The following is a 57,671-nucleotide window of genomic DNA, read 5'->3' as shown; positions in this document are numbered from 1 at the left end:
AGGCTCAAGCGGAGGCGAATTCGCGCAGACGTCGGGGATACGGACCGTCGAGCGCGCCCATTTGACGCCATTGGTGATGACGCGCTGCACATTCGCGTCGTGATAAGTCGGATAAGTCTCGTGTCCTGGACGGAAATAAAACACCCGGCCGTTTCCGCGTTGCCACGTCGCTCCACTGCGGAATACTTCGCCGCCGGTGAACCACGAAATGAAGATCAGCTCGTCCGGCGCGGGGATACCGAACGGCTCGCCATACATTTCCTCGGCGGGAATCTCGAAAAATTCGCCAAGCCCGGAGGTGATCGGATGGTGCGGCGCAACATTCCACACGCGCTCTTTGTCGGTCGCTTCCCGCCATTTGAGCGAACATGTCGTGCCCATGAGGCGTTTGAAAATTTTCGAGTAATGGCCCGAGTGCAAAGCGACAAGTCCCATGCCTTCGAGCACGCGGCGGTGGACGCACTCGACCACCGCATCAGCGACATCCCCGTGCGCCATGTGCCCCCACCAGACGAGAACATCGGTTTTTTCCAACCGGTCCACGCAAAGGCCGTGTTCCGGTTGGTCCAGCCAGGCCGTGCATACCTCGAGTTCCGGATCTTTGCGCAAAAACGCTGCAATCGTCTCGTGCATGCCGTCGGGATAAATCGCCGCGACTGCGGGGTTTTTCTTCTCGTGGCGGAATTCGCCCCAAACGGTGACGCGGATGCTCATGGATCGGCAAAAATCAATGCAACTGGCGGATTTTGCAATCGCAACTGCCTATTCGCGTGAAACCTGCAGAGGTCCACCGTAGACAGAGCGGTGCGCCTGAAAGCCGGACTTCATGCTTGGCGTTGCTCCACCAACTGCCGGGCGGCACGGGCGTTGGAAGCGATCGTCGCCCAATCTTTGGCTTTGATAGCATCGCGCGGCGCGATCCAGGACCCGCCGATGGCAGCTATGATTTTGTCGCGGAGATACGCGCCGGCATTTTTCGGTGTCAATCCCCCGAGCGGTATGTAGCGCAACCCAAGGTGCGCGTAGGGCGCAGCCATGGCAGCAAGATAGGGCAATCCGCCGAGTTGCTCGGCGGGAAAGAATTTCAGCAAGCGGCAACCGTATTCGAGCGCCGTCTCGATATCGCTCGGCGTGGCCACGCCGGGACCGAAAGAAAACTCAGCCTCCCGCGCGGCCGCAAGTAGGCGCGGATTGCAACCCGGCGACACCCCGAACGCCGCTCCGGCTTTGCGTGCGGCATGCAACTGCTCTACCGTCAGGATGGTGCCGATGCCGGCCGTCATTTCCGGCGCCTCGCGACGAATCTGCACGAGCGCCTCGATAGCCGCCGGCGTGCGCATGGTCAGCTCCATGACATTCACGCCACCTTCAAGCAGCGCCCGGGCCAAAGGGACTGCATCGCCGACATCATCGACCACCAGCACCGCCACGACGCCGGCTTGCGAGACTTTTTCGGCCAGCACAGGATCAAAAAGCGGAGTCGTCATGGCCGGACTCTGCCAACTGAAAGCCGGCACGTCGAGCCGGCAGGCAGCACCCAACCCCGTAAATGCAGCACCGCAGCGCCTTCGTAAAAAGCGATCTGCCAAAAACCCGAGGCCAAGTTTTACCCGAGTGCCCTATGCGCGGAACAGATCAAGTGTCCCGAAGTCGCGTCCAAGCACAGGCTTCGAAGGTGTAGCCAGCCAGCGCTCGAGAATGGTGGCATAAACTCGACGGAAGTCCGTGCCATGCACCAGATCGCCACGGTATAGCTTGGTCAGACTTGGATGCTCGCAATGGATTCCGGCTTTCACGCCTCCGCCAAAAAGAAACAGAGGCGCCGCCGCTCCGTGGTCGGTGCCATTGCTCGCATTCTGCGCAACGCGCCGACCGAACTCGCTGAAGGTCAGCAAAGTCACGCGATCGAAATTCCCCTGATCTTTGAGGTCGCGGCAAAAAGCGGCCACCGCCTCGTCGAACACGCGAAGCTGCCGGTCGTGGGCGCCGGTCTGGTTCGCGTGCGTGTCGAAACCTCCGAGGGAAACATAGTAAACGCGCGCGGGCATGCCGCCACCGATGAGCTGGGCCACGAGTTTCAGGCGACGACCGAGATCCGATGCGGGATATTCCTTGCTGCTGCGGGCTTTCCGCAGAATGTCCTGCACTTGCGCGGAAGACGCCGCTGCGTCCAGCGCGGCACGCTGGAGAAAATCGGCAAGGCCGGTCTCGGGCGCTGACGATCCGAAAAGCATGTCAATCGAGCCACCGTCCGGCGCTGCCTCGTCATCGTCAGGCTCGGCTGGCGCCGGATCCATGCCTTGCTGGAACCGGTAGTCCTGCGGCGAGCCGATGGCGATGGCCTTGCCCGACTTGGACCGCAAGGCCTGCGGCAACTGGTCCGCCGTGGCGATGGCCTGCCCGGGATCTTCGCCACTGCAGGCCGCATCGCAATAACGGCCCAGCCAGCCGTATGTGTCCATCTTGTCGGAATCGCTCGCCGTGTGCCAGATCTCCGTCGCGCGAAAATGAGAACGGTTCGGGTTCGGATAGCCCACACCCTGGACGATGGCAGCGCTGCCCTCGCCGAGCATCGACGCGAGATTCGTCAAGGACGGGTGAAGTCCGCAATGGTCGTTCACGCGGAGCACTTTAGCCGCCGGGATCGCCAGTGCCGGGCGGGCGCTGTAATACGCGTCGTCCGCGAAGGGCACGACCGTGTTGAGTCCGTCGTTGCCTCCTGCCAACTGCATCACGACAAGGATCGTGCTGTCCTTGCCGGTTGCCGTGGAGAAACCGGTTTCCGCCGACTCGAGCAGCGCGGCGAATGTGCGGTCGATGAAAGATGGAACCGTCGTGGCGACTGCGCCCCCAAGCAACGTGGTGCGCAGGAAGCGGCGGCGCGTGAAAAGATGTTCGTTCATGGCGTTTCAGCAGAGGTTGTATTCCGGCGCGGCAAGCAAAACCATCGACGCCTCGCGCACGGTCTCATCCGTGCAAGGGAAGGCCTTTTTCTCCAGCACCGAGCCGAGGTGATGCCGTGTGGTCGTAGACGGCGCAGCAGCGAGAAACACCGCCTCAAGCCGCTTTTGCAGCGCGTCGGCGGACACGCGCGCTTCGGGCGGCGCGACATTGCGCCAAGCCAGTGCGTCAAGAGAGCTTTCGCCGATCTCTGGCAGCGGAGGTGCGACCGAAACGAAAAGGCGGGCGGTGTTGCTCCGGCGTATCAGCGTGGCACTGTTGATCCACGCCGCTCCACCATCCCACCCTTTGACGCTTGGAGGTTGAAAGAGCCTCTGACCGAGGTCGGAGACGAGAGGCAAAGCAACTCCCGGCGGCAGCAGTTGCCGTCCCAGCTCGGACGAGGCCTGCACAAGCCACTGCACGGGACTTTTCACCTGCGAGGAGCGAACTCGGTCCGAGTAGAACTCCGGGTGCGTGAAGGCAAAGCGCAGAAACTTGCCCGTGTGCAGCTTCTCCTCCCCGTAGCGGGATGCCAGAGCAGGGGCGAGCTCCGGCGAAGGTGCCCTTCCCGCGTAGAACTCCCAAAGTTTTCCCGCCAGAAATTCTGCGCAGCGCGGCAGTGAGCACAACAGGTCGATCGTTCCAGCGGCATCGAATCGTCCGCGTTTTCCGAAAATAACTTTCTCTCCGCTGTCGTATCGCCGCGGCACGAAATCCGCCTGCCCATTGTCGCGGTGCACCACCCAACCGGTGAAAGCGCGGGCCGCCTCGCGAATATCATCCTCCGTGTAGTTCCCTTCCCCGAGCGTGAAAAGCTCCATCACCTCGCGCGAGAAATTCTCGTTCGGTGCTTTCGCTTGGTTCTGGCGTCCGTCGAGCCACACGAGCATTGCAGGGTCGCAAACCATGGCCTCGCACAAATCCCGGAAAGGACCGCTGCCGAGTCGCCGCAAGGTCTGATTTTGCAACAGCATTGCATGATTGCAGCGCACCTTGGTCTGGCTCGTCGCGAAATGTCCGTGCCAGAAAAGTGTCAGCTTCTCGGACACTGCTTGCCGCGGATCCCTCATGCGCCGCAACCACCAATATTGGATGTCGCGGAACGCTTCCATCTGTTGGCGTTTGAAACGTCGAAACTCCTCGTCTTTCCCGTTTTTGCGCGCCTGCCGGAGTCTTCTTTCTTTCTCCCGCTCTGCCGGATCGGTTGCCGGCGCATCAAGACCGCCTTCGCTGGGTTGGAGCAGATGGTCCACTGCCCCCTCCATCCCGAGGGCCTCGAGTCTGGCCGCCTCCTCCGGAGTTCCCCCGAAGCCAGCCCGCCGCAGCAAATGTGCTGCTGTCCGCGCGTTCCACTGCACTTGAGTTGCGACAGCCATACGAGTCCTTTAACCCCGCACCCGCGCGTGCGATGCGGAAAAAAGTCAACGGCTCTGGTATTTGTCGCGGCTTGTTCCTTTATCGAAGGATTGACGATGCGAATCCGGGCGCCCCAATCCCTCCGATTTGCTTTTCAAGGCATCGGCGCTGCGTAGGCTTACGGGCGCAATGGGTTGCGGCGGCACAAATCCTCCGGCCGCGCGCATCTGCTGCGGTGCATGTGGACGCCGGGATTTAACCGCGCGGCGAAGATGGCCTCGGAAGAGCATGAACGCGAAGAAGCCGAGCGGAACAGCGAGCAACACACCCGCAACCACCCACAGCCACGAGGGCACGCCACCGCGCACACCGTATTGGACGAACAGTGTAGCCAGCAGGCCGATGCCAATCAGCCCCACAAACCAAACCAAAGGCGCAATCGCCGAGAGAAAACGACGCTCGTGCTGACGTTGGATGTAGCGCGGCGATTTGGAGCCGGTGTTCACAAGGGGGGAAACGTGACTTACCAACTGGATACACGATTGTTTAACGGGCGCAAGCCGTGTTCAGACTGCCCGCACAATCGTCGCCCGAAGCAAAAGTTTGCGGGCGCGGCCGCCGCGGGCTAAATAGTCCCCAGTTCATCACGACCATGACCCTCAAATCATCCCTGCCCCGCCCCGCCCTCCGCCGCAACGCCTTCACCCTTATCGAACTTCTCGTCGTCATCGCGATTATCGCTGTTCTGGCCGGCTTGGCGTTTCCGGCAGTTCAAGGGGCGCTTGAGCAAGGCCGGAAGGCCCAAGCTCGCAATGACCTTCAGCAATTGGTCACAGCCATCAAGGCTTATCAGTTGGAGTATGGCAAACTGCCGACTGTCGCTGACAAAGGGGAGTTTGAATCGGATAATAACAGGCTGGTAACTGTTTTGCGCGGTGTCGCAAATGAGGGTGACGACAAAATCAGATTCAATCCGAGAATGATCGCTTTTTTTGAGCCTAAAGTTTCAAACGCTAAAAAAGGTGGAATCGGACCGGATGGCGTATTTTATGACCCTTGGGGACAACCTTATAAGATCAGGCTCGATGACAATTACGACAACGCAATCAACAATTTCTACTCTCAAAATGCGGGTTTTGCGAACCTCAACTATTCCGTGATTGCAGCTTCAGCTGGTCCAGACAAAACGTTTGGATCAGGTGACAAAAACTCAGGGACCGCCAAGGACGACATCATTTCTTGGCAATAGGCGACGCGGAACCGCAGGCGCACCATGTCCCTCTGATAGCGCACTGAAGATTGCGGAGCATGACGACGCGTCCGTCCGCTTATCCCCGTCGCCTGCGCGCCCTTCAAGGAAAAGACTTTCTCTTATTTCTTTGGCAACGATTGCGTTTCCGGTTTTAAGCTTTCGAGCAACTCGTTCCGTTGCTGGTCGGCGTTTATCGCCAAGACATTCGGTCGCCCCGGCGTTTGCGGAGAGTCGAAAAATATCACATTGCAGTTTTCGCCCGGCTTGGCCGCAAGGCCGGAAAGCGTATGCAGATCGCGGTCCCCGAATTTTTTGTCCTGAAAGAACATTTTAATCTCTTTCTCTCCCGGAGTGATGAAAAGCTCTCTAGGCAGGCCGGGTTGCAAATTCCCAATACTTTCCCCGCCGATAGTCACTTTTGTTTGGTAGCCGCCGATCGTTGAAACCAGTAGAAGCCTGGCCATGCCACGCCTTTTTTGGTTTTCCAACAACGGGTAGTCGCGCAGCACAAGAGCCCGGACATCCGACTTGTGGCCGATCATGCCGGAGATCACCACTGTGCAGAAAGTTCCCGGCGGCAAGTTGGCCGGAATTCGTTCCAACACCTCCGGACTTCCGCGCCTCCGGACTTCGAGTGTTCCTTGCCCCTCTGCTTCGACCGGCTGCATGAGGGAGCTTTCACCGACACGCAGGTCCGTTACCAAGGTCGCGCTCTTGAAAGTGACATCCAGCGAGGCACGCCAACGATCCTGCAAATCCGTGCCGCAGACGTTCACGAAAGAGGCGTAGGCCGTTTTCCGCGGATCAAGCTGGCTCCCATACTCCGGCCGTGCCTCCTCCCGCGCTTCGGACAGGCCCGGGCACGCAAACGCCATGGCAAACCATATGGAAAAAGTCAGCACGCGCGGGAAAGAGGCGTTTTTCATCAGTAATTCATCTCACGCAGCTTGACGAAATTCCAACGCTGCGGCGCGACACGCTCGAAATCGCTGGTTGCCTCGGGGTATGTCGGCGCGAGATGAACCAGCAATTCTTTGACTGCGGTCGAGGAAACTTGGAACCTGTCACCGACGAATCGACCTGATTGGCCGATCGAAAAGACGGTAAAACCCAGGCTTTGGGTCGTGAGAAGGTTCGCACTGCGGCGAAAGAACTCCTCCTTGCCGGCATCTGATACCGGCGTGGTGGTGTTCGTCATATCCACTCCCGCCACCAAATTGGTTCCCGCATGGAAGGCTGACGCCAGGGAAACGTCACCCAAAGAAACCAGGCCGGCAGCATTGGTCGCTGTCGCGAGGAGATTCGGAAGCAAAGCATTGCTGTTGATCGTTTTTCCGCCCAGCGCTGCAGACGCTCCACTGGCGGGATTGGTCTCGAAAACAAAGCCCTCAGTCAGGGCTCTGAAAACAAACCCGCCATCCCTCACAAGGGAGTTCGGGTTCACGCGCCCACGGTCGTTCGTGCTCGTGGTAAAAATATCCGCAAGAAGGAAAGCGTTTCGCAGGTAGTTTGTATTTGTGACGAAATCGGAGCCGCGCCCACCGAGCCAATTGGCATATTCGCCGGTTCCGTTGCCCGCACGATTGTTGGTTCCTGCGTCGGACTGGCCCAAGCGGAGGGTCGCGCCGTGCGAACGATATCCGGCAAGCGAGTGCCGCGACGGGTCATAAACGAAGCCCAGCTCGCCGACTGAGAAGAGCGGGCGGTTGGCGACAAAATGATTGCCGGCGGGGTCGGAGGTGTATTCCTTCCAACCGCGGCGCCATCTGGAGACGCCAGTGGCAAATCCCCGGTCGCTATAATTAAAGTTGAGAGAACCCAAGGTCAGACTGTTTGAGTTTGCGTTGAATTTGCTCTGATAAACCGCTCCTCCCGCCGCAGTTGTTCGCCAGGTGCCCCCGGTGTTGTTCGCTAGAGATGAAATCTCCATGTTCGCAAGAAGGTCGCCGCGACTGAATCGCGCCTCCGTATCGGCGTCGCCTGAAGTGTTCCTTGAGAAAGTCACAGGATCTGCAGGGAAAGTCCAATTGTAGACGGGGTTGTCAGCACCCCTTCCTATGAATAAACGGTCAGCCGTATAAATCTTCGGCGCGATATCGTAGACCCCCGCACTGGAAGCAAACACCAAGCGCTCTTCCGCGTCCGCGTAAGGCATAGCCGAGCTCTTGCTGGTGAAAACATTGTATCTGGGATTACCGGACACGGTTATCTCCTGTGTCGTCAACTGATAGACTTCATCGACGCCAGCCATGGGTATAGACGCACCACCGGGATCGAAAGTATCCCAAGTGCCGGGACCGGTGCCCCGCGTCAGCCCGTAAACAGTTCCTGCAGCGATGGCAATGGGCGTGCTGTCAGTTGTCACAACCGCGTAGCCATTGGGAGGAATTTCAAAACTTGATGGCAAACGCATAACCAAGTCGGGAGGACGAAGCGGGATGTCCATCCAGCCGCCTGCACTGGGCTTTCGCTCGGTCCAGCGCTCGCGCTGGGTCAAAAGGATATAAGGATCGTTAAGGTCGCTATACCGAACTGTGCGACCAGTAGGATTGTGAAGCTCGACATAGTGGGCGAATTTCGCGTTTAGCGACACAGTTCCACCTGCTCCAGCAGCAGGATTTTGGGCTGTTATAACGCAGAGATACTCCGAAAGAACAGGTGCACCATCCTTACCCACCGCTGGTATATCGTGAAGTGTCAGACTATTTCCGAATGGCATCAAACTTCGCACGCTCAACACATTCGTGGCCACCGAAGTCGCGCCAAACGCCGTGACAACGGTCGCGGCATTGTCCGCATCAACAAAATCCCGGATATTTGCGGCAATTTTGCGGACATAAAACTCCCTGTCATCCCCCGTGGCATCGGAAGCCGAGCGTGCACCAAATTCCGGAAGATTATTAGTGATGGCTTCCGTGATTGAATCCATCTCCTGCTGGATACGTGCCGCGTCGGTTGGAGCAGCCGCTATAACCGTATTCAGATTCAACTTCAGCTTCCCGTCGGGAGCGCGGCGGTCGTGATATGCCGCTGTGGTGATATATGGCCGGAGCCTATTCCAAACATCGCTGTCATTGATGGGGGCTGCACCTTCAACCAGCGGAAAGCGAAGCAGGCTTTTGTCCCCAAGAGTTGAGGCGGTCCGCTTGAAGGCAAGAAGGTTATCCACTTGGCTCTTGCTCAATAATCCACCGGAGACACCGACACCGCCCGGCGAGCTATTGGTTAAAAAGGACAGGCTGACCTCCCCCAAGTTCGTTCCGTAACTCCGAGGAAGCGCGCTGTTCCACGGTCCGTTGGTGTTGTTGCCCGCAATTCCGACATCGAGCTTGCTGCACTCGTCGTCGGTCCAATACGCAAAACGGCCTACGATCTTTCCTGCATTGTTGCTCAGGTAGATCCAGTTGACGGGAATGGCCAAGCGCGTGCCGTTGGTTGTGAGTCCGACAAGCCCGTTTGTCATCACCTGCCAAACGCGATTGATATCAACCGCCAGGTCGGTGGGGTCGGTGATGTTCCGCGAGACCGACTCTCCTTGAATCTCATCGTTCAGCGTGCGCGCGTTCGTGTCGATGAGCGAAGCGTTGGCGGAATCGAAATACGATTCGGTCGTGAAAGCGGAACTGAACAAAGGATATCTTCGCGTGGCAACAATTCCTTCGTTCAGCTGTCTCTTCGCAAAGAAGAGGTATGGAGAGGGAACGGTCGACGCGGGGTTGCGGGCGTAGATAGTGGCATAAGGTCCGTCAAGCGTGGTTTGCCACAAGCTTGCCAATGCGGACTCAGCCCCTGCCTCAGCGGCAAGTTGCGCCTGCAAATAGTCGGACACAATCCGCGTGGTAAAACGCTCGGTTGTTGCCGTCTGGCTGAAAGCCACCATGACCACCGCCAAAACGGCAATGACGATCACCGTGGTGACGAGCGCGGCGCCGCGCTTTTGGTCTGCTGCCTCGCCATCTTTCATGGCTGTGGATCCGGGAGGTCAACGCGGAAGGAAAACAGTGCTGCACCAGGCAGGAGCGCGTTCGTGTTTTCCAACAAAGCAGCATTGGTCGCGGTCTGAGAATCCACCGCGGCGAAGTTGAACTCGATCATCGCCGGACAGTTCCCCGCGCTATAGGCGCAGGAAATGGGATGCAGGTTTGTATCCAGAATCACGAAATTGCTGTTTGTGACGTATTGGCCCAGCGCCATCCGGCGCACGGCCTGACGATTTTCAGGCAGCAATGCACTTGCAACGAGTTGGGCACTGTTTGTCGAAGGCGCGGGAAAAGAGCCCGCTTGGAGAACTGCCAATGTTTCTGCACTGCCTTTGAAAGAGCGCATTAACCGGCGCTCCCCGGGAACCAACGCGTAATCGATAAAACAGATGTCCCCTGCATCCGAGGGGTTTGTCTGGTAATCCGTGGGCAGCAACGCCAAGAACTGAAGATGAATATTAGCGCCATTGCTCACCACGCGGGGCCAGAGCGCCGGAGAGCGGGGCATCACGACATTGCGCAAATCCTGCATCAACATCAACTGAAGGGCGCGACCTTCGCGATCAGCGCTGATTTTGCGTTCGCCCGTCCGCCACAGGGAAAGGGTTGCGCCCATGGTCCCGAGCAGAATCATCATAAGGATGCCCATAACAGCTGAGGCAACCAGAACCTCAACCAGCGAAAAGGCCTCGCTGCTTGCATCATGCGGACGCCTGCCATCGCAACGTCCGGATCTCTGAAATTTCGTCACGGCTTGTATTGGAGTGTCGAAAAACCCACCACTGTGGATCTGGCCCTGGGCACGGCGGCGGGCGCACGAACTTGAACGTCCACCCGGTATAGGTCGTTGTTCACATTCGTGGCAGAAAGTCTCGCGAGGAACAGTATTTCGTTAGCCGTGGCGCCGGCCGGCATCTGACCGCTGTCCCATGCCGCGGCGGGATCCCCGGCACCCCGCCCCTTGCACCACATAAAAAATGGAACGCTCGTCTGGGCCGGATAGCCAACAACCACAGGCTCCGCCTTTAAGTCCACGGCCTGCAAGTTGTTCGCGTCGAAAAGATCCGGGCCGGCCCGGAGAAGAACATTCGTCATGGCTGGCGCCTTGCGAACCGCGGCAAATAACTCCTCTGCGATCATTGCCGCCCGTGTTTCAAGCGCGGACTCCGACCTCATTTTCATTGTTGCGGGAAACATGCCGACAATCGCAACCACAACAAATGCGAAAAGGCCGATCGCTATCGTCACCTCGACCAGCGAGAACCCCTGCGGAGATGCGAGACCGGCAGTGGTCTTACCGATTTTTCGCACCGCTCGCATCACGCTTATTCCGTCACCACCACGCGCCCGGTCAGAGGCTGGATGATGACTGTGCTTTTCCCAGCGACAAAATCGCCCTCCGGCTGCGCTTTTTGCCCGACCACCAGGACAACATCACCCGTGGAGGGTTTGAGCCTGCCAAAGCGGTCGAACTGCACCACCGAGAGCGCGGATGGCGACCGCATGGCTAGCTTCGGCATATTAGCGACCGTCTTTATCGTTGACGGAAAATTTGTGCCCGGCGCGATGTAAACCCCGCGCGGCATCCTCAGCCAGCGGGAGATTGGAACAACAGTTACCTCATCTTCACGCGGATCCCGGAACACGATGAAGGAAGAATACCTTGCGTCAGCGGCGATGGCGGGATCCGAAAACGGAAAGCCGACGTAAGCGCTGACGCCGCTTTGCATGGCGGCAAACCGCGCCTGCTCCAGCGCAGCAGCCAGAGCGCTGACACCACCGCGCGGACCGCCGACACCGAGCAGTCCCATAATGGCGGGGGTCAGCAAAGAGGACAGAATTGCAACGAGCGCAACAGCGATCAGCAGTTCGACGAGCGTGAATCCCTCGCCGCCCGAAGATGAAGCTTTTCGCTTCATGACTCACATCAGGTCAGTTCCTGATGTAATCGTCCGTGTTTGTGCTGCCCGCAGTGCTCCATACGTCGAAAAAATTGCTGTTTACGAGTATGTTTCCGTTTGTATTTGTGCGGTAGTTATACGCGTTTCCCCAGGGATCGATGAACGAATATCTGGTGCTATTCGTATTCAGCATCGACGGTCTAGGCTCCAAATAAACTTTGCCTGCGCCGGTAGGGCACAATGCCGCATAGAGGTTTGTGGTCGTCACATTAGCCATGGACGTGGAACTTGGATTGTCCATCTGCGGATAAAGACCGTTGTCCAATTTGTAGCTCTCGATGGCGGCGGCAAGAGCTGCGACTTCAGCTTCGGCCCTGGACCGCGCCGCCTTGCGGTTCATGTAGCCCATCGTGCTGAGCGTAAGGCCTGCAAGGATGGCGATGATCGCGACAACTACCATCAGTTCGATGAGGGTGAAGGCACCGCAGGAAACGCGGCGGTTGGGAACGGAACTATTCATTGGGTTTCGAATAATTTGGTTGGAAAGGGGAGGAAGGTGACGGACTGACGAAAAAGTGCCTCATTTCCGCTTTCATGCAAAGGGGATTCCGCGTTTCTTTGCAGGTGACCATGAACCCCGATATCTACGAGAAGCTCGGCCTTTTTTATCTCGGACGCGAAGTGGATGCCAACGGCAAGCCGACCGGCGAACCCTTGCTCTACGATTCATCGAATCTGACGACCCACGGCGTCTGCATCGGCATGACCGGCAGCGGCAAGACGGGCCTTTGCATCGCGCTGCTCGAGGAGGCGGCGATGGACGGGATCCCCGCGCTGATGATCGATCCCAAAGGCGACCTCGGGAATCTGCTCCTCACTTTTCCAAAGATGTCCGGTGAAGACTTTGCTCCGTGGGTCAACGTGGAGGATGCGCGCAAGGCGGGTGTGGATGCGGAGGATTTCGCGGCGGCCGAGGCAGAGAAGTGGAAGGCGGGTCTGGCTGAATGGGGCCAGACGCCGGAGCGTGTCGCGGCTTTGCGGGAGAAAGCAGACATCGCCATTTACACACCGGGAAGCAATGCCGGCATTCCCCTCTCGATTTTGCGCTCGTTCGCCGCGCCGGACCATTCCGTGGCGGAAGACGCGGAACTTCTTGCCGAACGCGTGCAAAGCACGACGGCGGGATTGCTTGGACTACTAAAAATCGATGCCGATCCGCTGCGCAGCCGCGAGTTCAGCCTGCTATCGGCCATCCTGCAGAACGCGTGGGTGCGCGGCGAATCGCCTGATCTGCCCGGGCTGATCGCCGCGGTGCAAAACCCGCCCTTCGATAAAATCGGCGTGCTGCCGCTGGATGACTTTTTCCCATCGAAGCAGCGCATGGATCTGGTGATGGCCCTGAACAATCTGCTGGCCTCGCCCGGGTTCGCCACGTGGCGGGAGGGCGAGCCGCTGGACATTGCGCGCCTGCTGCACACCCCGGAAGGCAAACCCCGCCTCGCGGTGCTCAGCATCGCGCACCTGTCTGACGCAGAGCGGATGTTTTTCGTCACAACCTTGCTCGACGAGGTGATCGCGTGGATGAGGCGACAGCCTGGCACACCATCGCTGCGCGCCTTGCTTTATCTCGACGAAATCTTCGGCTACCTGCCGCCCGTGGCGAACCCGCCATCGAAAGGTCCCCTGCTCCTTTTGCTCAAGCAGGCACGTGCTTTCGGTCTCGGCCTGCTGCTCGCCACGCAGAATCCGGCCGACTTGGACTACAAGGCTTTGGCGAACTGCGGGACTTGGTTCATTGGACGCCTGCAAACGGACCGCGACAAGCAACGCGTTCTTGAAGGACTGGAGAGTGCAAGCGCCGGACGCGGGGCCGACCGCGCGGGGTTGCATGAGATGCTCAACAAACTCGGCAAGCGCGTGTTCCTGCTCAACAGCGTGCATTTGCCGGCACCCGTCATGTTCAGCACACGTTGGACGATGAGCTATCTGCGTGGTCCCCTCACCCGCGAGCAGATCCGGCAGCTCATGGCCGGCGCGAAACCGGCTCCCGCCGCAGCACCACCCGCGCCAACCTCTCCGGCGCCTGCAGCGTCTGCGGGTTCGCCCGAACCGCCCGCTGCAGAGCCCGGCGTATGGCAACTTGTCGCCGCCGATGCCGCAGGAAATTCAACGCTTTTGCCCTCAGTGGGACTGATCATCCGGGCGGCATTCGCATCGAAACGCCCCGTCGCCGAGGCGTCTGCCGAAGTCGTCGTGTCCGTGCCGCTCGACACCAAAGGACAACCGTCTTGGGCGCATGCCCGCGTGGCCGGTCCCGCCGAAGCGTTCCAGCCGCCGCGTGCCCACGCCGGACAACTCTTCGCAAGCGTCGTTCCTGCCGCATTGCACGCCGCGAGCCAGCAACCGTGGCTTGCCGAGGCACGGACGAAACTCGGCGAGGCGCTTGAGGTCACGGTTTTGCGATCGGGAACAGTCACCGGGATCCCATTCGAGAAGGAAGGCGACTTCCGCCTTCGTCTCGATCAAGCAGCACGCGAGGAACGCGACGAAGCCGTCCGCAGGCTCCGGGAGAAATTTTCGGCACGGATGAACTCGGCGGCGCAGAAAGTGGCCCAAGCCCGCGACCGGGTGACGCGTGAAAAATCCGAAGCCCGGGCCGCGCAGATGCAGACCGCAATCAGCGTGGGCACGTCGCTGCTGGGTGCCCTGCTGGGAAAAAAAGCTTCGAGTATCGGCCACATCTCGCGCGCAGGAACGGCCGCTCGCGCCGGAACCCGCGCCATGAAGCAAAGCGCCGATGTCGGCACGGCAGAGGAAAAGCTGGCCGAGGCCGAGGCGAATGTCGCGGACTTGGAAGCCGAACTCGAGAGCCAGATAGCCGCTATGCCTCAGCGCACCGCGACGGCCGCCGTTCCGGAAATTTTGCGCCTGAAAATATTGCCCTCGACCCTCGAGGTCCGTTCCTCAGGCATTCTGTGGACAACGTGATCCGGCCCGCAGGAGCAGCTATTTAGCAATCAGGCCGTTCACGAAGCGGATTGCCGGACCGAGCAGCGGCAGGTGTTGGTAGATGCCGTTGGACGGATTCCAGAAATCTTGGTGAAAAACGATGCGACCTTCATCGTCGAAGCGCAACTGCGACATGCCTTCGGTTATGACCGGCCGGCCACCGGCCAGATTTTTTGTCCGCACCTCCATTGTCCAGCGCACATAGCAATCGTTGCCGGACACAGCCACATCGTTGATTTTTGCGCGGACAAGCTGCGCACCCTGCGCCGTTTTGAGCAGATATTTCTCGATGGCTTCAATGCCCGATTCCGTCGCGAGCGTATCGTTGAACCACGCTTCGGGAGCATACACCTCGCGAACGCGCGACTCCACGTTGTCCGGGGAAAGATCTCCGTAAAGTGCGGCGAAGCCTGCAGTCAGGCGCTCCCCGTCGGCGCGTCCCGCGATGACAACACCCTGACGCCCAGCCAAGGCCTCGCGATATTCGGTGCAAAAATCGGTCGGGCCGGATGCGCAACCGGTCAGAAGCAGCACGCAGAGGAAACACTTTTTCATGGTTTAGTATCGCTTGAGGTGGTCTCAGTCGCCAACTCCGTCTTCATCAATTCATCGAACGCCGGATTGCGCGATGCGTAATAAGGATAGTCCGCGGCATCGGCGCCCGGCGGAATATATCTCCAATGCTTGTAGGCCCAGAGCCAGCTCTCGGGGTGTCGTCGCACCTGCGGCTCGAGCACGTCCCAGCACTTCTGCGCAATTTCGCGCTCGGTGGCATCCGCGGGAAACTGCAAAGGATCGTGCACCACAAGCCGGTAGCGTCCGTCGGGCAGCGGAATGCATTCCATGGGAAGAATCGGCAAGCCGGTATGCTGGTGCAGGACGGCATGCATTTTTGTCATCGGACACCAGCGGCCGAACGATTTGACCGGAACTGTGGGATGACGCGGGTCGAGTTGAAGGTCGGTGAGAATGCCGACACTGCCGCCGCTTTTGAGATGTTTGAGGGTCGAGAGAAGGGAACGCTCCTGCTGGATTATGCGGTGCCCGCTGGCCGCGCGCAACCGGTCGAAGAAGACACCGAGCAACGGGTTGCGGAATTGTTGCGTGACGATGACTCCTTGAGTGACCTCGAAACCCGACGCGAGGCTGAGCCACTCGAAGTTGCCGTAGTGCAGACAGATACCGATCGCGCCCTTTCCGCCGCGGCAAGCATCGCGCGCCTTTTCGTATCCTTCGACCTCCACACGCCGGCGGTAGTTTTCTTTCCGCAGGTTCGGAACCCAGAACAACTCGAGCATCGTGCGCGCAAATTGGCGGTAAGAATCCTTCGCGACGCGACGGATTTCCTGCGGCGACTTTTCCCTGCCGAACACCATCGTCAGGTTGGCCAGCGCGTAGGCGCGTCCGCGTTTGTCGAGATGGAACACCAAGCCGCCGATGAACCAGGCGATACCGCGCAGCAAGGGCCAAGGGAACAAAGGAACCAGACGAGAAGCCAGCCAGAGTCCGGCCTGCTCGATGCGGCAACGGACACGTCGCCAGCCGCGGACTTCTTCCCATTTGGGAAATTTTTTGCTCACAACCGAATCACGCCGCCGCGGGCGTCTCCAAGCGGGGAAACACCGGGACCGGATCGCCAACCGTATGTCCATCGCGGACCGCGCCCCATGCGGAAGAAAAATCCCCGGCGAAACCGAGTTGCCCGAGCAACCGGTCGCTCGCGACGGGAATCACGGGGTGAGCCAATGCCGCTGCCAAGCGCGCGGCCTCGACCAACGTCGTGAGAACCTCATCGAGCCGTGCGGCCTGCGCCTCGTCTTTTGCCAGCTTCCAGGGCGCGGAGCTTTCGACGAAGGCGTTGGCCGCGGCGATCAATTCCCAGACGGCTTCCAGCGCGGAATGCACTTGATAGCTTTCCATGGTCAGGTCGAAGCGCTTTGCGACTTCCGATCCCAGCGCGTTGAGCGCGACGGCATCGCCCGACGGGTCGGCCGGCACGACCCGCAATACGCCACCCCGGTAACGCTTGGTCATGCTCACGGTGCGATTGACCAAATTGCCGAGATCGTTGGCGAGATCCGCTTGATACCGAGCGCGCAGACGCTCCTCGTTGAAGTCGGCATCCTGTCCCGTCGCAATGTCCCGCATGAGGTAATAGCGCAGGGCATCCACGCCGTATTTGTCCGCCAAAGCGTCGGGATCAATAACATTGCCCGCGCTCTTGCTGACCTTTGCCCCGCCGAGATTCCACCATCCATGCACGAGCAGCTTGGGCATGGTGGCAACTCCCGCGGCTTTGAGCATGACGGGCCAGTAGATGCCATGAGCCGGAACGAGAATGTCTTTGCCTATGACATGAGCGTCGCAGGGCCAGAGCTTTTCGAAGTCGGGAAGACCCGCACCTGTTGCCGCGCGGTAACCGGCGAAAGTGACGTAGTTCATCAACGCGTCAAACCAGACGTAGGTCACGTAATCGCGGTCGAAAGGCAGCTCGATACCCCAGGCCAGCCGCGACTTCGGGCGCGAGATACACAGGTCGCCGGCCTCCTTGGCAACCGCGTTGGCCAATTCCGTGCAGCGGAACCCGGGAAAAACAAAGTCGGGATGCGCGGCGATGTGCTCCGCCAGCCAGGGCCGGTATTTCGACAGACGGAAATACCAGTTCTCCTCCTCGATAAAAACAACCTCTCCCCACTCCGGACCGAACTCGCCCTTCTCGTTGCGCTCCTTGTCGGTGAGGAATTGCTCCTGCCTCACGCTGTAGTGCCCGCTGTGGCGCGCCTTGTAGAGGTCGCCTTGATCGTGCAGTTGCTGCAACACCGCCTGCACGGCGGCGACATGGCGCGGATCGGTTGTCTCGGCCCATCCGTCGTAAGAAATGCCAAGCTTGGCCCAGAGGCTTTTGAACTTTTCCGTGACCGAGCGCGCGAATTCCGCCGGCGACACACCCGCCTTTTCCGCAGACTGCTGCACTTTCTGCCCGTGCTGGTCGACACCGGTGAGAAAAAACACGGGACGCCCGCGCTCGCGATGCCAGCGGGCAACGACATCGGCCAGCACCTTTTCGTAGGCATGACCGATATGGGGCGGAGCGTTCGTGTAATCGATCGCGGTGGTTATGAAAAACGTCTTTGCGGACATAAAACTATGAAAGCGGCGGCACAGTCGCGACCCAACGCCAAAATGCGGCCGCGCGCCGGATCACATCGCCGACCGCAGCGTTTGCAGATCGGCTTTTCCGCGGGCCGTGGCCAGCCATTGGGCGAAACAGAGCATTTTTTTCCCCTGCAACAACCCCTGCTCGATCACCGGTTTTCTTTCGGCGACCTTCGCATCGTCGGCATTCGCACGTGAGACAACAAAAGGCACGAAACCTCCATCGGGCGACGGGACGAATTCCCCGAGCGATCCGGTCGGCACATCCATGATGGCGGCTGCGATCTGGCGCTGGGCCGCTTCAAGATCTTGCGACAACACGGTGAGCCCTTTGATCTCCTCGGTTTTTACACCGGCAGCCTTCGCTGCCTCGTCGATCGTCTTGCCGCCCGCGAGATTTTCCCGAATGACGGGCAGGGCCTTGCCCACGGCTTCGCGGACGGCCGTCTCGCGCTTGCGGGCGATGAGATCGGCACGGATGTCGGCCCGTGCCTCCTCGAAGCTGAGCGGGCGCGCGGCCTGCAGCTCGGCGATCTCGATGACGGCGTAGCCATTTTCGGCGAGCTGGACGATTTCGAAATTGCCCGGCGACGGCGGCAAACGGAAAGCCACGGAGGCGGCAGCCTTCACGACGTCGGCCTCGGCATCGGCCAGCTTTTCGCCCGCCGCACCATCAGGCGCGAAAAACGGCGTCGTCTTGACCTCGAGCCCTTTGGACGAGGCAACGTTCTGGAGATTCTGCCCCGGCTCACCGAGAGCCTGTGCCAGATCACCGGTTGCGGTGGCGATTTTCTGCAACGCCTCGACGCGCTCCTTGTCCCCGGCCTCGGCGTCTTTTGCGGACAAAACGAAGGCGACGTAGCGAACAGAGCGCTTTTCGGGCGCATTGAGCGAGCTTTTGCGCTCCTCGAAAGCTTTGGTCAATTCTTCGTCCGTGACTTGGATGTCCTTGCCGATTGCCGCCGCATCGAAACGCAAAATCTTGAGGTCGGCCGGAGCCACACGTTCCAGAGCAGGCGCGATGTCCTCGTGCGTGACGAAAGCAGGTGTCTCGACCAAGCCTTTCACCGCCTTCAAGCGGAGGCTGTCTTTGATCACCGACTCGAGTTGGCGCTCGGTGAATCCGCGCGGCGCGAGCTGTTCCTGCAGGAATGAACCGTATTTGACCGGATCGAACTGTCCGTCTTTCTGGAAGACTCGCAGCGCTTTGACGGCATCGACGACCGCTTTGTCCCCGGGTTCCACGCCGAGCGCGGCCGACTCGTGCTGCAAGACCATAAGGTTCCAGATGAAATTGTCGGCCGCCTCGTCCTCGCTCTGGGCTTGGCCGGAAAGATCCCGGACCAGCTCGAATTGGCCCAGCGCCAGAGCCAACTGGTAATTGCGCACGGCACGCTCGACGTCCACCTGCATGACATTGCGGCCATAGATGCGGGCCACCATGTTGCTGCCTACCCGGTCCATCTCGGTCGTGTTGTAGAGAAAGGCGAAGGCGATGATGGTCAGGGCGGCGATGAGCAACATCAGCCATCGCTGGTGTTTTCGGAGAGTGGTAAACATAAGACGATTGTGTTGAAAAACGCGGAACCGTGGATTATTTGATCGACCTGATGAAAGCAAGCCCCCACCCCCTGCGCAGCGCGCTAATGTTCGCGGCTTGGCTTGCTCTCTGCCCGCCGGGATCGGCGCAGGACGCCGTGACGCTGAACAACGGGCAAGTGCGCGAGGGCAAGATCACCGGGGTGAGCGGCGGCAACGTGCGAGTGCAGATCTCCGGAGGCGCCGCGACGGGAATTCCCCTCACCGAGGTGAAGGAAATCCGCATGGTCGCGCCGTCAGACTTTGAAACCGCCTCGGCGCAGCTTGCCTCGGGCGATGCCAAGGGGGCTTTGGCCGCGCTGCAAAAGATCAATGACGCCTTTGCCGGGCTGCCCGCTCCATGGGCTGAGAGGTCGGCGGTGATGCTGGCCGACGCCAAACTCGCAGTCGGTGACAAAGCGGGAGCGAAAGCCGCTTACGAGAATTTCATCAAAACTTACCCGAAATCCACGACCCTCGCCAACCTGGGTATGGCGCGCCTCGCCGTGGACGAGGGAAAATATGACGAGGCCAAGAAGCTGCTGGATCCGGTGCTGGCAGAATCGGCAAAAAGCTCTTTCCCGGGGCCAGTCAAAGGCATGGCTCTCGGACAAGCCCACTACCTCGCGGGCCGGATCAGCGAAGCCGCCGGCGAACATCAAGCGGCCTTGGAACAATATCTCAAAGCGTCCGCCGTCTTCCCCTACGACCGTAATGCGGCGTCCGACGCGCAGAAACGCGCCGACACCCTCCGCGCAGAGCATGCCGGGCTCATTGCGCCCTGAATTTGAACAGACCCACCAACCCGAAAAAAACGCCAATGCGCATACGCACCATCACACCCGCCCTTGGGATCCTTCCGCTCCTCCTGCTTGCCGCCTCACCAGCCTTTGCCGCAGAGGAAGGCGTCAACCCGCAGAACATGTCCATCATCGAGACCATCCTGCATGGCGGCCCGCTCATCGTTTTCATCTGGATCTGTATCGTCACAACCTCCGTGGTCATGGTGACCTTCATCATCCAGCTCTTCATCACCGTGCGGCAGCAGAGCCTCGCGCCAAAGGAACTGGTCAGCGCGCTGCAGACCTCGCTCAGCGCCGGAAATTTCCAGGAGGCATGGGAAACCTGCAAAGCCAACCCCAAGGTCTATATTGCAGGTGTCCTCGGCGGAGCTCTCGAGCGCCTCGGCCGCGGCAAGGAAGCCACCGAAGCAGCCCTCATCGATTTCGGCGTGCGTGAAGGCCAGAAGTTCAAAACACGCAACAGCTACTTGTCGGTCATCGGCGTCATTTCACCGATGATCGGTCTGCTCGGAACCGTCATCGGAATGATGGGCGCCTTCTCGGTCCTCGGCCAAGGGGGCGTCAACGACATGGGCGCGCTCGCCTTGCGAATCGGTGAAGTGCTCCTGGCCACGGCGAGCGGTCTCTTCATCGCCATCCCGGCATTCATTTTCTATTACTTCTTTCGCAACCGCATCAGCGACGCGATCGTGTATGCCGACAGTGAACTCAATATGCTCGTCGAGGATATTCCGTTCGACGAGGTGCAGGGGTTGCGCATCGGCGAGAATTTCGATGCGGGTGACGGACTGCATGCGAGCGCGGGCGCCGAAGCCAAGACATCCCACAAAGTTTCCATGCAGCTCACCACCAACTGCCCGGTGTGCCAGTCGCCGATCGTTGCCGGCCAGAATCCTTGCCCGAGCTGCGGCGCCACGCTCGACTGGCAGCAGTAACCGCCTGACGCGATGTCCGAGGAACGCAGTCATCGGCGGGGCAAGATGAAGCGTCGTGCACCGGAGCCCGATGCTGATCCGGAGTTCCAGATCGCCCCGATGATCGACATTCTCCTGGTGCTGCTGGTCTTCTTCATGTCGATCAGCACAACCCAGGTGCTGCAGACCAACCGCGACATCCGCCTGCCCGTCGCCAAGGACGCCAAGGAAGCGAAGGAGAACCCGGGCCAAGTCATCGTCAACGTCGCTTACAATCCGATCAACAACGCCGTGTCGATCACCGTGAAGGAACGCGATTACGGGTCGCCGCTCGACCTCGTTCCCATCCTGCAGGAGAACATCCGCGCCAACCCCATGGTGCGCGTCCTTGTTAGGGCCGACAAGGAAGTGCGCTACAGCGTGATGAGGAGCGTGCTCGAGGCGGTGGGCAAAGCCGGCGTGGCCAACGTCACGTTCTCCGTCGTGGACAAAGAGGCGCCGCCAACCTCCTCCTGATCCTCCCGAAGCTCTTGCGCGCGCGCGGCAGCACTGCAACTATTCCGCCATGGCAGGTTCCGTAGGTTCAGAAGATGGAGATGTCGGCTTCCAGATTGCGCCGATGGTCGACGTCGTATTTGTGCTGCTCATTTTCTTCATGGCCTCGGCCGGCTCGAACGTCATCGAGAAAGAACTCAACATCAGCCTGCCCAGCGGGCGCGGCGGCGCGGCATCCGGTCCCCCGCCCACTCCGGTGATCATCGACATCAGCGCCGACGGCGTTGTTTCGATGAACAACAAAATCTTCGACACCCCTGCGAGCAAGGAAATGCCGGAGTTGCGGGCGCGGCTGAAAGACAACATCCAGCGATTCGGGGACAAGGATCCGGTGATCATCCGTCCCAACGACAACGCCAAGCAGGAACGCATCATCGACGTGCTCAATTCCGCCGCTGCCGCGGGCGTCAAAAACTTGACGTTCAGTTGACGGCGGCGACTCAGGCCGCGGGAATTGCCGGCGCCGGAATGGACGGTTCTGCCCCCGTCATTCCGCTGAGGGTTTCGGTATACTCCGGATCAAGCACGCGCGCCAGATGCTCGCGCGCATCTTCCAGTCTCCCGTTAATCTTGAGACGCTGCGCCTCGGTGGCGTAGTTCGGGTTCCGCAGGAATTTCTCGAGGTAGGACACATGGCGCCGCCAGAGGCGCTCATCGACTCCGCGCTTGGCCTCGAGACGCTCGCGATACCAATCGCTCTGGAGCACGCTTTCCCGGGTGAACAGATCCCGGACTCCGGGATCGGAGAGACCTTTGCCTTCCCAATGACCGTCGCGCATGATGTGCAGGAGCACCTTAAGCGGGGGGCACGCCCACTCGATGCTTCCATCGGCGAAATAGTGGGAGGCCACCCGCTTTTGGGTGGCCAAAATGTTGTCCATGCCCTCGACGAAAGCCTCGATACCCTGCAATTCCGGGCAAAGCATTTCGTCGGTCAACACAACGTGCGGGTGGTTGAAAACCCGGCCGAAGAAAGTGTTGACGAACTTTTTCGTGATGCGGCTGCCAAGGCGGCTCGCCGGGATGGTGCGGCCTTCGTGAACAATATCCTTCACCGGCTCGAGGTATCCGCCTTCGAGCAGGTGGCGCGGCGACCTTTCTTCCACCGACATCCGGCACCAGACCTCGGGAACAAGCAGGCTGATGTCATGATCGACCCTCGCACGCGGACCGACATATCCGGCCGCGGTGACAAAGCCGTCGTAGCCGCTGACCGCATAAGACACGAAAGCGGAATTCAGGTCGTAAATGGGCGGCAGAGCATTGAAAGGCCCCTTGGTCAGCGCACCCTCCGAACCGGCGCCCGTCGTGGAAGGCGATTTGCCCGTCATGCTGCAGATGAACTCCATGAAAAGCTCGGGCAGCTCCATGTGGTGGATCGGATTGTAGACCGCCAGCGACCGGATGCCGCCGGCGCGCTCGGGCGGATTGTTGCGCCGTCCGGCAAGCACAGCGTTGACCGGCGTAAGAACGGGTTGGTCGCGCCGCAATCCCCGAGCCAACCGGATGCCGGTCTCTGCCAGATACCTGCCGCGGGGATCGAGCAAATCGAGCCGCGTCTGGAGATAGCGCGGATTTTTCGTCGGGCGTCCGTCCACCAACCGGGGATTGGCATTTGAAACAAAGAAAGCCGGATGTGCTGCCTCGACGAAGCTGGCGATGAGTTTCTGCATCGGCCGCGTGTATTCATAATAGCCGATGGCGTCCTCCAGGATGGACCGCGCATCGTCCACCGTGAGCGGCTGGTAGTTGGAGAAGAAATTTCCCCCGTGCGCAAAGTCGAACTCGGTCTGCTTGTCGTAGCCACGGTGCACGGCGTCATCCGGTCGCTGGAAAAGCCGGTATTCGCAATTGTGCGCAAACTTGACGCCCGGCAACCGCGATGTTTGCGCATCGAGGAGCGGCGCCAAGGGGGCGCGCGGCGCGACGGTGGAGACCGTGATGTCGTCCTCCATCTGGATCTTCACGGCAGGATGGAAATCCTTGCGCAGCCCGAATGTCCGCCACGAATCCCTCGAGTCGAAACCGACGCGGAGGTAATTCGACACCAGCTTTCGCGTGTGGAAGCGCAGTTCATTGGCCGGCATGCCGTTGACCGTGTCCACGCTGAAGTTCTCCCGCCAATGTTCACCCCATTCCGGACGGTAGAAGCGCTTGAGAACGAAGACCAATTCCTTGATGTGCTGCGGGATGGTATCCAGCCATGCGTTGTAATCCGCGTTGAACGACGGCGAAGGCGTGAGGAGCTTGATGACCGAACCAAGCGAGCGCCGCGGACTCAGGACAAGACGGTCGTCTTTGCCATTGCGCGAGGGCTCGGCATAGCGATTCGAGTAGTCGTGCCGAAGCAACTCATCAACGAGGTCGAAATCCCGCTGGAAATCAGCGACGAAAATCGGGCCCTGCAGGATGGCATCGGCGATCGGCTTGGAAATTTCCGATTTTCCCCCGCCCGAAACCGTGCAGGGTTTGTGGCAAAAGGTCCCCTCCGCGTTGGTCCCGAGCAGCCGCCAGGAGCGGCCGGTGACCGGCTTCTCCATGTGGATTTTGTATCCGCAGGGCAACACGTAGCGATGTTCGAGACGCAGGGGCAACGAGTGCTCGGCGCCGTCCTTCTCCCAGCAAACCTTTTGCGCGATGAGATGAAAGCGCGCGTCGCCGGGCACGTAGCAGATATCCGGATAGTTGCGATCGACGGCGTATCCCTCGGGGTGTTTCTCCACGTCATCGCCGAGCAACTGCATCGCCGCGTCGAAATCCCGCGGCATCTCGAGCGGCAGGTCGGTCGCCGCGATTTGCTCGGCCAGATCGTAGCTCGGAAAAATCAAGGCCCCGCCGGCATGCTCTTCCTCGGCGTTGCCGAACAGGTTGGCCGCCATGCCGATCTGCGTTTTGACCTCTTTCTTGCAATACCCGAAGTAGTTGTCGGCGATGATCGTCACGACCACACCCTGTTCGTCGCGCGCGGTGATCTTGAAAGGAACGCCGTCATTGTAGAGTTCGTCGGCGCTCTTCCAGCACATCCCGTCACGGCGCTGGCGGTCGGTGGCCTTGCCCCATTCGGGAAGCCCGAGGCCGGCCTTGGTCAGCTTGCCGAGATGCGGCGCAAGAATGACGCATCCGGTATGGCCGGTCCAATGCGCGGCATCCAAACCGGCATCGTTTTCGGGAAGGTTCGGATCACCGGCGTTTCCGAAAATGCTTTCGACAAAGTCGAGATTGCAAACGAGGCCACCGGGGGCAAAAAAGCGCACTTCCATGCTTTTCTCGGGGACAACCCCCGGGATTTCCGGACTCACAGCCGGACGAAGAAGCAGTGAAACGAAGCATTCGGCCTGCTCCGGCTGCGACGCGGTGTAAGGCAAGCGCATCAACTCGCGCGGCGGTTCCAGCGCCGCGGCCAGCAGGCGGCCGAAAACCGCCTTCGGCACCGCTTTTTTGTCGTCGGGGATCGGCAACCCTCCCTCGGTCACGTGAAAAATTCCCTCGGTGGTCCGCCGGTCGCTCTTGGGGTTGTGCAAAACCCCCTGCCTCACACGGTAAGAGCTGAGGATATCCGACGAGAATTCGTCGCGGTCCGGTGGCAACGAAAGCAGACGCGCCAACCCGTGGCGGTCGAGCACGAAAGTCTGGGTCGGAAGACGCGGAACTTGGACGGCATCCTGCAGGTAATCGTAGAGAAAATTCTGGATCCGGTGATCTGCAGGGCAGAGATGTTTGGCAAGCAGGCGGTCCTTTTCGCGGTTGAGCGCCATGAGGCCGCCGACGAGATCGGCGAATTCGGGGTCGAGCTGCAGCGGGAACGTCGGACAGCCGAGATCGCGCAGCTTCAGGTTGATGTAGTAAAGGCGCCTGCGGACCGCGTAAGCGTCCTCGCCGCCTCCGGGCGCTCCACGCAGCGCGCCGATCTTCTTTTCGAGTTCCTTGGTTTCCATCCGCGGACAACTGCAGCAGTTCTAATGCCACAAACCGCAGGGGGCAAGGATCACCCGCCGGACATTGCGCTTGCTTGCAGGAAGGCGCGTAGGCACACATGCAGCATGGGTGAGCATCTGCCCGCGCCGGGCAACGCAGCTGAAAAAAAATCCGCCATGGCACTTTCCGTCGCGGTCGGCATCTTGCTTCTTTGCCTCAAAGCGGCGGCGTGGGTGTGGACCGGATCGACGGCCATTCTCAGCGACCTCGGCGAAAGCACGGTGCACATCGCGGCCGTGTGCTTCGCCGCCTACAGTCTGTGGCTGGCCCTCCGCCCCGCCGACTCCAACCACCTTTACGGCCACGCGAAGATCGGGTTTTTCTCCGCCGGTTTCGAGGGGGCGATGATCATCGTTGCGGCCCTTTACATTCTCTACGAGGCCATCGCCGCCGCGCTGCGGGGTCCGGAACTGCAGAATATTCCGGTGGGAATAGCCCTGACAGTCACCGGCGTCGTCGTGAACGGCGCGCTCGGCTGGCACCTTGTGCGCACCGGCAAAAAACGCGGCTCCATCATTCTCGAGGCCAACGGACACCATGTGCTCACCGACTGCTGGACGAGTCTCGGGGTGCTGGTGGCGCTCGGGTTGGTGATGGCCACCGGTTGGACTTACTGGGACCCGATCTTCGCTTCGCTCGCGGCCCTGAACATCCTGATCGCCGGGCTGCGACTCGTGCGACGGAGCGTCAGCGGGCTCATGGACGCCACCGACCCCGACGTGAACCGGGAAATCGAAAAGCTCGTGAACGCCGAGACGGAAAAACACGGCATAAGCCATCACAATCTCCGCCATCGCAACATCGGCGATGCGCATCTCGTGGAACTGCACCTGACCTTCCCCGACAACGTGCTGCTGCGCGACGCCCATCGCGTGGCCACCGAGATCGAGGATGCTTTGGAAAAAAATATCCGGCCCGCAGCCCAAGTGATAACGCACCTCGAATGCGAGGGTGACCACGGCGTCGATTCTTTTCTCTAGAACCTATCCCGAAGCACCGGAAACCCGCTCCGCGCGCACAGCGAGATATTCGCGGGACAGTCTCACGTAGCGCAAAGCCCACACTTTGATTTCCGCCTGCTCCTCCTCGGACAGAGTGCGCACGACTTTCGCCGGGGTCCCGAGAACGAGGGATCCGGGCGGGATGATCATCCCCTGCTTGACGGTGGCGTTCGCCCCGATGATCGACCGGGTTCCGACGCGCGCGCCATCCAGAATGATCGCCCCCATCCCGACCAGAACCTCATCGGCAACTTCGCACGCATGGACAATCGCTTTGTGGCCGATCGTCACGCGACATCCGATGACCGCAGGAAGATCATCCGCGACGTGGACAACGGCGCCGTCCTGAACATTCGACTGCGCCCCGAGGACAATCGGCGCGACATCCCCGCGCATGACGGCTTGATGCCAGACGCTCGACTCCGCGCCGATCTGCACGTCGGCCACGACCGTGGCGTCGGATGCGATGTATGCGTCGTCCGCAATGCGGGGCGCGGTGCGGATGGTCCGTGCGATCGTTGCGGCGAATTTCTCCATCGATCCGAAATGCTGGCTGCTCATGCGGTTATCCGGCGCCCCGGCGCCCGTGGTGTCAAACCCAAAACCAGCGGCGTGCGCACGAACGCCAGAACCTATCGCAAAACCGCGGATGCTCACTTTTTGTTCGAGAGACGCCGGGCCTTGGGGCATGATTGCCCTCGATGAAAAAAGCAATTCGTGTGGCAGTCACCGGCGCCGCCGGTCAGATCGGTTATTCCATCCTTCCGCGCATCGCCAGCGGGCAAGTTTTCGGCACGGACCAGCCGGTCATTTTGCAATTGATCGAGATCGAACCCGGCATGGCCGCACTGCAAGGCGTGGCGATGGAACTGCAGGACGGCGCCTTTCCCCTTTTGGAGGGCATCGAGACCACCAGCGATCTCGACCGCGGATTCAGCGGCGTGAACTGGGCACTGCTCATCGGCAGCGTTCCCCGCAAGGCAGGCATGGAGCGCAAGGACCTGCTCGGCATCAACGGCAAGATTTTCGTCGGCCAGGGCAAAGCCATCGAAAAGAACGCCGCATCGGACGTCCGCATCCTTGTGGTCGGCAACCCCTGCAACACCAATTGCCTTATCGCGATGAACAATGCGCGCGCGATCCCCTCCGACCGCTGGTTTGCCATGATGCGGCTCGACGAGAACCGCGCCAAAGCGCAGCTCGCGCTCAAAGCCGGCGTTCCGTGGCGCCAAGTCACCAACATGGCCATATGGGGCAACCACTCGAACACCCAGTTCCCCGACTTCTTCAATGCGCGCATCGCTGGAAGGCTCGCACCCGAGATCATCAAAGACAGCGCCTGGCTCGAAGGTGAATTCATCAAGACCGTTCAAGAGCGCGGCGCCGCGATCATCAAAGCGCGCGGACTTTCCTCCGCCTTCTCCGCAGCCCATGCCGCGATCGAGACCGTGCAGAGCCTGCGCAACGAAACCGCCCCCGGCGATTGGCACAGCGTGGCACTGTGCGCGGACGGCTCCTACGGCATCGAAAAGGGACTGATCTGCGGGTTCCCGGTCGCGACCAAAGACGGCAAAGCGGTCATCGTCCAAGGTGTCCCCATCAACGATTTCGCACGTCAGCGGATCGACAAGACAGTCAACGAGTTGATGGAGGAACGTTCGATGGTGTCCGAACTTCTTCCGAAGTAACCGGTCACGCCGCGGCTTTTTGCCGTTGCTCGCGCCGCTTTTTGCGCTTCTGCGGTTTGCGCAGGGTCAACTCCGATTTGTGGAAAGCGAGGACGAACATCGGCGGGATGTTGGCCAGGAAGTATTCGACTTCGCAGGCGGCAAACATCCGTCCGTGCCCCTTCAGTTCCATCGTGACTTGATAAACGACGAACATCCCGTCGGGAGAAAGTCCGTCGTGGACGGCATGCAATATTTCCTTTTTCTTGCGAGGGGGGATGTAGCTGAACGGGATGCCTGAAATGACATAGTCGGCATGCCGGAGGCCCAGTTTGGCGAGTTCATCGCGGAATCCCGCAGCGTCTGATTGGCAGATGATCACGCGCTCGTCATCGCGGAACTGGTTGCGCAGGTGCTCGGCAAGATGCGGATCCAGCTCGAAAACAAGCAAGCGGGCGTCGGGGCCGAGTCTTTTGGCGACCTCGCGCGTGTAGCACCCCTCGCCTCCGCCGAACTCGACGAAGGTTTTCGCCTTGGTGAAATCCATGTCCCGCAGGACTCGACCCACGAGCTTGCGCGAACTCGGCACCACGTAGGCGATCTTGAGCGGGTCTGCTAGAAAACGTCGGAAGAGAATGGCGCTCATGCCTTGGGACATGCTAGGAGTGCGGACGATGCATAGGCAAGCCCAAGCTGGAAAGCCGCGGCCGTGAGCACGGAGCGCACCATCGGCTGGGTGACGTGCTCGGCGCTCGTTGTTGCCAACATGGTGGGCACCGGAATTTTCACCAGCCTGGGTTTCCAACTGGCGGAAATTCCTTCGCGCCCCGCCATCCTGCTCCTCTGGGCCACGGGCGGCGTGCTGGCGCTGTGCGGAGCACTCTGCTACGCGGAACTGTCAGCCGCATTGCCGCGCTCCGGCGGCGAATACCACTTTCTAGGCACGATTTACCACCCGGCCGTCGGCCTCATGGCGGGGCTTGTCTCGCTCGTTGCGGGATTCGCCGCGCCCGTCGCGCTGGCAGCGATGGCTTTCGGCTCTTACCTGCAGGGCGTGTTCCCGGCGCTCACTCCCCGCGCTGCATCGGTCGCCGTGGTCGGATTGGTCACGCTCGTGCATCTCCGCGATTTGCGGGCGAGCAGTGTGTTCCAGATTTTTTTCACCGCGCTGAAGGTCGGGCTCGTTGTCTTTCTTGCCATCGCGTTGTTCGGCGCACCGGCGGCAGCGCCATCCGCGACGCCGCCATGGAGTTCCTACGTGCTCACCGCGCCCTTCGCGATTTCGCTCGTTTACACCCTCTACGCGTATTCCGGGTGGAACGCGGCGAGCTACGTTTTGGGTGAGGTCAATGCGCCGGGCCGGGTCATTCCACGCGCCCTGGTGGCCGGGACTCTGCTCGTGACGCTCCTTTACCTCGTGCTCAACGCGGCTTTCCTCCATGCCGCACCGATGGCGGCGATGTCCGGACAGATCAACGTGGCCCAAGTCGCCGCCGCATTTGTCTTCGGTCCGCACGGAGGCAAAGCTGTCGCCGCAGTCATTTCGCTGGGCCTGATCTCGGCCATCAGCGCGATGATCTGGGCAGGACCGCGCGTCGCGATGGTCATGGGCGAGGATTATCCTTCGGTGTTCGGCTGGCTCAAATCGCGCAGTGCGGCGGGCATCCCTGTCGCCGCCGTGCTGACACAAAGTGCGCTCACGGTGATTCTGCTGCTCACATCCACTTTCGAGAATGTTCTGGTTTACGCGCAGTTCGCCCTTCTCGCTTGCAGTTTTCTCGCGGTGCTCGGCGTCATTGTTCTCCGGCGCAAACAGCCGGGGCTCGAACGGCCGTTCCGCGTTCCGCTCTACCCATTCACACCACTTTTGTTCCTCGGCATCAGCGGGTTCGCCATGGCCTACACCGCGGCCGGACGGCCGCAGGAGACTGTCTTCGGCCTGCTCACGTTGGCCGCGGGATTGCTTGTTTACGCAGTGGCCCGAAAGCGCGAAAATAACCGGCAAATATGATGCGCTTTCTCGCCGTATCGGCAGCGGTCGTCTGCACTGCAGTCCACGCGTCGGCGATCTCACCCACGGAACTGGGAGCCTTTCTCGCCGGTCGAACCCTGCCACCGGAAAGTCCGCTCGCACCGCTGCAGGATTCGCGGGAATACCGCGAGCATGCGCGCCAATACGCGGCCCAGTGGTTCCGCTACAAGGAGCTTTACTTCGATCCCATGCGCACTTGGTCCGCGACGGAACTCTCGCCGCGCATCGGATCCGTGTCGCAAGTGACCTATCTTTTCGGCGGTCCCGACTTGATCAGCGCGATGGCGCTTTTTCCGGGCGCACACCTTTACGCCATGGGCGGGCTCGAGCCGGTCGGCCGCTTGACCAACCCGCTCACCCTGCCCCCGGAACAACTCCACGCGAGCTTGGCGACATTGCGCAAATCCACCGAGGTGATCATGAACTTCAGTCATTTTATCACCAAAGACATGAAAACGGACCTCGCTTCGTCGCATTTCCAGGGCGTGTTCCCGATCATGCTCGCCTTCCTGTCCTTTGCCGATGCGCGAATCGACGCGGCGGAGCGGATCACGCTGCACCGCGACGGCACCCTGACGCCGGGCGAATCCGGTGACGGGCAGGCCGCCCTGAGGATCGTTTTCCGCGCGACACCGGCGTCCTCCCCGTCGGAAGTGTATTATTTTCAGTCCAACCTGGCGAACGACGCACTCGGTGCGCAGCCCGGAGTCCTCGAGTGGCTGCGAGCGCGCGGACCTTCCACCGGGTATCTGAAGGCCGCTTCGTATCTGCCCCATGAAGGAAGCTTTTCACGGGTGCGGGACTTTCTCTTGGAAAACTGCCGAGCCATCCTGCAGGACGACTCGGGAATTCCCGTTTCGGTTTTCCGTGAGCGCGGCTGGCAGCTGATTTATTTCGGCAATTACACGAAGCCTTTGGACATATTCGCCAAATACGACCAACCGGCACTTCGCGCGGGACTCGGGGATGGCGGCGGATTTTCCCTGCCTTTCGGCTTCGGCTACCGCTGGCAACGCGGGGAATCGACACTGTTGCTCGCTCTTCCTCCCGGCGAGGCTCCGCGCGCAATCCCGGCCGGTCAGGCACGCTGACCACCCGCGAAAAAACGCCGCAGAAATTCGGCATCGGAAAAACCACGCCCCTCGCCAAGCCGGACAATCACCATATTGCGCGAGGGAACAACATAGACACGCTGTCCCCGTGTGCCGACCATGGCCACAAGATCGGCGGGCGCCGAGCGGCTCAGGCATCCGTCGCGCCAGAATGACGGATCGCGGGGCTGTCCCAACGCCGTCTCGACCTCGACCTCTTTCGCATCCGCGTTGCCGGCGCCACGGTTGAGCCAGAACCCCAGCGCATACATGCGGTTGGATGCCGTGCCGTCCGCAAGCAGCGCTCGCACCTCTTGCGGCCACCGGCGACCCCGCAACCCGCGCAGCGTCTCCCGCCCTGCCGGCAAAAGATCCCGTGCATCCATCCGCGCACCGGTGGAAAAAAACAAACGGCCATGATCGTCGTGCGTCCATCGTGCGACGGCATTGGAGTCGGCGCCCGGCACAAACTTGCGCAGCCATTTTTCCAATCCGCTGCCGCGGCGCAGACGGATTTCCTCCGCAAGAACCTCCCAGTGCGACGGGCCGTAAACGAAGCCGTTGCCACCCCTCCTGCTCAGGTTGCGCAGGACCGGTTCCTTGTCCTTGAGTCCCTGCGTATAAAATTCCCGCTGCGCAGGTGAAAGGCCGGACGTCTGGTTGAGGAGGTCGGCCAACGGAATGCCGCGGGCAGCGCCAAAAATGGCTGTGTCGCCGAGAGAAAGCCCGCCGGTCATCGCGTCACGGAACACGCCGATGGAAACCAGGCTTTTTGTTATGCTGAAGACACGAGGCGCAGGCGATGCACCCGGGGCGCGGCGCTCGTAAACAGTGCGACCATCCTTCCACACGAGCAGAGACGTTTCGCCGCAGCCGAGCGAATAATCCGCGGCGAGGGCAAGGCCGGAACCGGCTTCCGGCGCGGCCACCGCGATACGCCCGGCGACCAGGAGAAAGAGAAAGGCAACATTCTTCATCAATGTCCCGCGGATCGTCTGCCGATCAAAGCGCGGGCGAGCGTGAGTTCGTCGGCATTCTCCAAGCCGCCGCCAGCGGGCATGCCTTGGGCGAGACGGGTCAGCCGGACACCGCGAGGCGCCAGGATTTCCGCCAGATAATTTGCCGTGGCTTCCCCCTCGACATCCGTGCTCATGGCCAGGATGACCTCTTCGAAATTACCGAGATCCAAGCGCCTTGCCAGCTCGGACAATCTCAAGTCCTCGGGCCCCACATGTTCAAGCGGCGAAAGTCGCCCTCCCAACGCGTGGTAGCGTCCGCGGAACGCACCAGACCGCTCGATCGGCAGGATATCGGTTGCCCGTTCGACAATGCAGAGGACATGCTCGCGGGATTCGTCGGCGCACAACTCGCACGTTTCAGCCAAGCTGAAAAATCCGCAGTCGGCGCAGTGCCTCAAGTCGTCGCGGGCAAGCACGAGCGCGGACGACAATGCCGACGGCCGCCCCGGCTCTTCCAGCAACCAAAGCGCCATTCGTTCCGCACTGCGGGGTCCGACACCGGGAAGGCGCCGCAGTTCACGGACAAGCGCCCGAAATGGCTCCGGATAATCCGCAGCTTTCACGACTCGCTGCGCCGGGCCGCTTCGCTGCGCATGGCGAAGATGCGCGCGGCTGCGTCCTCACGCTCGCGAGCCAGAGCGGCGAAGCCGTTTTCGGCCGCGGCCCAGTCGCCACTCCAAAACGCATCCCATGCGTGCTCCCATCGACGCAGATCCTCGGTGGAGGCGGCATCATCGCCTTCCTTGGGGCCGCGCACTTCGCGCAGCAGCAGCCTGTCGCCCTCGAAGTCCCACCACGCGATTGGCCGCGTGCACCAATCTTCGCCCAGCTCGCCCGCGAGCGAATCATCGACCATCACCCCCGCCGCATAACCACGCGCTGCCGCCGCCATGCGGGCAGCTTTTCTCAGCGGTGCGCCACTCAGGGTCCAACGCGGTCCCGTCGGGAGATTGCCGACGCCGGCAATGCATTCCCCGCGCACAATCGCCACGCATCCCCCAGCCTTGCGGACCCATTCCCACGCGGCGGAAACGACATCAGTTGGCCGCGCGTCCCGTCCCCAGAGCCCGAGGACGAAGCGCGCACCCTCGGCATCGCAACGTTCGAGATAAGCACCCGCGCGTCCGAAGTGCTCGCCCGCACGGAAGGAGCACATCGAAAAGCCGGTCCATGCGTTGTGTTCGTCCGAAGCCGCACCCGGCCAAAGCACCTCGAGAACTGCCAGAACAGCCGAACGAGGCTTCTCGTCCAAGTTGCTTTCCTCAATGCGGCTGCGGAGCACATCACGGGTCACGCGCGGACCGACCAATTTCTCCCAGCGCGCGCGGCGTGAGCCCGCCGCTGAAGATGAAAATGCCAGCGCCGCCGCACCCGCGATACCTGCCGCAGTGACAGGAACGAGAGAACTGGCGTCGAATCCGTAAAGGCCGGAGAGCCAAATTCCGCTTCCGAGAAGCCAAACCGTGGCGAACCAGACCAGTATCTTGAGTCCGCGACGCGGGATATCCACCACGCACCAAGCGACCCAGAGAGCCATGACAAAAGCCAGCATCGCCTCGGCACGAGGACTCACCAGCGGCGGCTTCCATCCTTGCCATGCCGGAAGCAAGGGAACCCAGAGCAGCGGGAGAGCGAGCACCACGCCGATCAGTCCGCAGACCAATGCGGCCTTGAGATGGAGTGCGAGAGGCTTTGTCATCGGGAGACGTGCCAAGATAGGCCCTCACGATGAGTTGGCTCAAGAACTTGTCCGGGGCAACCGCAACCGCCGGTCACGGGAACATGGGTTGCAACAATGCTCGCGGCACGCGCCGCACCGTCTCCGGCGACGGGGAAAGCGGGTCGGCCCATAGCTTCAATCTATCCGGCCGATCAGCCGGCGCAAACATCGCCCGGCGGTCAACTCTGCTCCGCGAGCAGACGGGTAGCTACGCCGCGGTAAATATTCCACCAAGCCACCCTTTGATCCCCGGGCGACTTGAGAAATTCCTCAAGGCACCCGCACGCTTCTTCACGCGCACCGAGCGACCAGTTGTTCACTCCCGCAAAAAACCTCACCAAGGCCGCCAGCCCTTCCTTCGGATAACCGGATAAATCCCCACGTGAAACGGGGCTTTTGCGCTGACCGAACTCCGCGGCATCGAGAAACATGTTGGCCAGTTCAAGCTGTTCTCTTTGGTCGCTAAAAAGACCACCGCGCGCGAGAAGTTGCCACTGATCTTTCGCTGCTTGTTTCTGCCCGTCGAGCATGAGTGATAGAGCGAGATTAAGCTGAATCCATTTGCCCCGTTCCGTCGCCGGATCGGCTCCGAGCACACCCTCGCCAAGAGTCTTGGCCGCATCGCCGTAGCGACCGGCCGCAATGGCCGCCATGCCGTCGTCCAGGCTGTCGGGGGCTTTTCCGGCGCCGCCCGAAAATACCAACTCGCGCACCGCCTTGATCTCCTCGCGCTCGCTGAACATGAACAACCATGCGAAAGATCCCAGAAGGAGGACCGCGACGCCGGCCGAGATCAACGCCACGTAAAGCTTGGTGCGGCTGGTCTCGATCTGCACAACTTCGCGCTTGGCCGCGGGTCTCCCGGCGCGTTCGAGCACTTTGGAGCGCGCATATTCCAGATGTTCGATCAACTCGGAATAGGCCGGGTATCGGTCCTCCGGGTTCTTTTCGAGCATGCGATTGATCACGTAGGCGGTTTCCGCGGCGACGTCGGGAGCAAAAGCCTCGAGACTCACCGGCTGGCTCTTGATTTGTTTCAAAGCAACGAGGCTCGCGCTCTCGGCTTCGAAGGGGGGGCGTCCCGCGATCGCGTGAAAAAGCGTGCCGCCGAGACTGTAAATGTCGCTGCGGAAGTCCTCCGACTCGCAACTCAGGCGTTCGGGCGCGATGTAGTAGGGAGTGCCCCAAATCTCCCCGCGCGCTTCCGCTTCTTCCTCGAGGACGCGGGCCAATCCGAAATCGACAATTTTCGCGGTGTGCGCATCGGAAAAAAGAATATTGCCCGGCTTGACGTCGCGGTGGATCAATCCCTGCTCCGCGGCAGCCTCCAAACCCTCCGCGATCTGCACACCGATCTCGAGCACCTGCGCCTCGGGGACATGGCTCTGGATCCCCATCAGATCATCAAGCGAACCCTTTTCCACCAATTCCATGGCGAGGTAGAATTGCCCGTGGGCCTCGCCGAACGAATACACCCGCACGACGTGCGGATGGTTCACCGACGCGGTGATGCGCGCCTCCTGCTCCAGCTTGGCCCGCTCCTCGTCCGTGGCACTCATTTCGCGGCGCAGGACTTTGAGCGCCACCATCCGCCCGAGCGTGTGGTCGTAGGCTTTGTAAACCGAACCCATACCCCCTTGGCCGATGAGAGCGACCAGCTCGAAATTGTTGAAAAACCGGCGCGCCCGCAGCCCCTCGCCGCAATGCGGGCAATAAATCTGCGCGAACGGAAGTTCGTCGGTCACGTCGATCGCTCCTCCGCAGGCGGAGCACGTGTCGATGGCCTGGGCGGGGCTGGCGTCGTCCACACACCCACATTAGTCACGACAGGCCGCGGCGGCAAACCTTGCGGAGCCGCGCGCCACAAGCCAGCGTGGTGCGACTATGGATGAGCCTCTCCGCCTCGTCGCCGCTGAAAACGCGCCACGCCTTGACCGCTGGTTGGCGGACCATCATCCGGATGTGAGCCGCGCACGCTGGCAACGCGCCATCGCCGCGGGCTTGGTCAAAGTGAACGACGCGCCCGCGCGCGCGTCTTGCGCATTGCGTGCCGGAGACCGGATCGAGGCGACGATACCGCCGCCCGAGACCGCACCCGCACGCGCCGTCGCCGAAGAGATTCCCCTCGATGTCATATACGAGGACGACCACCTGCTTTGCCTGAACAAGCCGCCCGGCCTCGTGGTCCACCCCGCGGCAGGCAACTGGCAGGGCACGCTGGTGAACGCCGTGCTGCACCGTTGCGCCGCGATTTCACCCGGAGCCGATCCCCTTCGTCCGGGCATCGTTCACCGGCTGGACAAGGACACCAGTGGTTGCATTTTGGTCGCCAAGACCGAGAGGGCACACGCGGGACTCGCGCGGCAATTCGCCGAACGCACCGCCCGCAAGACCTACCTCGCCGTGGTCCGCGGCAAACCCAGGGCCGCGCAAGGCGTGATCAAAGGCGCCATCGCGCGCCACCCCGCAAGGCGCAAGCAAATGGCCGTCAGCAGCCGGCCCGGAGCACGTGAGGCGGAGACCGCTTGGCGCCTGCTGGCATCGGACGGACGGCTTTCACTGCTCGAATGCCGGCCGAAGACCGGCCGCACCCACCAGATCCGCGTTCATCTCAAGCATCTCGGGCACCCGATCGCCGGCGACAGGCTCTATGGCGGCGGCGCGGATTTCCCGCGGCAGCTATTGCACGCGTGGAAGCTGGAAATCCACCATCCCGTCACAGGCAAAGACATGACTTTCCTCGCACCGGTCCCGCCGGATTTCCCGCTGCGGCCCGCGGACTGAGCGGCGACGTTGCCTTTTCCACCTCCAGCACGGAGGATGATGCCCGCATGTTCTTCTTCACGCCACGCTACCGCAAGGAAGCGAAATTCATGCTGCGAGCCGCACGCAAGCTTCTGCGCTACCGCCGCGACATCCTTCCGCAGCAGCAAATCATCGGCCTGCGCGAGGGAATAACCCGGCTCGAGGTGGCGATGCGCAAGCGTTCGCGCGAAGACATCCAGAATTCCACGGCAAAATTACACGAGCTTTTCAACCAAGCCGCGCCGCCGTTGCCGCTTGCCGGACTGAGGGAGAACACCGAGGTGATACTTGTCGCCCTTGTGGTCGCGCTCGGCGTTCGAGCGTATTTTCTCCAGCCATTCAAAATTCCCACAGGCTCGATGCAACCGACACTCTACGGCGTGACCGGAACACCGACTGTCGATCCGCCTCCATCATGGCCCGTCCGTGCAGCGGAGTTCGTCCTCAAAGGCCGCACCTACATCGACGTGACCGCGAAAGAGGATGATACCGTGATCGGATTGAGGGAGGTCACCCGCCTGCATTTTTTCACTTCGACCGAGATCATCACCCGCAGCCGGAGCTACAGCGTTCCCGCACCGGCGGATGTGGTGCGGCGCGACTTCAAGATTTATCCCGGGCGGCCGGTCCGGGCCGGGCAACCCCTCGTTCGCGGCCATGCCGATTCCGGCGACCAACTCTTCGTGGACAAGGTGACCTACAATTTCATCCGCCCTGCAGCAGGCGACGTTTTCGTTTTCCGCACCACGGGCATACGACGCATCGAGGCAACGATCGCCCCGGGCATGGGATCGCAGTATTACATCAAGCGCCTTGCTGGCCTTGCCGGACAAACACTGCGCATCGTGCCACCCGATCTCTACATCGACGGGAAGGTCCCGCAGTTGTCGGTCTTCCGACGGGTGATGTCTTGCGAAAATGGCTACGCGGGGTATTCGAACACGAGCGCAGGCGGCGGCGCCTTTCCCCTCCTCGGATCGCCCGCGGCGGATTACGCCGTGCCGCGCGCCTCGTATTTCGCGCTCGGCGACAACAGCTACAACAGCAGCGACAGCCGGTTCTTCGGACCCGTGCCGGAGGCGAATGTCGTGGGCCGGGGCCTGGTTGTGTATTGGCCGTTCGTCGGCCGCTGGGGGCTCATCAACTGAACCGCGAGAAGTGGCTGATCGCATCCGCGACGCCCTCGCCCCAAAGGAAGGGCGAAATGTAACCTCCGGCGGCGCGCACCACGTCCTTGACCTCGGCGACGGCGTTGGCGGGGCACGCCACAAGCCCGGCAGAGGAACCGTCGAGCATGGGGATGTCGTTGTGGTGGTCCCCGATGGCGAGTGTTTCTTCCCGCGCGATGCCCAAGAGCCTCATCAACTCGCCGAGCGATGACCCCTTGTGAATTTCGCGGTGTGAAAAACGCATCCACACGTCGTTGCGGTTGAAGGAAAAATCCGGGACATCGGACGCGACCCTCCGCACGGTTTCGGCGACGCGGTCCATGGCGGCGGCATCGACGGTCATGAGCCCGGCGAGGCGGTTGTTTTCATAGAGCAATTCGATACCTTCCTTCTCCGCCATGCCCCGGATTTCCGCGAAAACACGCGACGCTTTTTCAAACAACTCGACTGTTCTTCGCTCCGCGCGCGCGTTCCAATCCCCGAACGCCTCCCAGTCCCCCTCTTCCACGCGCCGGAAAATGTCCTTCTCGCTAGTGAGGACAAAATCCGGATCGTGCGGGAGACGCGCATGCTCCAGGCCTTCGAGAGCAAACCAAAGTTGCCGGCCCGTGTTGACAGCCCAGAAGACGCCTTGTCGCCTCATGGCAGACAGCGCTTCCGAGAGTGATTCGGCTGTGCGCGCATCGGGTTCATGCCCGATGAGGGTCCCGTCGAAGTCGGTGCTGAGCAATCGGATGGGCATCACCTCCAACTTAGCGCCGTCCGATCCGAGTCGCCAGAGCAGTTGCACGGCGTGGCGCCATTTCCTAAGATTGTGGACATGAAATCCGCCTACGAGATCGCCATGAGCCGCCTCGAGTCAGCCGCACCCACGGTGGTGCTCAGCGAACAGCAAAAAGAGCGCATCGCGGAAATCGAGGCCAAGTGCAAGGCCGACATCGCCGCCAAAGAATTGCTGCTCCAAGGGGAGATTGCCAAGGCGTCCTCGCCGGAGGATATCGCACAGATCCGGCGTCAGCTTGCCGATGAAATCCGCCGGTTCGAGGAAAAGCGCGACAACGAGAAGCAGCGGGTCCGGAGCGAGGGATAACGCCGGCATGACCGCACCCTCCCTCCGCGCCGAAGACGAAAAGTTCATGCGGAGGGCCATTGCCCTCGGCGAAAAGGCTGCATTGATCGACAGTTCCGGCGGTCCGTTCGGCTGCGTTGTCGTGAAGGACGGCGCCGTTGTCGGCGAAGGCACAAACCGCGTGGTAGCTGAAAATGACCCCACGTGGCACGGCGAGATGGCCGCGATACGGACCGCTGCTAAAAATCTCGGCACGTTCCATCTCGCCGGTTGCACGCTCTACACCACCGGGGAGCCATGCCCCATGTGCGCCGCGGCGATCTTCTGGGCGCGCATCGAGCGGATCGTCTATGCTTCCACCATCGCGGACGCGATGCGCTTCGGCGGTTTCGATGACCATGCGATCTACGGGGAGTTGTCCAAGCCGGTCAACGAAAGATCCATCCCCGCCACGATGTGCCTGCACGAGGAGATGCTCCACGTCTGGCGGCGCTACGAGGCCAAGGCGGACAAGATCCGCTACTGACGCGACACCGCGGATTCAAGCTCCTTGAAATCACGGTCGAGGATGCTGCCGGGTTCGACCGGCATGGCCTGCCGCGCCTGACGCAGCGCGCGCTGCGCCTCGGCCGTCTTGCCGTCAGCGCGCAGGGTCTCCACGTAAGGACGGACGACGCCGTAAAAAAGGTTTCCCCCGCCCGTCCTCCCGAGCTTGAGGAGCAACGCCCGGTATTCGTGCCCGGCGCGGTCGTAGTCGCCTGATTCAAGCAACCGCGAAAGCGTGTCCGACGCGACGCCGGCACTGAGATCGGCCCGCTGCCTGCGGTTCTCGCGCACCATGCGGCTCTCGATATTGCTCGCTGCAGCGGAGTTTCCGCCCTCGCGCTCCGCGGCGGCCAAGCGCGTCTGGTATCGGACGCGCAGATCCTCGTGCCGGCGGAACTGCTCGAGGGCGCGTGTGTAGAGTTCGCGCAAACCCGCGCTGTCGCCTCGGGTTTCGAGTATTTCCTCCTTCGCCTCCCACGCTGCGACCAGTCCGGGCGCCGCGTGCAGCGCACTCTCCGCCGCAGCCAGCGCCTGCGCGCTGTCGCCGCGCCGTGAGAACAATTCGGCCATGGCCAGATCGCCCTGCGCCGCTTCCTGCCCGGGTGCGCGCGCGGTTTTCCCGGACAGATACGCCAGCTCGTGGTCGGTGATCGGCAGCCACGTCTGCGGATCAAGCGCCTGGCCGACCGTGAAATTCTGGTTTTCGTAGCGCCCGGCATCGAGATTCCACGATCCGTTACGCTTGAGGAATCCGAACCACGCGTGACCGCCGTCGGTTCCCTGACCGGCGAAATAGATCGTCGGAATACCCCTCGCCTTGCCGGCCATGCTCGCGAAATAAGCCTGGTCCGTGCAGATGCCTCCCCAAAGCTCGATGTTGCCGAGACGGTAGCTGCCGTTCGACCACATGAACGCGCCCTTCTCTACGCGACGGTGATCATAGTTGACCTGATCGAACGCGCGCTCGAAGTGGTCGCGTGGCGCTTTCACATGCTTTGTCGCCCATTGCAACTCGGCGCGTTCGATGGGCGCATCGACCACAAATTTCAATTGCTCGGGCGTCGCCCGGCGAAGGTCGGTGTCGAGCCGTCCCGCGTCATTGGCCTGAACGTAATAGCCGAAGCGTTGGGTGACGTCCTCGTCCATGCGCGGAACAGCGGAAGGCTGCACCTGCCGGTGCGGCCAGAACGACGGCTCGCGCTGGTCGTAGACCAGAGCGAAAGCAACGGCCAGATTGCGATAGTCCGCCCATTTGGCGCCCCATGCGGAGTGCATCCTGTCCAGCCGCGAAATCGCGACAGGAGGAAAATCATCCGGGGCCAGCATGCGGAAAAAGTCCCGGAGAAAATTCTGGTCTCCTGCCATCTGGACGAGAAAGTCTTCACGCGCGCGACCCGCCACCGGTCCTTCCTGGATCGTGTAATCGTCGGGGAGAAGACCCTGCAGAATCTCCGGCGGAACACGCGCATTCTCAAGGGCGCGGTGCGCCGTGGCCAGCGGGCGGCCGGCGCGGTCCTCGGGCAACGCCATGCCCGGCGGGACGACGATCAACGAGTTTGTTTGCTCCGGATTTTCCAAAACGCGCCTGCCCAAGTAAGCGCGCACCGCATCGGGTTCGGGCGTGCCAAGCAGCCGGCACCACTGCCCGAGCAGTTGCCATTGGCGAAAAACCGGCATGCCGCAACTGCCCGCCTGCGCGAAATTCGCCGGTTTCCACGACTGCACAAGCTGATCCTCGATTGCATCGGCTGCGGGCTTCCAACCCATCTCCCGCACTTTTGCAACATCGGCCGGTCCCGGCAGACGCTGCATGTCGAACATCGCGCCGGCAGCAGATACGACCAAACCGGCCGAAACTAAAAAAGCCGCTCCTGAACTGCGCATCCCGCAACCCTACGCGGAAGCGCGCTCTTGCCAAGGGCGGCGGCGGATTCGCCTTCCGGACAGCCCCGCCCCGACCGTATTCTTTCCGGTTCGCCGATATGCCTTCTTCCGAGCCCTCCAGCATACGCGTCAAAGGCGCGCGCCAGCACAACCTCAAAAACATCGACGTGGTGATCCCGAGGAACCGCCTTGTCGTGCTGACCGGGCCGAGCGGTTCGGGCAAATCGTCGCTGGCCTTCGACACGCTTTACGCCGAAGGGCAACGCAAATACGTCGAAAGCCTCTCGGCCTACGCGCGGCAATTTCTCGACCGTTTGCAGCGGCCGGACGTGGATTTTGTCGAGGGCCTCTCGCCCGCCATCGCCATCGAGCAGCGCACGTCGGCAGCGGGCCCGCGCTCGACCATCGCCACGACCACGGAGATCTACGACTACCTGCGCATCCTCTACTCGGCCATCGGCGTGCCGCACGATCCGGAAACCGGCGAAGTTGTCCGGCGCCAGACACCGCAGGAAATCACCGACGCCATACTTGCCTTCCCGCAGGACAGCCGGCTGGTTTTGCTGGCGCCGCTGGTGCGCGGCGAAGCCGGCGAGTTCCGGGACATCATCGAAAAAATGCGCCGCGAGGGCTTTGTCCGCGCGCGCATTGACGGAAAAATCACCGACCTCGGAACAGAGACGCGCATTCGCCTGGACAAGAATCGCCGTCATCACATCGAGGCGGTGGTGGATCGTCTTGTCCTCAAGGCCGGAATCCGGCAACGACTTGCCGATTCCGTGGAAACCGCTCTGCGTTGGGGTGAAGGCGCGATTATTGCGTCCGTGCAGGAACCGGGCGGGAATTCTTTCGCCGACCACCCGTTTTCAACGGCCTTCGCCAACCCTAAAACCGGCTTCACGCTGCCGCGTTTGACTCCGCAGCATTTTTCTTTCAACAGCCACTTCGGTGCGTGCCCCGCCTGCCACGGACTGGGAACCGAACCGTATTTCGACCCCGAGCTTGTCCTTGATCCGGACAAATCTCTCGATGACGGCGCGATCGTCGCTTGGCGCAAGGGCACACCGAAGATGCAGGCCTACTATGCGGCCCTGACGTCCGCCCTGGCCCGTGATGCGGGAGTCCGAACCGATGTTCCCCTGGGCAAGCTTCCCGAGGCGTTTCGCGATCTGATCCTTCACGGGTCCGGCGACCGCGCGATCGACATCTCCTACGGAGGCAGCGCGGCGAAGCAACAGGCAAAGAGACCCTTCGAAGGCCTGCTGGCCCAACTCGAACATCTGCTGGCCCGCGCCAAGGGAGAATCCCTGCGACAACGCCTCAAAGCACTGCAAAACCGCCGCCCCTGCGCGCGCTGCCGCGGCGCGCGTCTGCGGCCCGAAATTCTTGCGGTCACCTTGCCCCCCGCCGCGGGAAACGGGCTGAACATCCACGAACTTTGCAACCTCACGATCGCCGAAGCAGCCGGCGTTTTCGGCCGTCTCGAATTAAACGGACAGGAAGAGGCCATCGCCGCGGAAGTCGTCTCGGAAATTTCGCGGCGTCTGGATTTCCTTTCCGAGGTCGGCCTCGGGTATCTCACGCTCAATCGCGAGAGCGGAACGTTGTCGGGTGGCGAGGCGCAGCGCATCCGCCTCGCCACCCAGATCGGAGCCGGTCTCGCCGGCGTGCTTTACGTGCTCGACGAGCCGAGCATCGGCTTGCACCAGCGCGACAACGAACGCCTCATCGCCACTCTGCGTCGCCTGCGCGATCTCGGAAATTCCGTCCTCGTGGTCGAGCATGACCACGAAACCATTCTCGCCGCCGACCACATCATCGACATCGGCCCCGGTGCGGGGCCGCTCGGCGGCAACATCGTCGCGCAGGGCACGCTTGAGGAGGTCGCCTCCGCGCCGCAGTCGCTCACCGGGCGCTACTTGGGCGGGCAACTGGGCATCCGGATTCCGGCCAAACGCCAACAACCGCTCACGCCCCGCGCTTTCGTCTCGGGCCCGACCGACGGCTGGCTCGGCGTGAAAGGCGCGAGGGAAAACAATCTGAAATGCATCGACGCGCACATTCCCCTTGGCTGCTTTGTCGCGGTGACAGGCGTCTCGGGCAGCGGAAAATCAACTCTGGTCAACGACATTCTGCGGTCAGCCCTTGCCCGGGACCTCTACCGCGCCAAGGAAACTCCGGGAGCCCACGACGCCATCCTCGGCGCCGGGCAAATCCACCGTCTCGTTGTCGTGGACCAATCGCCGATCGGCCGCACACCTCGGTCGAACCCGGCCACTTACACCGGGGCCTTCGGACCGATCCGCGAACTGTTTTCCCAAGTGCCGGCGGCCCGCGTGCGGGGCTACAGTGCGGGACGTTTCAGCTTTAACACCAAAGGCGGACGCTGCGAGCACTGCCAAGGCGACGGATCGCTCAAGGTCGAAATGCATTTTCTGGCCGATGTGTTTGTCACCTGCGACGTGTGCAACGGGCGCCGCTACAACAGGGAAACCCTCGAAATCACCTACAAGGGCAGGAATATCGCCGACGTGCTTGCCATGACCGTGGACGAGGCGCTCTCATTTTTCCGGGCTGTTCCGGCTGTCGCGGACAAACTTGCCACCATGCAGGAGGTCGGCCTCGGCTACCTGACCCTCGGACAGTCGGCCAGCACGTTGTCCGGCGGCGAAGCCCAGCGGATCAAGTTGTCCACCGAGCTTTGCAAGCGCGCGGGATCAAAAACGCTCTACTTGCTCGATGAGCCGACCACGGGTCTCCACGTTTCCGATGTGGACACCCTGCTGCAAGTTCTCGTCAAATTGCGCAACGCAGGCAATACACTGGTGGTCATCGAGCACAACATGGATGTGATCAAATGCGCGGACTGGATCCTCGACCTCGGCCCGGAGGGCGGTGACGGAGGCGGACGCATCGTGGCGGAGGGTCCGCCTGAAACGATTGCCAAGTGCGACGCCAGTCATACCGGGCACTACCTCCGCAAAATCCTTGGCGAATGAGAACCCTGCCGATCATCTGGGCTGCGATCATCGCGCTGTCGGCCACGGGCCGAGCCGCGAACCCTGCCGTCGAGAAGGCGCAGAACGCACTCCGCGACGGCCTGCCCAAGGCCGCGATCGCACCGCTCGAGGAAGCCATCCGCAAGTCGCCTGCAGGGGAAAGGAACTCGCTGGGCCTGCTCCTCGCGCGTGCTCAATTGGATGCAGGGCTTCCCGGAGAGGCATTGCGCACCCTTGACGAATACTGCGACAAAGACTCCTCGCAGGCTGCCGTGTTGCGCGCGGCGGCCCTGGCTGCCCAAGGAAAGTTGGAAGCAGCCGCGAAGCTCGTCTCTCCTCTTGCACCCGCCTCCGCTGACGCCAAATTACTGCTCGCGCGCATCCGGCTTCAGCAGGGCGACAGAGTTGCCGCGAGCGCCGCACTTCCGGGCGAGAACGAAACGCCGCCGTCCGAGCCTGACGCGCTCCGTCTGCTCATCGACTTGCAACTTCAGCTCGGGAATTGGGGCGACGCGCAAAGCCTCATTGACCTGGCCAAAGCCGACTCGCTGCTGCCGGCCGCGGAACTGGACGTTGCCGCCGGCCGGGTTCTCCTCGCGCAGGATCAGCCGTCGGGGGCGTCGGAGCTTTTCCGCGCCGTGCTTGAATCCGGCGACTTGCCTGGGCCTGTCCGAGACAACGCACGCCTCGGACTCGCCCGTTCTTTGACGGCTCTGGGAGTGGACAACCGGGCACGGGATGTCTTGCGGGAGACAATCACGTCGAATCCGGACACGCCCACGATGCGCGAAAGCATGGAGCGATGGATCACCCTGAGCAGGAAAGCCGGCGAGGATCCATCGGCCAATCTGCGGGAGTGGGCAGCACAAAAAGACAGCCGGCGCACCACGGAGGCCCGCCTTCAGTTGGCGCGGTCGGAAATCGATGCCAAGCGCGCGGAAAGCGCGATTGCGTTGCTCGGCCAAGTGAAGACCGGTGAGGAAATTTCCGCGGAGGATTCGCTCCGATCCAAACTTCTTCTCGCCGAGGCGCAAATTGCCACAGGCCAGACGGGCGAGGCCCGTGCGATCCTGGACGATCTGGACGCATCGGCTGCCGGTTCGGATTTTTCGGTCGCCGACCTGCGAGGCCGTGCCTTCGCGGCAACCGGGGATCATCGAAAAGCCTACGAATCCTTCCAAGAAGCGCTCAAGAGGGCGCGCACCCCCGAGGAGACATCCGCAGCGGCAGCCAACGCCATGCTCGCCGCGCTGGCATCAAACGACACCGCGCTCGCCCGCGCGTCCTACGAAGTCCTGCGCAAGACGGCCCCCGCGGATCCGTCCCTCTTGCGCTGGTCTTTCCTGCTCGCCACCGCCGAGGCGCGTGAGGGCAACATCGACAGCCTTGCCGCGCTTGCCGGACGCTCGGCGGCGGCGGAATATGCGTTCCAAGCCAAGCTCGCCTTGGCGGAGTGGAGGTTGGCACGCGGAGAACCCGCCGCCGCAGAGCGGATTCTGGGCACGGCCCGGCAAGAGGCGGATGTCCCAGATCGCGCCAGCGCACTCGCCGCAGCCGAAATTTTTGCCGCCGACAGCGCGGGCTCGAAACCCCGAGAAGAACTGGTCAAAGCATGCGAGGCTTTTTTGACCGAACACGGGAGCAGTCCCGAGGCCCTCGATATCCGCTTCAAACTTGCCGAGCTTCACTCGCGCGCGGGCGACCACGCGGCTGCAGAGTCGATTCTCTCGGGGATCGCGCGTTCGCAACCGGACGCCGAGACGGCAGCCCTGGCCAAGTTCCTCGCCGCGCAGGCCGCTTCCCGGAGCATGAGCGCCGAAGGGGCGGGCCGTGCCCTTGCGTGGTATGACGAACTCGCGCAGTCTTCTTCTCCCCTGCGCTACCGCGCGCGCTTCGAACAGGCCTCTCTGCTGCTGCGCGACCAGCAATTCACCGACGCACAGAAGCTCTATGATCGGCTGCTTGCGTCGGATCCGCCGCCGGAAGTCCGCCAGGCCGCACTGATGGAAAAAGGCGACACGCTCTTTGCCTTGGCCGCGCAGGATCCTGCCAAGCTTTCCGAGGCGGCGGAAGTTTATGCCAAAGTGAGCGCGGATCTTTCCGCGCCGCCGGATTGGCGCGATCAGGCTGCATGCAAACGCGCCGCCGTCCTCGCCCGGGCCGGCCGCGCCACCGAGGCCTTGGCCGCTTACCACGACGTGCTCTCCAAGCCGCCGCAGCAGAGCGCCGACCTGTTTTGGTTTTACAAGGCGGGGCTGGAAGCCGCCCGACTGCTCGAAGAACAGAAAGATTGGCCCGCGGCGATCGCTGTTTATGATCAACTCGCGGCCGTCAAAGGCCCGCAGCGCGAGGAACTCGCCCAGCGCGCGCGGCGCCTGCGGCTTGAACACTTCATCTGGGAAAACTGAACCATGCTCAACACCACCAACGCCACAGCCGACGGCCACGTCAAACTCTTCATCCCCGGACCCGTCGAGGTCTCGGAAAAAACCTTCCGCGCGTTTTGCCATCCGCAAATCGGGCACCGCGGCAGCGAATTCTCCTCCCTCTACGAATCCATCCATCCGCGTCTCCAGACGATGTTCGGCACGCAGGGGCCGGTTTACCTTTCCACATCTTCGGCATGGGGCGTGATGGAGGGGGCACTCCGCAACCTCGTCCGCAAAAAAGTCCTGAACTGCATGTGCGGCGCGTTTTCCGACAAATGGTTCGACGTGAGCAAGCGCTGCGGAAAGCAGGCCGAGGCGCTCCAAGTCGAATGGGGCGAGCCGATCCTCCCCGAGCTGGTCGAGGAAAAGTTGTCCCAAGGCGGCTTCGACGCCGTGACCCTCATCCACAACGAAACATCGACCGGCGTTTTGAGCCCTCTCGCCGACATCGCAGCCGTCGTCCGCAAATACCCCGAAGTCATGTTCATCGTGGACAGCGTTTCTTCGTTTTCCACGGTGCCGATTCCCATGGACGACCTGGGCATCGACATCCTTCTCACCGGCAGCCAGAAAGCGCTCGCGATGCCTCCGGGCCTCGCCCTTTTCAGCGCGAGCGAACGCGCCCGTGCCCGCGCGGCCGAGGTATCCGACCGCGGCTATTACTTCGACATTATCGAGTTCCACAAGAACTGGGAAAAGTTCATGACGCCCAGCACGCCGACCACCGGTCACATCTACGCCCTGCAGTCCAAGTTGGACGACATCTTCACCGAAGGTTTGGACAACCGCTACGCCCGTCACGCGAAACTCAACAAGATGATTTCCGACTGGGTGGACGCCAACGGATTCGAACATTTCGCCCGCGATGGCTACCGCTCGAAGTCGCTGGTTTGCGTGAAAAACAACCGCAACATCGACGTCGCCGCGTTTTGCTCGGCCCTCAAGAAAAAGCACAAGGTCGCGATCAACGGCGGCTACGGAAAAATCAAGGGCACCACATTCCGCGTTTCCAACATGGGCGACGAGAGCGAGGCGACGATCGCCGAACTCCTCGGCTGGATGACCGGGTGCCTGCCGGCCTAAGGCTGGCTTTCGCCCGACTTCTCGTCCAGAGCGCCGCCTCCGGCCACGGTGAACTGGTAAACGAGCCGGTATTCGGCATCGGTGAGCTGCGATGACTTCATCGTGCGCGCCAACGCGATCCCCTCGTTGCGCGAACCGGTTGCCGCAAGGACGGCGACAACCACCGCTTTTTGCCCCGGCAAAAGCTGGTGCTTTATCGCCTCGCAAGGTTCGAGCAATCTGCGCGCCTCCGCCGCGCGACCGGACTGGAGCAGCGCGAGCGCGTGGGTGAGGCGGAAGTCGATATTTCCCGGCTCGGCATCCAAGGCCGCCTGGGTTTCGGCAATGTCCACGGGCTCGCGATTCATCAGGCGCCTCATGCGTTCCAAGTCCCTGACGGTTGCGGCGCTCGGCGAAGCGTCCAAAGCGCGCCGCAGCGCTTCCTCGCGGAGTCGCGGCTCGCCGCGCTGGGAAAATCGCCAGCGTGCCACGCGAAGCGCATACTCGGAGGTGGTGCGGTCGCTGCAGAGTTGCAGCAGGGTCTGGCTGGCCAGTTCGGTTTTACCCAGTTCGTCCACTTGAGCCAGCAATTCGGGAAGAATCCCTCTCCCTGCGGAAGCCTTGATTGCCTTGCGCAGAGCGCCGTCCGCTGCCGCCTCGCGTCCCAGCCCGCGCTCCGCCCGCGCCCGTAGCAGAAGCGTCACCGTTTCATTCACCGGAGAACCCGCATCCACCAGCTTGAGCAGAGCCTCCCAATCCTCCTTCGCGCTCAGCGCCTCGGCTCGGACCAGAAACGTGCCGCGCGATGTGCGCGCCTCGGCGGAGCGCGCGAAAACGAGCGCATCGTCCGGGCGCTTCTGATCGAGCAACCAGCGTGCATAGGAGCCGCGCTCCTCGGGTTTCGCCCCGGTGAAGACCGGTTGCAACTGCCGCAGGATACTGTCCAAAGTCCTGTGCCGGTCGCCGATCATCACACTCGCCGCAGGTAGCAACGCCTCGTTGTCGGGCTGGAGATCGGAGAAGGCCCTGTTCGCCCACGAAAGCCTCGTCGCCGGCCCGGCGGGAATCGTCGTGAGACCGAACGCCAAGGCCTTGTCACCGTCAGGCTCCACCGCCATCGCGTCCACGATCTGAACAGCCTCGGCCAGGGAATCGGGCGTGTTGATGGTGGCAAGAAGCCGGGCCAACTCGAGCCGGAATGCCATCGTCGGCTCTTCCTGTGCCGCCAGTCTCATGAGCCTCTCTGCCTCGGAAAAATCTTTGTTCTGCAACGCGCGGCGGGAGCGCCAAGCCTTCGCCTCCGCGGGTTTTCCCGCCGCTTCGAGCGCGGCGACACCCCTCTCGAAGCGCGCATCATCGCCGAGACGCACCGCCGCCGACGCTTCCTCCGAGCGATCCTCGTCGGTCAACTCGTCGATGGCGCGGACTTGGTCCCAGACCTCGAGCGCCTTCGCGCTGCCGTTCGCCGCCAGCACGATCGCGTAGGCACGCAGAACTTCAGGGTCTTTGCCCCGCAGGCTGCGGGCGGACTCCGCCTGGATCAGCGCATAGCGCAACTCGCCCGCCTTCACATTCGCCCGCGCTTTCCGCGCCAAGTCGTGCGCCCGCCATCCGGTAAAAGCATAAAAGCCCGCGCCGGCGGCGGCCAAACCCAGCACAACAATCACGGGAAACCACAGCTTGATACGCCGCCAAATGACTTGGAAGGTCGACCCCTCCCCGCCCAAAGCGGGTGTTTGGCCCGTCGCTTCGCGCCACCAGTCGCCGATCCGGTCCCGGAAGCGCGCGACCTCGGTCGGCTCCCGGTGCGGTTTTTGGGGGAAATCTTGCGCTGGTTCACGCATAGATTCCGATGTCCTTAACCCATCGGCGCGGGAATTGGCCAGCGAAGACAATCGTCACGGGTGATTTTCCGTCCGTGCATGAACCTCCGGTTTCAGACTGCGCGGACGGCACACCCGCTCCACGCGCAAAAGGCATGCCGTGCCGTTGCCCAAACGCTGCACGACTCCGGCGACTTCCACCACCGGATGCGCCGCAACGGCCCCGCCGCTCCTGCGGTAAGCGCCGGCGAACAACTCGCATTCGAGAATATCGCCGCGGTCGCAGATGCTGATGAATTTCATCGCGCGTCCGTCGGACTGGCGATGCAACCGCTGCGCCACGACCAAACCGCATGTCGTCACGAACCTTCCGTCGAACTTCCGCACGTCGCGGACCGGACAATACGTGTCCCAGGCAATATCCGGAAAAAGTTCCACCGGATGTCCGGAGACCGTAAACCCGAGCAATTCCATCTCATCGCGCAATTTTTGCAGGCGGTCGGGTTCCGTGCGTGAAACGGGAAGCGCCGGTCGCTTGGACTCAAGCAGCAAGCCCTGCCCCGCGTTCCACGGGACAAGCGCTCGAAGCTCCCAGAACTGCCCGGTGCGCGAGGCGCCGAGCATGTCGAACGCCCCCGCCCTCAGCAGCGCCATGGCCTCGTCCGCATGCGGCGCACACCGCCGCTGGAAATCCGCCAACGAAGCGAAAGGTCGGGCGTTTTCGATCCGGGTTAGCAATTCCTCCGACAATCCTTTGATCATGCACAGAGGCACTGCGATTGCCGCACTCGCCGCCGAAAATCGCCTGACCTCCCCGTTGATGTCCGGCCCCGAAAACGAAATCCCCAACCGCCGCGCCTCGATCGTGTAGAACAAGCGCGAATAGAACCCTTTCCCGTGCGTGAGCACGGACGCCAAGAACTCAGCCGGCCAATACCGTTTCAACTGTGCCGCCTCGTAGGCTTCCAAACCGTAGGCCGTGGAATGCGCGCGGCAAAACGCGTAACCGCGAAACTGCATCAGCAAATCCCACACCGCCGCGATCTCGCCGTCGGTCCGACCTTTGGTCCGCGCCGCCGCGGCGAATTCCGCACGCCACGCATCCACGTTGGCCATGCGGTTTTTCACCAGCATCCGGCGCAAAATGTCCGCGCGTCCCGCATCCCATCCGGCGAACACCTCGCAGATCTGCAACACATGCTCCTCGTAGGCCACCACGCCGCAGGTCGAGCGCAAGACCGGCTCCAGACTCGGATGCGCATAGCGCACGGGCTCGATCCCGCGCGCACGCCGTGCGAACTGTTCCTTGCGCAGGCTGTTGGCCGCGCCCGGACGGATCACCGACACGATGGCGATCAATTGGTCGATGGCCCGCACACCGGACATCCGCGCCAGCGAAGTCATGGCCGGACTCTCGATATGGTGCGCCCCTCGTGCTTCGCCTTCGGCGATCATTTGCCACACATGCGGATCGTCCCACGTGCCCGGGTCGGGCGGCTCGATGCCCCGCACCCGCAGCGCCTCCCGCGTGTCACGCAGCACGGAAAGCCCGCCCTGTGCGAGGATATCCAATTTCACCAAACCCATCGCCTCGACCGCTTCCATGTCGAACTGCGTGGTCGGACGCCCGCTTGCGCTGATGAAAAGCGGTGTCAGGTCGCCCACGGGATCCCGCGAAACAACCACGCCGCACGGATGCATCTTGGCGTGGCGCGGAAACCCGTCCAATCGTGCGGCCAACCTGAGCGCCGCCTGATACGGATTCTCTTCCCATGTCAGCCCGCGTGTTTCCACGCTGTCGTGCGCTGCCGCGGCCACATCGCGCGCCGAAGTCTGCGGCAATTTTTCCGTCATGCGCCGGATCTGGAATTCGGATACGCCCAGCGCCTTGGCGATGTCGGCGAAGGCCGAACGGCCTTGGTAGGTGCCGAACCCTCCCACCACCGCGGCATGGTGCGGTCCGTAACGCTCGAAAATCAAATCGACCACCTCGTCGCGCCGGTCGTGCGGGAAATCGATGTCGATATCCGGCAATTTTTGCAGCTTCATCCGTTCGGGGTTGAGGAAGCGGCGGAAATACAATTCGAAGCGCACCGGACAGACCGAGCTGATCCCCAGGCAATAGCACACCAGCGAATCGGCTGCGCTGCCCCGCGTGATCCAATCGATCCCGCGTTCCCGGCAACGCTGAAGCAATTCCCAGACCACAAGGAAATACTCCTCGTAGCCTACCTCGCCGATGATGCGCAGTTCCTCGTCCACCTGACGCCGCACGCCGCCGGACGGTATCGCGCCATAGCGTTTGCGCATTCCCTCGCGGGCCAAACGCGCCAGAAAATCCCGTGATAATGAGCCGTCCGGTGGAGTGAAACGGGGAAACTTCAGTCCGCCGACGGGCAGAACAAAGCCGCACTTCTCCGCGATTTCTTCCGTATCGCGGAGCATCCCCGGCGACACGCCGATCTGCCGCGACCACGAAAAATCCCCGCGGCGTTTGTCCGGATGCGGCTGTCCCGCCAGCGACAAGGTCCGGATGCTCTGCATCACTTCGTAAAATTTCACATCGCGCGGCGAGGCGTAACGGACCTCCGGAAACGCCGCCGCCGGACGCAGGATCAAGCCGTCCAAGACGTCTTTGTTTGTTCCGCTCAGCAACCCGCAAAGCTTCCGGTAGCCCGCGGCATTTTCCACATACGCCAGATACGGAATCCCCCGGACTTTCACCTCCGCGGCAACGATGGGCTTGATCCCCGCTTCCTGCGCCGCGGTGCAGAACTCGACCGCCCCGTGCAAATTCGGATCCGTCATCGCCACCGCCTTCGCCCCCCGCTCCACCGCCATCCGCACGATATCCTCCGGACGCAGCAGCGAATCCATGAAGCTGAAACAGCTTTTGGCATTCAAGACGGCTGAAACTTGATTTTGAGCGTGAGCGCAATAGTTGCGTCCTGCGGACGGTTTTTTCTGAACACTGAAAACGGAACACTGGACACTATCCATCGCCTCCAACTGGTGCCCTCTCACAAGGCTCCCCGCGCCGTAGCGCACTTTCGCCTCATCCATCACCCGCGCCAACCGCCGCCGCGTCTCGCGGTCGTATCCCGTGCCCGGCAAATCCAGCCCCGCCTGCCGCCAACCTCCTGCGTCATAAACGCGGGAAAATTTCACCCCCACCAACCGCAAACTCACGCGCCGGCCCCACGCGCGCCGCGCCAGCCGGTCGATCAAACCGTAAACATCCGTCTCCAAATCCGTCGGCTCGGCGAGACTTTCGCTCCGCCGGCTCTGCTCCATGTCGTTGTAGCGCAGACGCACCTCGACGCAGCGGATCATTTTCCCGTCGGCCCGCACGTTGGCCATCAGATGGTCCGCCATCCCCCGCAGCACCCGCCGGACATAATCTTCGTCCGTCGTGTCCTCGTCGAACGTCTCCTGCTTGCCATAGGACTGCGCGTCCGGACGCTCTGTCACGATCGGACGCTCATCGATCCCCCGGGCGAATTCACACAGCTGTCCGGCCGCCGATCCCGCGATCAGCTCCAGGCTCTCCGGGGTTGCCGCCGCCACTTGCGCGATGCAGCGCAAACCCGCCGCTTCGAAAACGCGCTCCATCTTCGTTCCCACGCCCGGCAGCCATTTCACCTCGAGCGGCGCGAGGAATTCGCGCTCCGTCCCCGGCGGCACCTCGAGAAAACAATCCGGCTTGCGCAGCTTCGACGCCACCGAAGCGACCAGCTTGTTCGTCCCCAGCCCCTGCGATACGGACAGCCGCAAATGATCCCGGATATTTTTGCGCAGTCGCTCGGCCGCCGTGCGCGGACTCCACTTCGTCACTCCCGACAAATCCCCGTATCCCTCGTCGATCGATCCGACTTCCACCACCGGCGTGTAGTCGTGCACCAGCGAAAACATCAGCCGCGAGAAATGTTCGTATTTCTCCCAATCGCCCGGCAGCACGATGAGACGCGGGCAAATCTTGAGCGCCCGTGCCGTCGGCATCGGCGTGTAAACCCCGAGCCGCCGCGCCTCGTAGCTGGCCGATGCGATGATCCCCCGTTTCATCCCCCCGACCGCCACCGCCTTCCCGCGCAAGCGCGGCTCGGATGCCACCTCGCAACCGACAAAAAACGCATCCGCATCCAGATGCACCGCCGCACGGTGTTGTTCGGTCCGCTTCACAGCGCGGATCTAACAGAAAACCCGAATACTGTTCAAATGTTCAGTATTACGCTTTTGTCCGCCTTTCGAGCAGTCCCTGCAATTCCAAAGCATTGCGCACTCCGGCGCTGCTGGCCGTGTTGTCGAAAACGACAAATCGCGGGCGGCGTGACTGCCGCTTCAGAAAGGCCGTGAGTTGGCGAAGTTGGTCCGTGTCGTAGGAGCTGTAATACCGCCGCGGTTCGCCGTGGAGGCGGACGTAAACGGGCAGCGCTTTGTCTCCGAGGCGCGTCCGGCCGTCGGGAATCGCGGTCAGCACCGGACCGATGCGGTATTCCGCCAAAGTCTTGCCGGCTTCCGCGCTTTGCCATGAAGCATGGCGCGGCTCGCAAACCGCATGACCTTTGTAAATGCGGCGCAGGGCCGCGAAGAAATGCCCGGCGGTGCGCGAATCGAAGGTCAAAGTCGGCGGCAGTTGGACGAGCACCACGGCAAGTTTCGCGCCAAGCCCCGACAACGGACCGAAAAAATCCCCCAGCAGATCCGTGTTTTGCAACCGCGTGTAATGCGTGATCAAGCGGTGCATTTTCACCGAGAAGAGAAAGTCATCGGGCACCTCCGATGCCCACTTTTCACAGGTGGACGCGCGGACCTTGCGGTAAAAGCTCGAATTGATTTCGACAAAGTCAAACGCTGTCGCGTAGCGCCGGAGCCCCGTGACTTCATTCGGCCCCTGCGACAGAAGCGCACGGTAGCGACCGGCCGCTTCGCTCCAGCCGGCAAGACCGATCCTTGTCTCTTGCGCCATGGACAATCCGGGTCAGCGCGGAGGCCCGCCACCCCGCCGGCCCCAACCATTGTTCGCGATTTCGGCCACAACAGCCGTCACGATCCGAATTACAACGCCCGATTTAACCTCGATGAGCACACCTGCAAGCGTCGCTACGGCACCGTGCTTGTCAAGGTGGCAGCGCCCTCTGCTTGCACTGCACGGCATGGAGAACTTAAGCGCAGGACACCTCCCGCCCCCTCCCACGCCGCATGCACCGCTCATCGCTCCGTTTTGGTCTGTGCGCCCCACCGGCTCCGTCAACCGGCATGTCCGGCATCGCCATCCGCACGGCAACCCCGTAAAGCCCCGCTTTTTCTGAGTCATTGAAACCGGCGCCGCGGAAGCTATTGTGCTGCGGTGCCAATCGAATCCCGCCGCACCGCCCTTTACGAAATCCAAAAAGCCGCCGGTGCGCGTTTCGTCGATTTTGGCGGATGGGAAATGCCGGTGCAATTCAGCTCCATCCTCGACGAGCACCAAACGGTCCGGACGGCCTGCGGCGTGTTCGACATCTCGCACATGGGCGAAGTTTTCGTCTCGGGCGCGGGGGCGCCGGAATGGCTGCAACGCATTCTGGCCAACGACCTCGAAAAGTGCGCGGTCGGCGGCGCGCAATACACGTTTCTGCTCAACGACAAGGGGGGGGTCATCGATGACCTGATCGTTTACCGCTTGGCCGACGATCGTTTTCTCCTCCTCGTCAACGCGGCAAAGATCGCCGAAGACGTCGCGTGGCTCGAGTCTCACCGGACCGAAAACGTGCTTGTCGATGACCGCAGCAACAAAATGAGCGGGCTTGCCGTGCAGGGACCGGTTGCGCCCTCCGTCTTCACCAAGGTCTTTGGCGCTGCGATGCCCGAGCGCAACACATTTGCGGTCATCCGCCAGGGGGCGCATGACATCATTGCCGCGGGAACCGGATACACGGGCGAGGCAGGCTTCGAAATTTTCTTCCCCGACGAGATTGCGGAGCATCTTTGGCGGAAGATCATCGAAGCCGGCGCGAAACCCTGCGGTCTCGGCGCACGCGACACCCTGCGGCTCGAAATGTGCTATCCGCTCAACGGTTCGGACTTGTCGCCGGAAAGAACACCGCTCGAGGCTGGCTTGGGCGTTTTCGTGGCCTTGGAAAAGCCGGCATTCGCCGGACGCGACGCCTTGGTTGCCCAAAAGCGCGACGGCTTGCCCGCCCGTCTGGCGGCTTTGAAAATGACCGAAAAATCGCCTCCTCCCCGCTCCCATTACCCGGTCTTGATCGATGGCCGGCAGGTGGGGGAAACGACCAGCGGCGTTTTGTCGCCCAGTCTCGGGCAAGGCATCGCCCTCGCCTACCTTCCGCCGGACGCTGCAAAGCCCGGACAAGCCGTGCAGATCGACATCCGCGGCCGCAAATTTTCCGCGGAGGTTGTAAAAAAGCCCTTTTATCGTCCATGATGCGGGTCGCAGCACACACAGCGAAGGATACCAACCATGAATGTCCCTGAAGATCTGAGATACGCCGAAACGCACGAATGGATCCGGGTGGAAGGCGACACCGGCACTGTCGGCATCACCGACCACGCGCAAAACGAGCTGACCGATATCGTCTATGTCGATCCCCCCAAGGCGGGCACCAAGCTCGCCGCCGGTCAACCGGCTGCCGTTGTCGAATCCGTCAAGGCCGCGAGCGATATCTACTCGCCCGTGGACGGCGAGGTCACCGAGGTCAACACGTCGCTAGCCGACAACCCTTCGCTGGTCAACACGTCACCTTACGGCGAAGGCTGGCTGTTCAAAGTGCGCCTGACCAACCCGGCCCAGACCGCATCCCTGAAGTCCCCTGCCGACTACCGCGCGCAGATCGGTTGATCGCATGCGATGAGAAGCCCCGCCGAAGATCAGGTCATTCCATTTTCCCGTCGCCACATCGGCCCTGATGACGCGCAGATCGCGCGCATGCTCGAAGCCATCGGCTGCACCGATTTGGAAAAGCTCATCGACGCAACCATACCGCAGGCTATCCGGCTTCGAGCAACGCTCGCGCTGCCTCCGGCCGTCGGCGAACCGGAAGCGCTGGCCGAGATCAAGGAGTTGGCCGATAAAAACGCATCGGGCCCTGCCTACATCGGCATGGGCTACCACAATTGCCACACCCCGCCGGTGATCCTGCGCAACATCCTGGAAAATCCAGGTTGGTATACCGCCTACACCCCGTATCAGGCCGAGATCGCACAAGGCCGGCTCGAGGCGCTGCTCAACTTCCAGACCATGGTGACCGACCTCACCGGCATGGAAATCGCGAATGCCTCGCTGCTCGACGAGTCCACCGCGGCCGCGGAGGCCATGGCCATGGCCCACGGCATCAAAGGCTCGGGAGCCAAATTTTTCGTAGCGGACAATGTCCATCCGCAGACCATTTCACTGCTTCGCACCCGCGCCGAGCCGCTCGGCTGGCAAATTGTCACGGGTCCGTGGCACGCCGCGGTGCTGGACGAGACATTCTTCGGCGCGCTGGTCCAATATCCGGCGACCGACGGCGCAATCGAGGACTACGCGGATTTTGCCGCGCGCGTGCATGCCGCCGGCGCGGTTTTCGTTGTCGCAACCGACCTGCTCGCGCTTTGCCTCATCAAACCTCCGGGCGAATTCGGGGCGGACATCGTGGTGGGCAACGCACAACGCTTCGGCGTGCCCCTCGGCTATGGAGGTCCCCATGCCGCGTTCCTTGCCACGAAGGACGAACACAAGCGCCGCTTGCCCGGGAGACTGATCGGTATTTCGAAGGACGCGGCGGGCAATCCGGCCCTGCGCCTTTCGTTGCAGACCCGCGAGCAACACATACGCCGGGACAAAGCCACGAGCAACATCTGCACCGCGCAGGTTCTTCTTGCTGTGATGGCCTCGATGTATGCCGTGTATCACGGGCCGGACGGGCTGAAAGCCATCGCACGCAAAGCCCGGGCC

At 61.8% G+C, this 57,671-nt stretch carries 46 protein-coding genes and 1 pseudogene (2 of these 47 only partly in view); 20 read left to right on the top strand and 27 right to left on the bottom strand.

What is annotated here, in order from left to right:
• The 5 genes from FGM15_01305 to FGM15_01285 form a co-directional block, all read right to left on the bottom strand.
• Positions 1-714 carry the 5' portion of a trehalose utilization protein ThuA gene (locus FGM15_01305; GenBank protein MBU3664503.1) on the bottom strand. 51 nt of this gene lie to the left of the window's left edge, so only the first 714 of its 765 coding nucleotides appear in the window; the start codon lies at positions 712-714; its stop codon lies off the left edge, out of view.
• Positions 715-824: 110 nt separating this feature from the next.
• Positions 825-1,487 carry a bifunctional 4-hydroxy-2-oxoglutarate aldolase/2-dehydro-3-deoxy-phosphogluconate aldolase gene (gene eda / locus FGM15_01300; GenBank protein ID MBU3664502.1) on the bottom strand — a complete coding sequence of 221 codons (663 nt, stop codon included), beginning with the start codon at positions 1,485-1,487 and terminating at the stop codon, positions 825-827.
• Between the two features lie 132 nt (positions 1,488-1,619).
• Complete coding sequence (locus tag FGM15_01295) at positions 1,620-2,903, bottom strand: DUF1501 domain-containing protein (protein MBU3664501.1); 1,284 nt, start codon at positions 2,901-2,903, stop codon at positions 1,620-1,622.
• Positions 2,904-2,909: 6 nt separating this feature from the next.
• The gene (locus tag FGM15_01290; GenBank protein MBU3664500.1) at positions 2,910-4,319 is read right to left on the bottom strand and encodes a DUF1800 domain-containing protein; all 1,410 of its coding nucleotides are present in this window, start codon (positions 4,317-4,319) and stop codon (positions 2,910-2,912) included.
• 45 nt (positions 4,320-4,364) lie between these two features.
• The gene (locus FGM15_01285) at positions 4,365-4,805 is read right to left on the bottom strand and encodes a hypothetical protein (GenBank protein ID MBU3664499.1); all 441 of its coding nucleotides are present in this window, start codon (positions 4,803-4,805) and stop codon (positions 4,365-4,367) included.
• A gap of 146 nt (positions 4,806-4,951) precedes the next feature.
• Here FGM15_01285 and FGM15_01280 point away from each other — a divergent pair, with 146 nt between their 5' ends.
• Positions 4,952-5,548 (top strand): type II secretion system protein, encoded by a 597-nt coding sequence (locus FGM15_01280; protein ID MBU3664498.1) that lies wholly within the window; start codon positions 4,952-4,954, stop codon positions 5,546-5,548.
• Positions 5,549-5,670: 122 nt separating this feature from the next.
• On the opposite strand, the gene FGM15_01275 is transcribed toward FGM15_01280, so the two are convergent.
• The 6 genes from FGM15_01275 to FGM15_01250 all read right to left on the bottom strand — a co-directional run bounded on the left by FGM15_01275 (position 5,671) and on the right by FGM15_01250 (position 11,952).
• Entirely contained in the window at positions 5,671-6,108 is a 438-nt protein-coding gene (locus tag FGM15_01275; GenBank protein ID MBU3664497.1) for a hypothetical protein, read from the bottom strand.
• 368 nt (positions 6,109-6,476) lie between these two features.
• Positions 6,477-9,515, bottom strand: coding sequence for a hypothetical protein (locus tag FGM15_01270; GenBank protein ID MBU3664496.1), 3,039 nt, complete (start codon positions 9,513-9,515; stop codon positions 6,477-6,479).
• Positions 9,512-10,372, bottom strand: coding sequence for a prepilin-type N-terminal cleavage/methylation domain-containing protein (locus FGM15_01265; GenBank protein ID MBU3664495.1), 861 nt, complete (start codon positions 10,370-10,372; stop codon positions 9,512-9,514). Before FGM15_01265 ends, FGM15_01270 begins: the two co-directional genes overlap by 4 nt.
• Entirely contained in the window at positions 10,279-10,671 is a 393-nt protein-coding gene (locus tag FGM15_01260; protein ID MBU3664494.1) for a hypothetical protein, read from the bottom strand. The genes FGM15_01265 and FGM15_01260 overlap by 94 nt, the downstream gene beginning before the upstream one ends.
• Before the next feature lie 185 nt (positions 10,672-10,856).
• Positions 10,857-11,450, bottom strand: coding sequence for a type II secretion system protein (locus tag FGM15_01255; protein MBU3664493.1), 594 nt, complete (start codon positions 11,448-11,450; stop codon positions 10,857-10,859).
• Between the two features lie 13 nt (positions 11,451-11,463).
• A complete protein-coding gene (locus FGM15_01250) occupies positions 11,464-11,952 on the bottom strand; it encodes a prepilin-type N-terminal cleavage/methylation domain-containing protein (protein MBU3664492.1) in 489 nt (162 codons plus the stop codon).
• Between the two features lie 74 nt (positions 11,953-12,026).
• Between FGM15_01250 and FGM15_01245 the strand changes: the two genes are divergently transcribed.
• Positions 12,027-14,420, top strand: a complete 2,394-nt coding sequence (locus FGM15_01245; protein ID MBU3664491.1) for an ATP-binding protein — start codon at positions 12,027-12,029, stop codon at positions 14,418-14,420.
• Positions 14,421-14,438: 18 nt separating this feature from the next.
• On the opposite strand, the gene FGM15_01240 is transcribed toward FGM15_01245, so the two are convergent.
• Genes FGM15_01240 through FGM15_01225 form a run of 4 tightly spaced genes read right to left on the bottom strand, consistent with a single transcriptional unit; the run spans position 14,439 to position 19,157 of the window.
• Entirely contained in the window at positions 14,439-14,996 is a 558-nt protein-coding gene (locus tag FGM15_01240) for a nuclear transport factor 2 family protein (protein MBU3664490.1), read from the bottom strand.
• A complete protein-coding gene (locus FGM15_01235) occupies positions 14,993-16,093 on the bottom strand; it encodes a lysophospholipid acyltransferase family protein (GenBank protein MBU3664489.1) in 1,101 nt (366 codons plus the stop codon). Before FGM15_01235 ends, FGM15_01240 begins: the two co-directional genes overlap by 4 nt.
• On the bottom strand, positions 16,029-17,582 hold the full coding sequence (locus tag FGM15_01230) for a methionine--tRNA ligase (protein MBU3664488.1): 1,554 nt from the start codon (positions 17,580-17,582) through the stop codon (positions 16,029-16,031). The genes FGM15_01235 and FGM15_01230 overlap by 65 nt, the downstream gene beginning before the upstream one ends.
• Before the next feature lie 60 nt (positions 17,583-17,642).
• Positions 17,643-19,157, bottom strand: coding sequence for a hypothetical protein (locus tag FGM15_01225; protein MBU3664487.1), 1,515 nt, complete (start codon positions 19,155-19,157; stop codon positions 17,643-17,645).
• 29 nt (positions 19,158-19,186) lie between these two features.
• Between FGM15_01225 and FGM15_01220 the strand changes: the two genes are divergently transcribed.
• From FGM15_01220 to FGM15_01205, 4 genes are read left to right on the top strand one after another with little or no spacing between them, the layout of a single operon-like run.
• Positions 19,187-19,960 carry a tetratricopeptide repeat protein gene (locus FGM15_01220; protein MBU3664486.1) on the top strand — a complete coding sequence of 258 codons (774 nt, stop codon included), beginning with the start codon at positions 19,187-19,189 and terminating at the stop codon, positions 19,958-19,960.
• Positions 19,961-19,995: 35 nt separating this feature from the next.
• Positions 19,996-20,913, top strand: a complete 918-nt coding sequence (locus tag FGM15_01215) for a MotA/TolQ/ExbB proton channel family protein (protein ID MBU3664485.1) — start codon at positions 19,996-19,998, stop codon at positions 20,911-20,913.
• 12 nt (positions 20,914-20,925) lie between these two features.
• Entirely contained in the window at positions 20,926-21,408 is a 483-nt protein-coding gene (locus FGM15_01210) for a biopolymer transporter ExbD (GenBank protein MBU3664484.1), read from the top strand.
• Between the two features lie 49 nt (positions 21,409-21,457).
• Complete coding sequence (locus FGM15_01205; GenBank protein ID MBU3664483.1) at positions 21,458-21,877, top strand: biopolymer transporter ExbD; 420 nt, start codon at positions 21,458-21,460, stop codon at positions 21,875-21,877.
• A gap of 10 nt (positions 21,878-21,887) precedes the next feature.
• On the opposite strand, the gene FGM15_01200 is transcribed toward FGM15_01205, so the two are convergent.
• Positions 21,888-25,355, bottom strand: coding sequence for a hypothetical protein (locus FGM15_01200; protein MBU3664482.1), 3,468 nt, complete (start codon positions 25,353-25,355; stop codon positions 21,888-21,890).
• 51 nt (positions 25,356-25,406) lie between these two features.
• On the opposite strand from FGM15_01200, the gene FGM15_01195 reads away from it, so the two are divergent.
• Complete coding sequence (locus FGM15_01195) at positions 25,407-26,402, top strand: cation transporter (GenBank protein ID MBU3664481.1); 996 nt, start codon at positions 25,407-25,409, stop codon at positions 26,400-26,402.
• Between the two features lie 3 nt (positions 26,403-26,405).
• Here the strand turns inward: FGM15_01195 and FGM15_01190 are convergent, their stop codons facing one another.
• Complete coding sequence (locus FGM15_01190; GenBank protein ID MBU3664480.1) at positions 26,406-26,960, bottom strand: gamma carbonic anhydrase family protein; 555 nt, start codon at positions 26,958-26,960, stop codon at positions 26,406-26,408.
• Positions 26,961-27,124: 164 nt separating this feature from the next.
• Here FGM15_01190 and FGM15_01185 point away from each other — a divergent pair, with 164 nt between their 5' ends.
• Positions 27,125-28,111 (top strand): malate dehydrogenase, encoded by a 987-nt coding sequence (locus tag FGM15_01185; protein ID MBU3664479.1) that lies wholly within the window; start codon positions 27,125-27,127, stop codon positions 28,109-28,111.
• A 4-nt stretch (positions 28,112-28,115) separates the two neighbouring features.
• Here the strand turns inward: FGM15_01185 and FGM15_01180 are convergent, their stop codons facing one another.
• Positions 28,116-28,748 (bottom strand): methyltransferase domain-containing protein, encoded by a 633-nt coding sequence (locus tag FGM15_01180; GenBank protein ID MBU3664478.1) that lies wholly within the window; start codon positions 28,746-28,748, stop codon positions 28,116-28,118.
• Here FGM15_01180 and FGM15_01175 point away from each other — a divergent pair.
• Positions 28,740-30,101, top strand: a pseudogene (locus FGM15_01175) (amino acid permease). The gene FGM15_01180 and the pseudogene FGM15_01175 overlap by 9 nt on opposite strands.
• Positions 30,098-31,213 (top strand): hypothetical protein, encoded by a 1,116-nt coding sequence (locus tag FGM15_01170; protein ID MBU3664477.1) that lies wholly within the window; start codon positions 30,098-30,100, stop codon positions 31,211-31,213. Before FGM15_01175 ends, FGM15_01170 begins: the two are co-directional and overlap by 4 nt.
• Here FGM15_01170 and FGM15_01165 read toward each other — a convergent pair.
• The 4 genes from FGM15_01165 to FGM15_01150 form a co-directional block, all read right to left on the bottom strand.
• Positions 31,201-32,190: a beta-lactamase family protein gene (locus FGM15_01165; protein MBU3664476.1), complete on the bottom strand. Its 990-nt coding sequence runs from the start codon at positions 32,188-32,190 to the stop codon at positions 31,201-31,203. The genes FGM15_01170 and FGM15_01165 overlap by 13 nt on opposite strands.
• Positions 32,190-32,795: a recombination protein RecR gene (gene recR / locus FGM15_01160; GenBank protein MBU3664475.1), complete on the bottom strand. Its 606-nt coding sequence runs from the start codon at positions 32,793-32,795 to the stop codon at positions 32,190-32,192. Before recR ends, FGM15_01165 begins: the two co-directional genes overlap by 1 nt.
• Positions 32,792-33,931 (bottom strand): hypothetical protein, encoded by a 1,140-nt coding sequence (locus FGM15_01155; GenBank protein MBU3664474.1) that lies wholly within the window; start codon positions 33,929-33,931, stop codon positions 32,792-32,794. Before FGM15_01155 ends, recR begins: the two co-directional genes overlap by 4 nt.
• A 200-nt stretch (positions 33,932-34,131) precedes the next feature.
• Positions 34,132-35,760, bottom strand: a complete 1,629-nt coding sequence (locus tag FGM15_01150; GenBank protein ID MBU3664473.1) for a serine/threonine protein kinase — start codon at positions 35,758-35,760, stop codon at positions 34,132-34,134.
• A gap of 76 nt (positions 35,761-35,836) precedes the next feature.
• Between FGM15_01150 and FGM15_01145 the strand changes: the two genes are divergently transcribed.
• Both FGM15_01145 and lepB read left to right on the top strand, forming a co-directional pair.
• A complete protein-coding gene (locus tag FGM15_01145; GenBank protein ID MBU3664472.1) occupies positions 35,837-36,736 on the top strand; it encodes an RluA family pseudouridine synthase in 900 nt (299 codons plus the stop codon).
• 47 nt (positions 36,737-36,783) lie between these two features.
• Positions 36,784-37,905, top strand: a complete 1,122-nt coding sequence (lepB, locus tag FGM15_01140) for a signal peptidase I (GenBank protein ID MBU3664471.1) — start codon at positions 36,784-36,786, stop codon at positions 37,903-37,905.
• Here the strand turns inward: lepB and FGM15_01135 are convergent.
• Positions 37,898-38,668, bottom strand: coding sequence for an HAD family phosphatase (locus tag FGM15_01135; protein ID MBU3664470.1), 771 nt, complete (start codon positions 38,666-38,668; stop codon positions 37,898-37,900). The genes lepB and FGM15_01135 overlap by 8 nt on opposite strands.
• 78 nt (positions 38,669-38,746) lie before the next feature.
• On the opposite strand from FGM15_01135, the gene FGM15_01130 reads away from it, so the two are divergent.
• Both FGM15_01130 and FGM15_01125 read left to right on the top strand, forming a co-directional pair.
• The gene (locus FGM15_01130; GenBank protein MBU3664469.1) at positions 38,747-39,016 is read left to right on the top strand and encodes a DotU family type IV/VI secretion system protein; all 270 of its coding nucleotides are present in this window, start codon (positions 38,747-38,749) and stop codon (positions 39,014-39,016) included.
• A gap of 46 nt (positions 39,017-39,062) precedes the next feature.
• On the top strand, positions 39,063-39,521 hold the full coding sequence (locus FGM15_01125; GenBank protein ID MBU3664468.1) for a nucleoside deaminase: 459 nt from the start codon (positions 39,063-39,065) through the stop codon (positions 39,519-39,521).
• Here the strand turns inward: FGM15_01125 and FGM15_01120 are convergent.
• Positions 39,515-40,816 carry a hypothetical protein gene (locus FGM15_01120; protein ID MBU3664467.1) on the bottom strand — a complete coding sequence of 434 codons (1,302 nt, stop codon included), beginning with the start codon at positions 40,814-40,816 and terminating at the stop codon, positions 39,515-39,517. The two genes, FGM15_01125 and FGM15_01120, sit on opposite strands and share 7 nt — an antisense overlap.
• Here FGM15_01120 and uvrA point away from each other — a divergent pair.
• The 3 genes from uvrA to FGM15_01105 are packed head-to-tail and all read left to right on the top strand — an operon-like array spanning position 40,804 to position 47,936.
• Entirely contained in the window at positions 40,804-44,424 is a 3,621-nt protein-coding gene (uvrA, locus tag FGM15_01115) for an excinuclease ABC subunit UvrA (GenBank protein MBU3664466.1), read from the top strand. The genes FGM15_01120 and uvrA overlap by 13 nt on opposite strands.
• The gene (locus tag FGM15_01110; GenBank protein ID MBU3664465.1) at positions 44,421-46,832 is read left to right on the top strand and encodes a tetratricopeptide repeat protein; all 2,412 of its coding nucleotides are present in this window, start codon (positions 44,421-44,423) and stop codon (positions 46,830-46,832) included. The genes uvrA and FGM15_01110 overlap by 4 nt, the downstream gene beginning before the upstream one ends.
• A gap of 3 nt (positions 46,833-46,835) precedes the next feature.
• A complete protein-coding gene (locus tag FGM15_01105) occupies positions 46,836-47,936 on the top strand; it encodes an alanine--glyoxylate aminotransferase family protein (GenBank protein ID MBU3664464.1) in 1,101 nt (366 codons plus the stop codon).
• Here FGM15_01105 and FGM15_01100 read toward each other — a convergent pair.
• From FGM15_01100 to FGM15_01090, 3 genes are read right to left on the bottom strand one after another with little or no spacing between them, the layout of a single operon-like run.
• Positions 47,933-49,759 carry a hypothetical protein gene (locus FGM15_01100; protein MBU3664463.1) on the bottom strand — a complete coding sequence of 609 codons (1,827 nt, stop codon included), beginning with the start codon at positions 49,757-49,759 and terminating at the stop codon, positions 47,933-47,935. The genes FGM15_01105 and FGM15_01100 overlap by 4 nt on opposite strands.
• A gap of 54 nt (positions 49,760-49,813) precedes the next feature.
• The gene (gene dnaE / locus FGM15_01095; protein ID MBU3664462.1) at positions 49,814-53,926 is read right to left on the bottom strand and encodes a DNA polymerase III subunit alpha; all 4,113 of its coding nucleotides are present in this window, start codon (positions 53,924-53,926) and stop codon (positions 49,814-49,816) included.
• 37 nt (positions 53,927-53,963) lie between these two features.
• Positions 53,964-54,704 carry a DUF72 domain-containing protein gene (locus FGM15_01090; GenBank protein ID MBU3664461.1) on the bottom strand — a complete coding sequence of 247 codons (741 nt, stop codon included), beginning with the start codon at positions 54,702-54,704 and terminating at the stop codon, positions 53,964-53,966.
• A 381-nt stretch (positions 54,705-55,085) separates the two neighbouring features.
• Here FGM15_01090 and gcvT point away from each other — a divergent pair, with 381 nt between their 5' ends.
• The 3 genes in view from gcvT to gcvP are tightly spaced (at most 36 nt apart) and all read left to right on the top strand, a layout consistent with a single transcriptional unit that may run on beyond the window.
• Positions 55,086-56,162: a glycine cleavage system aminomethyltransferase GcvT gene (gene gcvT / locus FGM15_01085; GenBank protein ID MBU3664460.1), complete on the top strand. Its 1,077-nt coding sequence runs from the start codon at positions 55,086-55,088 to the stop codon at positions 56,160-56,162.
• A 36-nt stretch (positions 56,163-56,198) separates the two neighbouring features.
• On the top strand, positions 56,199-56,576 hold the full coding sequence (gene gcvH, locus FGM15_01080) for a glycine cleavage system protein GcvH (GenBank protein ID MBU3664459.1): 378 nt from the start codon (positions 56,199-56,201) through the stop codon (positions 56,574-56,576).
• Positions 56,577-56,585: 9 nt separating this feature from the next.
• On the top strand, positions 56,586-57,671 hold the beginning of the coding sequence (gene gcvP / locus FGM15_01075) for an aminomethyl-transferring glycine dehydrogenase (GenBank protein MBU3664458.1). It continues 1,758 nt past the right edge of the window; 1,086 of the gene's 2,844 nt are visible here — the first part of the coding sequence; it begins with the start codon at positions 56,586-56,588; its stop codon lies off the right edge, out of view.

This window comes from Chthoniobacterales bacterium (assembly GCA_018883245.1).
GTDB lineage: Bacteria > Verrucomicrobiota > Verrucomicrobiia > Chthoniobacterales > JACTMZ01 > JACTMZ01.
Note: the sequence above shows the minus strand (reverse complement) of the source record. Positions and strands in the feature narration are given on the sequence as shown.

Excerpts from the sequence above, each read along its gene's own strand:
- eda (MBU3664502.1), bottom strand. The coding sequence starts at position 1,487 with ATGACGACTCCGCTTTTTGATCCTGTGCTGGCCGAAAAAGTCTCGCAA.
- FGM15_01295 (MBU3664501.1), bottom strand. The coding sequence starts at position 2,903 with ATGAACGAACATCTTTTCACGCGCCGCCGCTTCCTGCGCACCACGTTG.
- FGM15_01290 (MBU3664500.1), bottom strand. The coding sequence starts at position 4,319 with ATGGCTGTCGCAACTCAAGTGCAGTGGAACGCGCGGACAGCAGCACAT.
- FGM15_01280 (MBU3664498.1), top strand. The coding sequence starts at position 4,952 with ATGACCCTCAAATCATCCCTGCCCCGCCCCGCCCTCCGCCGCAACGCC.
- FGM15_01270 (MBU3664496.1), bottom strand. The coding sequence starts at position 9,515 with ATGAAAGATGGCGAGGCAGCAGACCAAAAGCGCGGCGCCGCGCTCGTC.
- FGM15_01260 (MBU3664494.1), bottom strand. The coding sequence starts at position 10,671 with ATGATCGCAGAGGAGTTATTTGCCGCGGTTCGCAAGGCGCCAGCCATG.
- FGM15_01255 (MBU3664493.1), bottom strand. The coding sequence starts at position 11,450 with ATGAAGCGAAAAGCTTCATCTTCGGGCGGCGAGGGATTCACGCTCGTC.
- FGM15_01250 (MBU3664492.1), bottom strand. The coding sequence starts at position 11,952 with ATGAATAGTTCCGTTCCCAACCGCCGCGTTTCCTGCGGTGCCTTCACC.
- FGM15_01245 (MBU3664491.1), top strand. The coding sequence starts at position 12,027 with ATGCAAAGGGGATTCCGCGTTTCTTTGCAGGTGACCATGAACCCCGAT.
- FGM15_01240 (MBU3664490.1), bottom strand. The coding sequence starts at position 14,996 with ATGAAAAAGTGTTTCCTCTGCGTGCTGCTTCTGACCGGTTGCGCATCC.
- FGM15_01235 (MBU3664489.1), bottom strand. The coding sequence starts at position 16,093 with ATGGACATACGGTTGGCGATCCGGTCCCGGTGTTTCCCCGCTTGGAGA.
- FGM15_01230 (MBU3664488.1), bottom strand. The coding sequence starts at position 17,582 with ATGTCCGCAAAGACGTTTTTCATAACCACCGCGATCGATTACACGAAC.
- FGM15_01225 (MBU3664487.1), bottom strand. The coding sequence starts at position 19,157 with ATGTTTACCACTCTCCGAAAACACCAGCGATGGCTGATGTTGCTCATC.
- FGM15_01215 (MBU3664485.1), top strand. The coding sequence starts at position 19,996 with ATGCGCATACGCACCATCACACCCGCCCTTGGGATCCTTCCGCTCCTC.
- FGM15_01210 (MBU3664484.1), top strand. The coding sequence starts at position 20,926 with ATGTCCGAGGAACGCAGTCATCGGCGGGGCAAGATGAAGCGTCGTGCA.
- FGM15_01205 (MBU3664483.1), top strand. The coding sequence starts at position 21,458 with ATGGCAGGTTCCGTAGGTTCAGAAGATGGAGATGTCGGCTTCCAGATT.
- FGM15_01195 (MBU3664481.1), top strand. The coding sequence starts at position 25,407 with ATGCCACAAACCGCAGGGGGCAAGGATCACCCGCCGGACATTGCGCTT.
- FGM15_01190 (MBU3664480.1), bottom strand. The coding sequence starts at position 26,960 with ATGGAGAAATTCGCCGCAACGATCGCACGGACCATCCGCACCGCGCCC.
- FGM15_01185 (MBU3664479.1), top strand. The coding sequence starts at position 27,125 with ATGAAAAAAGCAATTCGTGTGGCAGTCACCGGCGCCGCCGGTCAGATC.
- FGM15_01180 (MBU3664478.1), bottom strand. The coding sequence starts at position 28,748 with ATGTCCCAAGGCATGAGCGCCATTCTCTTCCGACGTTTTCTAGCAGAC.
- FGM15_01170 (MBU3664477.1), top strand. The coding sequence starts at position 30,098 with ATGATGCGCTTTCTCGCCGTATCGGCAGCGGTCGTCTGCACTGCAGTC.
- FGM15_01165 (MBU3664476.1), bottom strand. The coding sequence starts at position 32,190 with ATGAAGAATGTTGCCTTTCTCTTTCTCCTGGTCGCCGGGCGTATCGCG.
- FGM15_01155 (MBU3664474.1), bottom strand. The coding sequence starts at position 33,931 with ATGACAAAGCCTCTCGCACTCCATCTCAAGGCCGCATTGGTCTGCGGA.
- FGM15_01145 (MBU3664472.1), top strand. The coding sequence starts at position 35,837 with ATGGATGAGCCTCTCCGCCTCGTCGCCGCTGAAAACGCGCCACGCCTT.
- lepB (MBU3664471.1), top strand. The coding sequence starts at position 36,784 with ATGTTCTTCTTCACGCCACGCTACCGCAAGGAAGCGAAATTCATGCTG.
- FGM15_01135 (MBU3664470.1), bottom strand. The coding sequence starts at position 38,668 with ATGCCCATCCGATTGCTCAGCACCGACTTCGACGGGACCCTCATCGGG.
- FGM15_01130 (MBU3664469.1), top strand. The coding sequence starts at position 38,747 with ATGAAATCCGCCTACGAGATCGCCATGAGCCGCCTCGAGTCAGCCGCA.
- FGM15_01125 (MBU3664468.1), top strand. The coding sequence starts at position 39,063 with ATGCGGAGGGCCATTGCCCTCGGCGAAAAGGCTGCATTGATCGACAGT.
- uvrA (MBU3664466.1), top strand. The coding sequence starts at position 40,804 with ATGCGGAGTGCATCCTGTCCAGCCGCGAAATCGCGACAGGAGGAAAAT.
- FGM15_01120 (MBU3664467.1), bottom strand. The coding sequence starts at position 40,816 with ATGCACTCCGCATGGGGCGCCAAATGGGCGGACTATCGCAATCTGGCC.
- FGM15_01110 (MBU3664465.1), top strand. The coding sequence starts at position 44,421 with ATGAGAACCCTGCCGATCATCTGGGCTGCGATCATCGCGCTGTCGGCC.
- FGM15_01105 (MBU3664464.1), top strand. The coding sequence starts at position 46,836 with ATGCTCAACACCACCAACGCCACAGCCGACGGCCACGTCAAACTCTTC.
- FGM15_01100 (MBU3664463.1), bottom strand. The coding sequence starts at position 49,759 with ATGCGTGAACCAGCGCAAGATTTCCCCCAAAAACCGCACCGGGAGCCG.
- FGM15_01090 (MBU3664461.1), bottom strand. The coding sequence starts at position 54,704 with ATGGCGCAAGAGACAAGGATCGGTCTTGCCGGCTGGAGCGAAGCGGCC.
- gcvH (MBU3664459.1), top strand. The coding sequence starts at position 56,199 with ATGAATGTCCCTGAAGATCTGAGATACGCCGAAACGCACGAATGGATC.